The following is a 56076-nucleotide window of genomic DNA, read 5'->3' on the forward strand; positions in this document are numbered from 1 at the left end:
CTACGTCGACAACCAGTACCTGCAGGTTCCGCTGCGTGGTCCGGGCGCCGTCGAGCCGTTCGTCTTCACCATCGGCGAAGACGCTGACGGTAACGGCGATGGCCTGTCCTGCTCGGAAGTCGGTATCCTCCAGTACGACCGTGAAGAAGGCGCCCCGACCGAAGACAGCGACGGCTTCTCGCCGCCGCCGCCGCAGCCGGGTGCGCCGCCTGTGCCGCCGCCGGCCGTGGCGCCTGCGCCCGGCGCGCCGGCCAGCGTGCCCGGGCAGCCGCCGCCGGATCGCGCGGCGGAACTGCAGCAACGAATCGAAGCGCGCCGCCGCGAAATGCGCGAGCAGGCGGAAAAGCTGCGCGAGCAGCAGGAAAAGTCCAAATGAACGGAGTGCGACCAGTGCGTCTACGTCTCTATCCTCTCTGCCTGGTGGCGCTGCTGGTCGCCCTGGCGGGCTGCACCTCGGGCGGCAGCGTACGCCCCGACGCGGATGCCGAGCCCCTGCCCACACGTTCCGCTCCGAGCGCCACCGAGGCCGAACGCGCCTTGGCCGGCAATGCCCGCGACGAAGGCCCGATCTCGCTCAGCGGCAGCAAGGATGCGCACGCCAACGTGCCCAAGCCGGAAATCGAGAAGGGAACGGCCAAGTTCATCAACGAAGCCGCCGCCAGGGCGCCGGTCGCGGCCGTCCCCGACGGCGACGGCCAGCTCACCTTCAATTTCGAGAACCAGCCCATCCAGGCCGTGGCCAAGGCCATCCTGGGCGACCTGCTGCAGCTCAACTACGTGATCGCGCCCGGCGTGCAGGGCAACGTGAGTTTCTCCACGTCCAAGCCGATCAAGTCCGACCAGGCCATGTCCATCCTGGAGATGCTGCTGTCCTGGACCAACAACTCGCTGGTCTACAGCGACGGCCGCTATACCGTGCTGCCGACCAAGGACGCGCTGCCGGGCAAGCTGGTGCCGCGCATCGCGCCGCCGGGCGCATCCAAGGGCTATGAAGTGCGCGTGTTCCCGCTGCGCTTCGTTTCGCCCAAGGAAATGGAGAAGCTGCTCAAGCCCTACGCCAAGCCGGATGCCTTCGTCTCGGTCGATACCTCGCGCAGCATGCTGGTGCTGGCCGGCACGGCGACGGAGCTGTCCAACTACCAGCGCACCATCGACACCTTCGACGTGGACTGGCTCAAGGGCATGTCCATCGGCGTCTACGCCGTGGTCAATGTCGAGGTCGCCAAGATCATGCCGGAGCTGGACAAGCTGTTCGGCGCCACCGGCGAATCGCCCATGGCCGGCATGTTCCGCTTCGTGCCGATCGAGCGCACCAACTCCGTCATCGTGATCACGCCGAATCCGGATTACCTGGCCCAGGCCGAGGAATGGCTTCGCCGGCTCGACATGGGCGGCAGTGAAAACGGTACTCAGCTCTATGTATACGATGTCAAGAATGTGAAATCGGTGGATCTGGCCGACCGCCTCAACGAGGTGTTCACCGGACAGCGCGGCAGCGGCGGCAGCTCCTCGCGGCGCAGCTCGCGCGGCGGCGTCGCGCCGGGCCTGCAGTCGGTCGAGGTGCGCGGCACCAACGACACCAGCCGCCGCGCCGAGGCCGCGCGCGAGAAGCAGGCGGCGGCGACGGCGGGCACCGCCGGCGGCGGCACCCAGTCCTTCACCATCGGCGATGACGAGAACGAAGTCCGCATCACCGCGGTGGAAGAGAACAACCAGATCCTGGTCATGGGCACGCAGAGCCAGTGGGGCATCATCCAGAGCGCGATCAAGCGCCTGGACGTGGAGCCGCTGCAGGTGCAGATCGAGACCAAGATCCTCGAAGTCAAGCTCGACGGCTCGCTCAAGTACGGCGTCAAGTGGTATCTGGAAGGCCTGATCGGCACCAGCAACCAGGACGCCAACGGGCCCAACCGCTTCAGCGACTCGCAGCCGGGCAACCAGCAGCGCGGCCTGTTCGGCTCTCAGGGCAAGCCCGACGCCAACGCGAACTTCTTCTACTCCTTCATCAACAGCGAGATCGAAGTCGCCATCAACGCGCTGCAGTCCAACGGCAATACCAAGACCCTGTCGGCGCCCTCGCTGGTGGTGCTCAACAACAAGGAAGCCCGCATCAATGTCGGCGACCAGATCCCGGTGGTGCAGAACTACCTCAACGGCGGCATAGGCACGGGTTCGCTGGGCACCAGCTACGGCTCGGTGCAGTTCCGCGACGTGGGCGTGATCCTGACGGTCACGCCGCGGGTGAATCCCGGCGGCCTCGTCTATATGGAAGTGAGTCAGGAAGTGAGCAAGCCCGGCGTGGCCGACGTCACCGGCAACCGCGCCGTGTCCAAGCGCGAGATCGAGACCGAGATCGCGGTGCAGAGCGGCCAGACCGTCCTGCTGGGCGGCCTGATCGGCGAAGACGAAAGCAAGAGCAGGAACGGCGTGCCGGGCCTGAGCAAGATCCCGGTCATCGGCAATCTGTTCGGCTCCACTGACAAGAGCCGCACCCGTACCGAGCTGATCGTCATGATCACGCCGCGCGTGATCGGCAACGCCGTCGATGCCCGCTCCATCACCGAGGAATACCAGCGCCGCTTCGAATCCCTGCCGCCGCTCAAGGGCGCCGGCGGCGACACGCTGGAGAGCGCCTTCGGCGACGACAGCGAGAAGAAGAAAGCCAAGAAGTAACAGGAAGTTCGGAGAATTCTATGAAAAACATCAAGTTGCTGTTCATGATCGCAGTTCTGGCCCTGCTTGCCGGCTGCGGCACCATGGGCGGCACCAAGTCCGGTGCCGCCGGCGGCAAGGGCAAGACGGTCGAGGAGCGCGCCCAGGAGCGCTGGAACTACCTGATCGAGCGCAAGGCCGGCGAGGCCTACGAGTACCTCACCCCCGGCTACCGCAGCGCCCATCCCAAGGACGCCTATGCCGCCAAGATGTCGACCCGGCCGGTCAAATGGACCAAGGCGACCGTCACCGGCAAGCAGTGCGAGGATGAGAATACCTGCGAGGTCGCCCTCACCATCGAGTTCAGCCTGCGCATGGGCGGAGGTGTCGGAACGGTCTCAAGTTTCAATGTCCAAAAGGAAAAGTGGCTCCGGATCAAGAATCAGTGGTATCACCTTCCGGCCCAGTGAAGGTGGCCTCCGGAGCCGTTATTCCCGGGATTGCGTTGCCATAACCTTTGTTCTAGCATTGGCGCGCTGTTGCCCTACCATGCCCAAAAAAGGCGGGCCAAAACCGCTGCTGCGGAGCATGGTCGGTTGTAAGCAAAAGCCCTGTGGTTCATTAGGAGTGTTGTGATGAAAAGAAATAATCTGACGACCTCGGTTGTCGCGGGCCTCGCCGCTATCGCCGGCATCGCCAGCACCGCGAACGCCGTTGAACTGAACCCGGATGGCCTGGGTCAGGTTCTGCTCTACCCGTACTACACCGTGAACGAAGGTCAGCAGACCCTGATCTCCGTGGTGAACACGGCCGAAGTTGCCAAGGCTGTCAAGGTCCGCTTCCTGGAAGGCTACAACTCCCGCGAAGTCCTCGACTTCAACCTGTTCCTGTCCCCGTTCGACGTGTGGACCGGCAACATCTTCGCCCTGTCCGATGCCACCCTGTCCGGCGACGGCGCCGCGATCGGTACGGCCGACAAGAGCTGTACCGCTCCGGACAAGAACCGTTGGACCGGCACCATCCCGGGCTCGACCGTTCCGTACAACACCTTCCGCAACTACGCCTACACCGGCCGTAACGTCGACACCGGCCCGACCGGCTTCGAGCGTACCCGTGAAGGTCACATCGAGCTGATCTCGATGGCCGACCTGGCTGGCTCGCTGGCTTCTGCCGTCACCCATCGTGGTGGCGTGCCGAACAACTGCTCGGTCGTCCAGTCGATCAGCCCGCAGAACTCGCTGCTCGTCGCTCCGACCAGCGGCCTGTTCGGCGCCGGCGGCATCGTCAACGTCTCGCAGGGTACGTTCTTCACGTACAACGCCGAGGCCATCGACGGCTTCACCAACACGGTTCTGTTCTCTGACCAGTCCTCGCTGACGCCGTCGCTGGCTCAGGCGATCACCGGTCAGGACGGCACGGGCCAGGACATCGCCACTGCCTACGTCTTCGGCACCGGCGGTCAGCTGATCCGTTCGGACTACCTCGCCGGCGGCACGCCGAACAACGCCATCGACGCGGTCAGCGCCGTGTTCATGTCGTCCAACCTGTACAACGAATACAACGTTGACTCCAGCGTTGGTTCGAACACCGACTGGGTTGTGACCTTCCCGACCAAGCGCTTCTACGTCGACAACCAGTACCTGCAGGTTCCGCTGCGTGGTCCGGGCGCCGTCGAGCCGTTCGTCTTCACCTTCGGCGAAGACGCTGACGGTAACGGCGATGGCCTGTCCTGCTCGGAAGTCGGTATCCTCCAGTACGACCGTGAAGAAGGCGCCCCGACCGAAGACAGCGACGGCTTCTCGCCGCCGCCGCCGGATCAGCCGCCCTCGGCTCTGTGCCGCGAAGTCAACGTGATCAGCTTCCTGAACATCCCGCAGGGCTCTCCGGCCCCGACGGAATCGGGCGTGCTGTACTCGAAGCTCGTTGCCAACATCGATCCGTACGCTTCGACCGGCTGGCTGAACCTGGACCTGGCCGCCGACTCCGCCCACGTCAGCCGCGCCTCCATCGACGGCGACGTGTACAGCGGTCTGCCGGCTACCGGCTTCCAGGCTGTGAACTACGTCAACGAGAACGTGACCGAAGGCGTGCTGTCGAACTACAGCGGCCTGTTCCGTCACCGCGCCAGCCGCTCCTGCGCCAACGGCTCGGCCGTTTGCTCCTGATAGTTCAGCATCAGAAGTAGCAGGTAAGCAGTAAAGGAAAGAGGGGCCTCCGGGCCCCTCTTTTTTTTGCTTTTCCGGATTTGCCGGTATGCGATCCGCTGCCGTGGCCGCGGAAAACCGACCGGAGCGGGGTGCGCGGCCGGGGACGGCTCCGCTGTGGCTGCCGAAACAGGTTCGGGATGCAACCATGGCTGGTTTGGCGCGAACCGGCGAACCGGTTCGCCACCTGATGACGCTGCGCAACGGATCAGGTTTGCGGGGTTGGCTGGCGGGGCACGCGGCTACTGCTGGAGCAGTTCAGGACGCCGGTGCCACTACCGGTTCGATTTACACCGGCCAGCCAGTCCGGTCAGCTGCTGCTGTGGCGAAAACCGATTGACTTGAAATCGGCTTCGGCTGACAGGCAGCCGCCCGCTGTCGTTGCCGGGGGCAGATCCGGGGCGCCAGGGCGCCACCGCAAGGTCGATCCATACGATGAGCCGGTCCGCGACTGGCCGACTGCAAGCCAGAATCCGTACAGAGCTGGTCGCCACGCCGAATCGCGAGGTCCGCAACATCGGCGCAGCGCCGCGCGAGTGCGATCGGCCTCGGCTCCGGATAAGTCGGCCAGCCTTGCCGTTTGTCTGCCAGGAGCCGCGCACCGCTTCATTTCCCGCCGGCTGCCGGTCATCAACACGGCACCAACCCGGGAAAGGCCGCTGCCGGCGCCCGGCCGCCTGGTGTCTATACTCCGGGCAAAGCCCCGGAGCGACCGGGGCAGCATCCAAACCGCGGCTCCACGGATTGGCGACAAACTGCAATCCGCGGCAGGCAAGCTCGCCGCAGGTCCCTGGTCCCCGAACCAACGCCGTCATTCAGCACCGTGCCATCGCCGCAACGGCCATCACCCCCTCCAAACGCCCCTTTCCCCTGGCGCGACCTGCTACCCGGCCGCTTCCTGCGACAGAGGACTTGACTGTATTTAACGAAGGGTTTGCACAGGTCCGGGTCTCTGGCGCTAAACTCCGCCCGCTCCCGATCTGATTTGGAATTTGTCAATGCCTGTTTTGCGCCTGCCCGCTACCGCTGCGCTGCTGCTCACCATTGCAGCCGCCTCCGGTTCCGTGAACGCCCAGACTTCCGTGCCGCTGCAATTGGAATGGGAATCCCCCACGGGCACCAAGACCTGTACTTTCACTACAGATTCCAATGGTGTGACCCTGGTGGGCGGCGGCCCCGCGCTGAAGGCCAAGGGGGCCTTCGGCACGACGGATTGCCCTACCGGCACCACGACGCCGCCGACGGGGCCTGCCATCGTCAACGACATCAGCACCACTGAGATTCCGCCCACGACCACGGGCGGCGCTCAGCACACCATCAGCTGGGCGGCCACCAACGCCGACAGCTGCAGCTATTCGGGCACGTTCCCGTCCGCCGTCACGGGCTGGCCGGCCGGCGTCGCCTGTACCGGTGCGACCGATTGCGCCACGACGCGCAACGTTCCGATCACCATGCCGTCCACGGCCGGTACCTATACTTTCACGCTGACCTGCAGCAAGTCCGGCTTCAGCCCGGTCAGCTCCAGCGCCTCGACCACGATTTCCTCCGGCCCGCCGCCGGCCGGCTGTATTGCGCCCACCGGTCTGACCCGGCTGCTGTCCGGCAGGGTGGCCTACAACGACGGCAACGATCGCAACAATATCGATCTGACCCGCTTCGAAAACGTCTTCGGCCATGACAACCAGGGCGGCTCGAACCGTCTGTGGCCGGGCACGCAGAACATCAACCAGCGCATCTTCATCCCGCGCAACAACTACGTCTCGCTGCAGTTCACCGTGCCTTCCAATTTCCACTCGGATACGCGTGGCCAGTACCGCTTCGAGGAAACCGCGCCCAGCGCCAGCGTCATGTCGATCACCGTCAGCAAGGCCTGCGGCGACTTCAACACCACGCCGACCTCGCCGATGACGACCAAGTGCATCCTCAACGGCGGCGCGCTGAACAGCGCACTGACCTGGGGCAAGACCGGCCTGACCGCGCGCTGCCAGCTGGATCCCGGCCAGACCTACTACCTCAACATCGTCCACGCCAATCTCAATACCATCACCACTTCGGGTTGCTCGGTTGCCAGCTGCGCCAACACGATCCAGAACCAGAACATGAACCCCAGCACCAACCCGACCATAGGCTGGCCCTGATAGGGCCCGGCAAGGCGGGATAGCCTGAGATTGCGGCCCCGGCCCGGCATCTGCCGGCCGGGGCTTGTATTATCCGGCTTCTGATCCGGGAACCCGGGCTGTTTTCGACGGTCCATTCCCCGCGAATCGCATCCTGTGGGCGTGCTAGTCGCGCCCCTTTTTCTTTTTGGGGTATTCCATGCACAAACTGTTGTTTGCTCTCGGTCTGGCGCTATCGACGACGGCGGCTTTCGCGGCGGAAGCCAAACCTGAAGACCAAGTCCTGATCACCCAGGGCGAGGTCAAGCTGACCATGGCCGATGTCGATGCCTATGTCGCGCGCATCCCGGCGGCCGACCGCGCCGGATTCATGGCCAAGCCCGAGCGCATCCAGACCATGCTGCGCAATATGTTGCTGGACCGTCAGCTCGCCGCCGAAGCGCGCAAGCTCGGCCTGGACAAGGATCCGCTGGTACAGCGCCAGATCGGTCTCGCCACCGATTCCACCCTCGGCCGCGTGCGCACCCAGAAGCTGCTCGAATCCCTCAAGGTGCCGGATTTCAGCGCCCAGGCCGAAGAGGAATACCTGGCCAACAAGAGCAAATACAGCGTGCCGGCGCGCGTCGACGTCAAGCACATCCTGATCGGCGACAAGACCCGCACGCCGGAAGAGGCTGCGGCGCTGGCGCAGGACACCCTGGCCAAAGTGACCAAGAACCCGGCCCAGTTCGATGCGCTGGTCGAATCCCTGTCGGATGATCCGAGCAAGAAGGACAACCACGGGCTGATCGAGAACGCGACCTCGAGCCAGCTGGTCCGCCCCTTCGCCGAAGCCTCCGGCAAGCTGGCCAAGCCCGGCGACCTGTCGCCGGTCGTGAAAACCACCTTCGGCTACCACATCATCCGTGCCGAGAGCATCACCCCGGCCAAGCCGCGTCCGTACGAGCAGGTGCGCGAAAACATCATCGCCTCCCTGACGAAGGAATGGACCGAGAAACAGATGCGCGGCCATATCGACGAGCTGCGCAACATGCGCAGTGAGGAAAATGCCGAACTGCTGCTGTCCCTGCGCGACCGCTACAGGACCGCGGGTGCCAGCGTGGATGCGACGGCGGTGGATGCCGGGACCGAGTCCGACAAGGTCGAGTGACGGCCGCCGCATGCACCTGCTGATTCGAGGGTGGGCCGCCGCGGCCCGTCCCGCGGCATGATGCCGGCGCTCGCTGCGCGCCTGCCCACGCTGGGACTGGCGCTGCAGCTCGCCCGCCGCGAGCTGCGCAACCGCTATCTGGGCAGTTTCAGCGGCGGCGCCTGGGCGCTGCTGCAGCCGCTGGTGCAGCTGGCGGTCTACGCCTTCGTATTCGGCTACGTGTTCCGCGCCCGCCTGCCGGGCGCGGATGCGCCGGGCTACGTGCCCTTTCTCGTGGTGGCGCTGTGGCCGTGGACGGCCTTTGCCGAGGCGCTGAGCCGCGCCACCACCGCGATTCCGGACAATGCCAGCCTGATCGGCAAGGTCGCCCTGCCGCGGGTGGCCCTGGTGATCGCGCCGGTGCTGGCCAGCTTCACCATCCACGGTGCCGGCTTCATCGGCCTGCTGCTGGTGCTGCTGCTGGCCGGCGCGGGCATCTCCCCGGCCGGGCTGCTGCTGATGCTGCCGGCGCTGCTGCTGCTGTTCCTGTTCGCGCTGGGCCTGGCTCTGCTGCTGTCCGCATTGCAAGTCTTCGTGCGCGATATCGCACCGGCCCTGCCGCAGCTGCTGATGCTGTGGATGTTCCTTTCCCCGGTGTTCTACGCGCGCAGCGCCATGCCGGAATTCGTGCAGCCCTGGTTCGATCTCAACCCCATGACCGGCGTGGTCGAATACCTGCGCCAGGTGCTGCTGGGCATGCCGCCGCCGGGACTGCGCGCGCTGGCCTGCAGCCTGCTCGCCGTGGCCCTGGCACTGTGGCTGGGCGGTTTCGCCTTCCGCCGCCTGCAGCGCCATTTCGAGGATTTCCTGTGAGCGCCGACCTGCTGGTCCAGGCCAGCGGCCTGGGCAAGAGCTATCCGCGCGTATTCCGCCGCAGCGACCGCCTGCGTGCGCTGCTGGGCTTGCTGGCCGGACGCCAGACCGGCGAAGTCACGCCGGTGCTGCAGGACATCGACCTCAGCGTGCTGCGCGGCCAGTCGCTGGGCCTGATCGGCGACAACGGCGCCGGCAAGTCCACCTTGCTGAAGCTGCTGACCGGCGTGCTCACGCCCAGCCAGGGCAGCGTGCGCGTCAACGGCCGCATCGGCGCGCTGCTGGAACTGGGCGCCGGCTTCCATCCCGAATACAGCGGCCGCGACAACATCGCCATGGCGGCGGCCCTGCAGGGCTTTTCCGCCGACGAACTGGCCGCGCGCCTGTCCGACATCATCGCCTTCGCCGACATCGGCCACTACATCGACGAGCCGGTCAAGCACTATTCCTCGGGCATGGTCGTGCGCCTGGGCTTCGCCATCGTCGCGGCGACCCGGCCGGACCTGCTCATCACCGACGAAGTACTCGCCGTCGGCGACGAATCCTTCCAGAAGAAATGCGTGCGCTGGATGGAGGATTACCTGGCCCAGGGCGGCACCCTGATCCTGGTCTCGCACAGCATGTACCACATCCAGAAACTGTGCCGGCAGGCGCTGTGGCTGCGCCAGGGCCGCATGCAGGCCTGCGGCGACGTGTACGAGGTGACCCAGGCCTACCTGGCCTACCACGAGCGCAAGTCCGCCGGCGAAGGCCCGGCCGCGCGCGATCTCGACGCGGTGCGCGGGCTGGAATTCCACGTGCGCGGCATGCGCGTCAACGGCGAGGAAGCCGAGACCTTGACGCCGGTGGACCACGGCGCGCCGCTGACAGTCGAGGCCACCATCGCCTCCCGCGACGGCCGCGTGCCGGTGGTCAACATCGGCATCGCCCGGGCCGACGGCACGCCGGTCTACGGCGTCAGCACCGACATGGACGGCGTGCAGCCCGCGCCGCTGGCCGACGGCGACTACCGCATCGTGCTGCATTTCCCGGCGCTGCCGCTGCTGCCGGCCAGCTATACGATACGGGTCCATCCACTGGACACCGAAGGCATGCGCCTGTTCGACACCCTGGAACGGCTGCTCACGGTGCGCGGGCGCAGTTCCGAGTCGGGACTGGTGCGGCTGGCCCACACCTGGGAACATGCCGCCCCCTTGGTCAGGCCCCGTCGCGAATGACTGGCAGCGTCCCCCTGGAGTTCACCGGCGAGCGCTTCACGCCCGAGTGCGTGCGCGAGATCTGGTACGAGCACTGGCATCGCTATGCCCTGGTACAGCCCTGGGCGCAGGGCCGGCGCGTGCTCGACGCCGCCTGCGGCGAGGGCTACGGCAGCGCGCTGCTGGCGCGCGGCGCGCAGTCGGTGCTGGGCCTGGACATTTCCCCGGCCGCCGTCGCCCATGCCCGGGCGCGCTATGCCGGCCTGCCCAACCTGCGCTACGAACAGGCCGATGCGACCCGCCTGCAATTGCCGGCCGGCGCCTTCGACCTGGTCGTCTCCTTCGAGACCCTAGAACACGTCGAGGCCCAGGAAGCGCTGCTGGACGGTCTTTGCCAAGCCCTGGCCGACGACGGCCTGCTGGTGATTTCCTCGCCGGACAAGGCCACCTACGGCGAAGCCGCCGGCTTCCGCAACGAATTCCACGTGCGCGAGCTGTACCGGCACGAGTTCGAGCAGCTGCTGCGCGCGCGCTTCGCCCATGTGCGCCTGTATGCCCAGCGCCTGCTGTTCCAGTCGGCAATCTGGGCGCTGGATCCGCCCCCCGGCGCCGAGCCCGCGCACTACGCCACGGCCGCCCTGGACGGCCAGGTCCAGCCGGGCCTGGACTACGCGCCGATGTACTACATCGCCGTGTGCTCGCGCCGGCCGCTGCCGCCGCTGCCGGCTTCGTCCTGGTTCGGCGACCGCGACGAAAGCGTCTATCAGCACTACAATCACGAAATCCGCAAGAACATGGCCGCGGGCGCGCGCATCGCGGAACTCGAGGCGCAAGTGGCCCAGCTGCAGCGCGAACAGGCTGCGGCGGCGGCACCGGTCCCGATGCCGGCGCCGGACGCGGCCCCCCCGGCGCAGCCCTGGTGGCGGCGCTGGCGGAGCAGGGGACGCTGACATCATCCACGCGCGCCGGCAGCCGCCGGCACTGCGGCATTTTCCGAGACATCCCGCGCGGCAGCCGCACCGGCCGCCGGCGGGCAAAGGCGACAAGGCTTCATGAGCAGCAATCTGCAGTACCAGTACACCTTCGACGCCACGCCCGCCGTGACGATTCCGCCGCTGCGGCCCAATCCGGCCACGCCGGTCTACGCCTCGGAGGACGCCGTGGTCGCCTCGCTGTCCAACAGCGAGTGCGTGTTCCAGGTCAAGCGCACCGGCGACGCCCATGTGATGACCTTCCAGGTGCTGCAGGCGCTGGATCAGTGCCGGGAATTCCGCACCCTGGACGAACACGTCGCGCGCATCCAGAGCACCATCCCCGGCCTGGAACAGCAGCGCGAAGCCGTGACCCGCGTGCTCCAGAACCTGATCGAGCGCGACCTGCTCATCTCCGACGCGCGTTTCACCCAGCGCCTGACCGCCGCCGCGCCGCGTCCGCTGGAGCCGCTGCGCGCCATCTTCATCCGCGCCTGCGACCGCCCCGCCCAACTGGAACGCCTGCTGGCCACGGTCGGCGAATACGAGCGCCGCCACCGTGCCGGCCGCCATTACGTGGTGCTGGACGACTCCAGCCTGGCCACCAACATCGACCGCCACCGCGACCTGCTGCGCGAATTCGCCCGCACCACCGGCTGCAAGGTCAGCTTCTTCGGCCCGGCCGAGCGCCAGCGCCTGGTCGAACGCTTCGCCAAGGCCGTGCCTGGCAGCACCGGCGTGCTGCAGCAGATGCTGCTGCCGGCCGCCGGCGCCAACCGCTTCGGCGGCGGCCGCAGCTGGAACCTGGCCCTGCTGCTCTCTGCCGGCGGCCGTTTCGTGCTGTTCGACGACGACCAGCGCCTGCCGCTGCGCCGCCACGAGCTGGCCCAGGGCGGGCTTGACCTGAACCCGACCCAGTCGCCGTTCGCGCGCTTCTACCGCAACATGGAAGAGGCCCTGGCTGCCGGCGAGGAAATCGCCGACGACCCGTTCGGCCTGCACCTGGATGTGTGCGGCCTGTCCATCGGCGAGCTGATCGCACGCAGCGAATTCGGCATCAACCGCGAATCCCTGCGCGGCCTCAACCTGGCTCGCCTGGCGCACCTCAACAGCGACACCCGCGTACTGGTGACCCAGCAGGGCACCTACGGCAGCGCGCGCTCGGAAAGCGCCGCCTGGATCTACCACCTCGACGCCGCCGGCCGCGCCGATCTGTGCGCCAGCCGCGAAGCCTATCTGGCCAATGTCGAGGCCCAGTTCATCTGGCAGGGCACCAGCCGTGCGCGCCTTTCCACCATCTCCTGGTTCACGCCGTTCGCGTTCGACAACAGCGTGCTGCTGCCGTGTACCAACGCGGTGGGCCGCGGCGAGGATGCGCTGTTCTCCGCCGCCGCGCATTTCTGCCATCCGGATGCGCTTGCGCTGGAACTGCCGTTCGCGGTCGGCCATGTGCAGGAACAGTCGCGGCGCCGTTCGCAGCGTTCGCTGCTGGCCAGCACGCCGCGCGTGAACCACTTCGCCACCGACTACATCCAGCGCCAGTTCGGCAGCTTCCTCGCCAGCGATCCGGCCCAGCGCCTGGAACTGCTGGCGAACATCTTCCGCGACCTGGCCGGCGCCAGCGAGATGGTGCGCATTACCCACCTGCGCGAATACCTCAACTACGTGCGCGCCGATGCGATCGAGCGCCTGCAGCAGCAGTTCGAGAGCGCCTCCGACGCGCCGGTGTTCTGGCAGGCTGACGTGCGCAGCATCATCGACGCCAACGGCCGCGCCCTGATCGCCAAGGCGCCGCCGCGCCTGGGCGACTGGGGCGACGATTTCGACAATGCGGCCTGCGCCCGCGCCCTGCGCGACGAACTGCAGGGCCTCGCGGCCAACTACAGCGCCTGGCCGGCGCTGTGGGAACGCGCGCGCGAACTCGGCGACAAGACCCTGGCCGGGGCCTGAGCGGCCCGCCATGCCGCTGGCCGGAACGACCAGCGTGATCATCGTCGCCGCCGACAGCGGCGACGGCCTGATTGCCGGCGCACGCCGGGTACTGGCGGCGGATGCGCCGCTGCAGCTCATCGTCAGCGACAACGCCAGCAGCGACGGCAGCATCGGACAGCTGCAGCGGGAATTCGGCGGCGACGCGCGGCTGCGCATCGTGCACAACGGGAAAAATCTCGGCTTCGGCGCCGGCGTCAACCGCGCCGCCGCGCTGGCCGACGGCGATTGCCTGCTGGTACTCAATCCGGACTGCCTGATCGAGCACGACACCCTCGCGCGCCTGCGCGGCCAGGCGCGCGCACCGCGCACCGGCGTGGTCGGCGTGCGCATACAGGATGGTGCCGGGGTGGACGAACCGGCCTCGCTGCGGCGGGATCCCACCCTGCGCCGCAGCCTGTGCAGCCTGCTGCGGCTGGACCGCTTCGCCGCGCGCTGGCCGGCCCTGGCCGGTGTGAACGTGGCGGCCGACGCGGTGCAGCGCGGCGAGGACGGCATTGCCGAGGCAATTTCCGGCGCGGTGATGCTGTTCCCGCGGGAAGCCTTCGACGCGGTCGGCGGCTTCGACGAAGACTTCTTCCTGCACTGCGAAGATCTCGACATCTGCCGCCGCCTGCGCGATGCCGGCTACGCCGTGCGCTATGCCGGCTCCATCCGCGTGCCGCACGGCAAGGGCGGTTCCAGCCGGCACCGGCCGGTGTTCGTCGCCTGGCACAAGCACCGCGGCATGTGGCTGTGGTTCCGCCGCCATGACCCGGCCGCGCGCAATCCGCTGCTGCGCGTCCTGGTCCGGGCCGGCATCTGGACGCGCTTCGGCCTGTTGTTGCCGCTGTTGCTGTGGCGCAAATGGCACCATCGCCGCGGCGGCTGATTCGCGCGGGATGTTGCCGGGCCGGCTGATTTCAGGCCGGCAGGTTCCCGCGCCGGCGCTACCAGTGCTCGCCCAGCACCGCCGGCACATAGCGCGCGCCGCGTTCGCGCACCAGGCGCGAGTAGATCTGTCCGTCGGAGGCGGCGGAGCGGTCGTACCAGCCGCCGATCTCGCGCCATACCGTGGCCCTGGCCACCAGCTGCAGGCAGTCGATCAGGCCGGGCACGGTGGGAAAGCCGGCGTAGATCAGGCCGTGCTGCGGCCGGGCCGGGTCGCGGTAGATCGAGCCGCGTCCGCTGAAGTGCATGCCGCGCATCAGCACGGCGAAGATCAGGATATCCGGGTTCTCCAGCAGTTCCGGCGCGGGCGCCGGCGTCACCGGCTGGCGGCTCCAGTGGTCCAGCACTTCCAGCGCTTCCGGATAGAGCAGGTTGTCCGGGTTGAAGTGGACGATGTACTCGCCGCGGGCCTCGGCGATGCCCCGGTGGCGCAGCGAGTGGCCCCAGTCGTTGTGGCGCTGCCCGGCGATCTCGATGCGCAGGCGCTGCTCCAGGCCCAGGGCGGAAAGATCGGGCAGCGGCCGCGACAGCGGGCCGTCGTGGTACAGCAGGACCTCGAAATCGCCGAAGCGCTGCTGCGCCAGGCAGTCCAGGCCGCGCAGCAGCACGGCGTCGCTGATGCTGCCGTCGTAATGCGGCACGATGATGCTGAAGCGCGGCGAACTCATGTCGGGCATTCCTTGGCGGTGGCTGCCGGTGCGGCAGCGGCGACGCTGGCGCGCACCTGCTGTTCCAGCGTGGCGTCGGGCAGGGCGGTCCAGTGCGCCAGCCAGTCCTGGATAGGCACCAGTTCGGCGTCCTCGGCCAGGGCGAGCTGGCCCAGGCGCTGGGCCGGCGGCGTCTCGCTGTGCAGGGCGGGGAACTTGGCGGTGAATTTCCGCGCGAACTCCCAGTACACCGGGTTGTAGTCGCCCTTGGACTCGTGCAGCAGGCCCAGGTCCAGACACAGGCCGCAGCGGAAGCCGGCCTGGGCGGCGCGCCAGCTCAGGTCCAGGTCGTAGAAATGGAAGCCGTCGAAGGTCTGCGCGTCGAACGGCAGCTGTTCGAACACGCGGCGGTGGCCGGCGATGAACACCCCGTCCATCAGCAGCGCGCCGTCCACCGTCGCGCCCTGGCTGCCGAGCAGCAGCATCAGGCCGCGGCCGGCATCGTCGCGGTGGGCTACCCAGCAATGCGCATGCGGCGGCCCGGCCCAGCCCCAGGTCGGGCCGCTGGCGCGGGTGCCGCCGGCCACGCCCAGCAGTTCGTAGCGGGCCAGCCCGGCACGCAGGCGCGCGGGGAAGTCCTCGGCCAGCAGCAGGATGTCGTCGTGGCACAGCACCAGCAGCTCGCCGCGGCTGGCGGCCACGCCGCGGTTGTAGCCTTCGCACAGGGAGCGTGCGTCGTCGATCAGCACCAGTTCCCAGGGCTCGTCCGCCAGCAGCTGTTCCAGGCGTGCGCGCAGGCGGCCGATCTTGGCCGGCGTGATGCTGCAGACGACGAAGGAAATCAGCCCCGGCGCCAGCGCCGGCCGCGGCCGTGGCGGTGCGGATTCGCCGCGCTGCACCAGCTGCTGGGCGCACTGGGCCAGGCCCATCATGGCCTCGGCATGGTTGGGTTGCAGCCGCGCCGCGCGCAGCAGGGCGGCGGCGGCGGCCGGCCAGCGCTGTTCCCGGCCCAGGGCGATGCCGAGCTTGAACCAGCTGTCGCCGGCCGTGTTCGCCTGCGTCGTGGCCGCGAACAGGGCGCGGCAGGCCCCGGCCGTATCGCCCAGGCCCAGGCAGGCGCTGCCCAGCGCATGGCTGGCTTCGGGATTGCCGGGTTGCAGCTGCAGCGCGCGCTGCAGGGCATCAGCCGCCGCGGCGTAGCGGCCCTGCTGCAGCAGGGCGCTGCCGAGCAGGTGCAGCGGTTCAAAACGGCCGGGCGCGGCCGTCGCCACCTGCGCGGCCAGGGCGGCGGCGCCGGCGGCGTCGCCGCGGTTCCAGGCGGCCAGGGCGGCGCGCCATTGCTGGGCTTGCTGATGTTCGGGCATCCGGATTCCCGCTCGGAGAAAAACCACGTATTGCGCCGTGCCTCCCGTCCCCAAGCGCGGGAGGCACGGACCGGGCTGTCCGCCGGCCTCAGGCCAGCTTCTTGTACCGCACGCGATGCGGCTTGGCCGCCTCGTCGCCGAGACGGCGCTTCTTGTCTTCCTCGTACTCGCGGTAGTTGCCGGTGAAGAACTCCACATGCGAGTCGCCTTCGAAGGCGAGGATGTGGGTGGCGATGCGGTCGAGGAACCAGCGGTCATGCGAGATGACCATGGCGCAGCCCGGGAACTCCAGCAGCGCCTCTTCCAGCGCGCGCAGGGTTTCCACGTCGAGGTCGTTGGAGGGTTCGTCCAGCAGCAGCACGTTGCCGCCCTGCATCAGGGTCTTGGCCAGGTGCAGGCGGCCGCGTTCACCGCCGGAGAGCTGGCCGACGATCTTCTGCTGGTCCTGCCCCTTGAAGTTGAAGCGGCCGATGTAGGCGCGCGACGGGGTCTGGTACTTGCCGACGGTGATCATGTCCGAGCCGCCGGAGATCTCCTGCCACACGTTGTTGGTGCCTTCGAGCTTCTCGCGCGACTGGTCCACGTAGGCCAGCTGCACGGTCTGGCCGATGGCGATTTCGCCCTTGTCGGGCTTTTCCATGCCGGTCAGCAGCTTGAAGAAGGTGGACTTGCCCGCGCCGTTGGGGCCGATGATGCCGACGATGGCGCCGGGCGGCACGCGGAAGGAGAGATCGTCGATCAGCAGGCGGTCGCCGAAAGCCTTGGATACGTGCTTGAACTCGATCACCATGTCGCCCAGGCGCTCGCCGGGCGGAATGTAGATTTCGTTGGTTTCGTTGCGCGCCTGGTATTCGACCGAGTTCAGTTCCTCGAAGCGGTTGAGGCGCGCCTTGCCCTTGGACTGGCGGCCCTTGGCGTTCTGGCGCACCCATTCCAGTTCGCGCTGGATCGCCTTCTGGCGCGACTTCTCCTGCTGCGCTTCCTGCTTCAGGCGTTCGTCCTTCTGCTCCAGCCAGGAGGTGTAGTTGCCCTTCCAGGGAATGCCGCGGCCGCGGTCGAGTTCAAGAATCCACTCGGCCGCATTGTCCAGGAAGTAGCGGTCGTGGGTGACGGCGACCACGGTGCCGGGGAAGTCGGCCAGGAACTGCTCCAGCCATTCCACCGATTCGGCGTCGAGATGGTTGGTGGGCTCGTCCAGCAGCAGCATGTCGGGCTTGGACAGCAGCAGGCGGCACAGCGCGACGCGGCGCTTCTCGCCGCCGGAGAGATTGCCGATCTTCGCGTCCCATTCCGGCAGGCGCAGCGCATCGGCGGCGACTTCGAGCTGGCGCTCCAGCGTGTGTGCGTCGGATACGGCCAGGATGTTCTCCAGGCGCTGCTGCTCGGCGGCGAGCTTGTCGAAATCCGCGCCTTCCTCGCCGTAGGCGGCGTAGACCTCGTCCAGGCGCTGCTGCGCGTGCAGGATCTCGGAAACGCCTTCCTCCACGCATTCGCGCACGGTCTTGTTCGGGTCCAGCTCCGGTTCCTGCGGCAGGTAGCCGACCTTCAGCTCCGGCTGCGGGCGCGCCTCGCCGATGAAGTCCTTGTCGACGCCGGCCATGATGCGCAGCACCGTGGATTTGCCCGAGCCGTTCAGGCCGAGCAGGCCGATCTTGGCGCCGGGGAAGAAGGACAGGGAGATGTCCTTGATGATCTCGCGCTTCGGGGGAACGATCTTGCTCACCCCGATCATGGTGTAGACGTACTGCATTGGACTCGCTTCCGGAAGGCGGAAAAGTCCGCAATTATCCTCGATAAGCTCCCCGCGGGGCCAGCGCGCGGCCGGCATATGCAACGGACGCGCAATGCGCGGTGCGCCATCGCAGGCCGTGCGACGGCCGCGGCGCAGTATCTGTCTGCCGGCGTCGCCCAGGATGGGAGTCGCGGCCGGATTGGCCGGCGCCGGCACCACAGGACTGTTCAGGTCTGGCGCGGCTGCGCAAGCAGCCGCGCTTTTTTTCGTCTCAGCCGGGTGCGGCCAGCCAGTGGCCTATCCAGTCGTGGATCGGTTCGGCCAGGCGCTCGTCGGCCAGCAGCAGGGTGCCCGGGCGGTAGGCCGGCGCCTCCCGGCGCGGCGCCAGTTCGGGGAACTTGGCCAGGAATCGCCGGGCATAGCCTTCCCAGCTCGCGGCGAAATTGCCGCCGGAGGCATGCCACAGCAGCAGGTCCAGGGCGACGGCGCAGCGCAGGCCGGTGCGGTGGGCGCGCCAGCTCAGATCCAGGTCGTAGAAATGGAAGCCATCGAAGGTTTCCGCGTCGAAGCCCAGCTGCTCCAGCGCACCGCGGCGCGCCGCCAGGAATACGCCGTCCAGGCCCTGGGCTCCCGCGATCAGCGGCCCGCGGCTGCCGAGCAGGCCCAGCAGCCAGCCCTGGCCCTGGGGCTGGCCGACCCAGGAATAGGTATGCGGCGGCCCGCTCCAGAACCATTTCGGGCCGTCCAGGCGGTCGCAGCCGGCCACGCCGATCAGGTCCTGTCCGGCCAGGTGACGACGCAGGGTGGTGGCGAAGCGGCGGGTGAACAGGCCGATGTCGTCGTGGCAGAGCACGATCAGCTCGCCGCGGGCGCGGGCCAGGCCGCGCGCATAGCCCTCGTTGAGCGAGCGCGCATCGGCGATATGCACCAATTCCCAGTCCTCGCCGGCCAGTTCGCGCTCCAGGTCGCGGCGCAGCCGCGCCAAGCGCGCCGGTTCAATGCTGCAGACGATGACCGAGATGCGGCCGGCGGCGCGCTCGCCGTCGGGCTCCTGGCGCGGTGCCTGGCGTCCGGCGATGACCAGCCGGGCCGCACATTCGAGCAGGCCCTGCGCCGCGACATGCTGCTGCGGATCGGCCCGCCAGGCCTCGCGCAGCCCGGCCGCCGCGCCCAGCCAGTCGCCGCGTCGGCCGGCATCCAGGGCCTGTTGCAGCAGGCGGGCGGCGAGCTGTGGCTCGGAGGCGGATTCAGTCATGGGCGGTGACCGCGGGCGGCTGCACCTGGCACAGGAAATCCGCCAGGGCGGCGCAGACGCCGCTGTCTTCGAACAGCACATGCTTGCGCTCGGCGATGGTGCGGCCCAGCGCGTGCAGCTGTTCCGGCGCGCCGGCCAGGGCGACGGCGCGGGCGATATAGTCCTCGGCGGAATCGGCGATCAGCGCATCCAGCTCCAGCGCGCGCAGCATGGCGTAGCTCTGCCGGCCGCGCATGCACTCGCCGGGCAAGGTCAGCCAGGGCTTGTCGCGCCACAGCGCGTCCAGGGTGGTGATGCCGCCGGAGAAGCCCAAAGTGTCCAGCAGCAGGTCGGCCTGTTCCACGGCCTGGAGATATTCCGCAGCCGGCAGCGCGGTGCAGACCTGCACCCGGGCCGGATCCACGCCGTATTCGCCCAGGCTGGCGTGCAGGCGGCGCGCGAAACCTGCGGCCTGTTCTTGCGTGGCGGCGGTCAGGAATTGCAACGTCGTGCCCGGCGCCTGGGCCAGGATGCGGCCGAACAGCGCATCGTGGGCGGGATACAGCTTGTACAGGTTCTGCAGGCAGGCCAGGCGCACCGGGCCCGGTGCGCGCGGCGCCGCCGCGACCGGCCCGGGCCGGGCAAAGCAGCCGCCCAGGCGCGGCAGGCGCTGCAGGATCTCGCTGTAGTGCTGCTGCGCGTGGGCCGGCTCGGCCGCGTCCGCGGACAGGAAATAGTCGATCGCTGCCGCGCCGCTGGTCACCGGATGGGCCCAGGTCGCCACCTGCACGGGCGCATGCCGCAGTGCGGCCAGGCACTGGTTGACCACGTCCAGGCCCAGGTCGAGAAAGATCAGGACATCCAGTTCCGCCGCGCGCAGCCGCGCGCTCCAGTCGGCAAAGCTGCCGCCGCCGGCCTGGTAGTGGTCGGCGCGGGCGCGGAAGCGCTGCACCATTGCGTCGTCGCCGCTGCCGGTGTGGAACACGCACAGCTCCAGCCGCTCGCGCGGCAGGGCGAGCAGGGCTTCGCCCCAGGCCCGCGTGACGGAATGCTGGTGCAGGCAGCTCGATACCAGGCCTATGCGCCGGCGCGCGCGCCGTATCGGCCGCGGCGGCAGGTCGGCAATGGCGGCGCCCGTGGCGGCGTCGAGCAGGCGCCGCACCACGGCCGCGTGGCGCCGGTGCAAGGCCACATGGGCGCCGTCCTGATAGGCCAGGGCGAAATCCGGCACGCTGCCGAGCAGGCGTCCGGCAGTGGCGGCATCCAGGTCTTCGTGTTCAAACCCGGCCAGGCCGCGCTCCCAGTCCGCCAGCCATTGCGCGCGCTGGGCTTCGGACTCGAAGCAGGGCAGGGCCGGCGTATGGAACAGCACCCAGCGCGCCAGCGCGTCGCGCGGCGACTGCGCCAGCACCTGGCGGAAAGTGGCGACGGCGGCGGCGGTCTGGTGCGCGCCGATGCGGGCCAGGCCCAGCTGTTGCAGCGCGGCCAGGGAGCCGGGCTGCAGCCGCACCAGTTGCTCGTGCACGGCGACGGGCTCCGCGCCGCCCTGGCGCCAGGCGTCGAGCACGGCGGCGCGGCGCTGCCAGATGGCCAGGTCCTGCGGCGCCAGCTCGCTGGCCCGGCGCAGCGCCGCGGCGGCGGCGTGCCAGTCCTGCGCGGCGGCGGCGGCCTGGCCCAGGGCGTCCCAGGCGGCGGCCTGGTCCGGCAGCCATTCGACCAGGCGGCGTGCGTGGAAGCCCGCGGCCAGTGCATCGCCGCGGGCCAGTGCATCCGCCACCAGGCCCAGGCGCGCCTGGGCCATGCCGGCGGCTTGGCGCAACGGCGCGAATTCGCGCTCGGATTCGTCAAACCGATGGCGCAGGCCCAGCACATGGCCGCGCAGGAAGGCACCGCCGGCGTCGGCCGGCTGCAACCGGCGCATTTCGGCGGAAGCGGTATCGGCCTCGTCCAGCTGCCCGGTCTGCAGGGCGGCTATCGCGAGTTCGCGCCAGGCCGCGGCCAGGCGCGGATCGGCCTGTACCGCCTTGCGCAGCGCAGCCAGTGCCTCTTCGCCGGCACCGCGCCGGCGCAGGAGCTGGCCCAGCAGCAACTGCAGCGCGGCATCGCGCGGCCGCGCCGCCAGCGCCCGCCGGCACAGCTGTTCCGCGGCCGCGGCATCGCCCCGCTGCAGCGCCGACTGGATTTGCGCAGCACTCTGATCGGACACGCAAAAATCCGCGCAGGAGCCACTTTCCGCCGAACCGGTGGACAGTGGCCTTATTCAGTGGGAGAGCCGGAACGAAACCGCTACCATCGGCGGATTCCCAGCCCAGAAGGCGATTCTCCCATGTTTGCGAAGGATCTGCGTATTGCCGGTTACGACGACGCCCTGGCCCAGGCCATTGCCGCCGAACGGCAGCGCCAGGAAGACCATGTCGAACTCATCGCGTCGGAAAACTACGCCAGCCCGCGCGTGCTCGAAGCCCAGGGCACGGTGCTGACCAACAAGTACGCCGAAGGCTATCCCGGTAAGCGCTACTACGGCGGTTGCGAATATGTGGACATTGCAGAAAAGCTCGCCATCGAGCGCGTCAAGCAGCTGTTCGGCGCCGACTATGCCAACGTGCAGCCGCACTCCGGTTCGCAGGCCAATGCCGCGGTCTACCTGGCCCTGCTCAGCCCCGGCGACACCATCCTCGGCATGAGCCTGGCCCACGGCGGCCACCTCACCCACGGCGCCAAGGTCAATTTCAGCGGCAAGATCTTCAACGCCGTGCAGTACGGCATCGATCCGGCCACCGGCCTGATCGACTACGACGAGATCCAGCGCCTGGCCGACGAGCACAAGCCGCGCATGCTGGTCGGCGGCTTCAGCGCCTATTCGCAGGTGATCGACTGGGCGCGCATGGCGCAGATCGCCAAGTCCGTCGGCGCCTACTTCTTCGTCGACATGGCCCATGTGGCCGGCCTGGTCGCCGCCGGCGTCTATCCCAACCCGGTGCCGCATGCCGACATCGTCACCTCGACCACGCACAAGACCCTGCGCGGCCCGCGCGGCGGCATCATCCTGGCGCGCGCGAACGAGGAGATCGAGAAGAAGCTGCAGTCCATGGTGTTCCCGGGCACCCAGGGCGGCCCGCTGATGCACGTGATCGCGGCCAAGGCGGTCGCGTTCAAGGAAGCGCTGGAGCCGGAATTCAAGGCCTACCAGCAGCAGGTGGTGAAGAACGCCAAGGCGATGGCGGCGGCACTCACCGCGCGCGGCTACCGCATCGTCTCCGGCGGCACGGAGAACCACCTCATGCTGATCGACCTGATCGGCCGCGAAGTCACCGGCAAGGACGCAGAGGCGGCCCTGGGCAAGGCGCATATCACGGTCAACAAGAACGCGGTGCCGAACGATCCGCGCTCGCCCTTCATCACCTCGGGCCTGCGCATAGGCACGCCGGCGGTGACCACGCGCGGCTACACCGAGCAGGACTGCACCGACCTCGCCAACTGGATCTGCGACGTGCTGGATGCCCCCACCGACGACGGCGTGCTGGCGCGCGTGCGCGAAGCGGTGACGGCGCAGTGCAAGCGGCTGCCGGTCTACGGCTGAGCCGGATTCGAGCAAGGCATGAAGGGCCGGCGGAACGGGTGAGGCATACGGCTCTCCCCCGCGCTTGCGCGGGGAGCGGGTCGGGTGGGGGCGGCGCTTCCGTCGCGTCGCCGCCCAGGTTTCATCCCCGGCAACCCGCCTGCGCGGACCTGTCGTGAAAACCTGGGCGCAGCGCCGGGTTTCTGGCGTCGCTTCGCCCGCTCCCCCGCGCAAGTGCGGGGGAGCGGAATCAATGCAGGACGCGGATTTCCTGCGAAGGTTTTACCGATTTGCCAATTTCGCTTTACGATCCGCAGCCATGCACTGCCCCTTCTGCCAGCACGAAGACACCCGCGTGATCGACTCGCGCCTGGCCGAGGACGGCGCCACCGTGCGGCGGCGGCGCGAATGTCCCGCCTGCGGCGAGCGCTTCAACACCTTCGAGACGGCCGAAATCAAGCTGCCGGCCATCGTCAAGAGCGACGGCCGCCGCGAGGCCTTCGACGAAAACAAGCTGCGCGTGGGCGTGGAGCGTTCGCTGCAGAAGCGTCCGGTTTCCAGCGATGCGGTCGACGAAGTGGTGCGCAACATCCTGCGCAACCTGCGCCAGGTCAACGAGCGCGAGGTCGCTTCGCGCCGGGTCGGCGAATGGGTGATGGAGGAACTGCGCCGCATCGATTCGGTGGCCTATGTGCGCTTCGCCTCGGTCTACCGCCGCTTCGCCGACGTGCAGGCCTTCCGCGAGGAAATCGAACGGCTGGAACGCGAGCTGCCGGTGCTGGAAGGCCTGCAGCTGCCGCTGCTGGGCGAAGGCGTGCCCGCGGCGCGCAAGAAATCGTGAGCGCGCTCCGCCGCGACCGGCGCTGAGTCCGGCCCGCATGTTCGACGCCGCCGATCACGCCCACATGGCCCTGGCCCTGCGCCTGGCCGAACGCGGCGCCTTTACCACCTCGCCCAATCCGCGCGTGGGCTGCGTCATCGCCCGCGGCGGAGAAATCCTCGGCAGCGGCTGGCACCAGCGCGCCGGCGGCCCGCATGCCGAAGTCTTCGCCCTGCGCGAAGCCGGCGAGGCCGCCCGCGGCGCCTGCGCCTACGTCACCCTGGAACCCTGTGCCCACCACGGCCGCACGCCGCCCTGCGCCGACGCGCTGATCGCTGCCGGCGTGGCCCGCGTCGTGATCGCGGCCGAGGATCCGTTCCCGCAGGTGGCCGGACGCGGCATCGGGAACCTGCGCGCCGCCGGCATACAGGTCGATACCGGCCTGCAGCGCGAGGCGGCGCGCGAACTCAACCGCGGCTTCTTCAGCCGCATCGAACGCGGCCGTCCCTGGCTGCGGCTCAAGCTGGCGCAGAGCCTGGACGGCCGCACCGCGCTGCACAACGGCCAGTCGCAATGGATCACCGGCGCCGCTGCGCGCGAGGACGTGCAGCGCTGGCGCGCGCGCAGCTCGGCCCTGCTCACCGCGGCGGGCACGGCGCGGGCCGACGATCCGCGCCTGACCGTGCGCCTGCCCGCCGGGGTCGATTTCCAGCCGCCGCTGCGCGTGGTGCTGGATGCGCGCCTGGATGCGCTGGCGCCGGGCTGCCATCTGCTCGACGGTTCGGTGCCGACGCTGGTCGTGCATGGCGAAGGTGCAGCCGTGCCCGCTGCTTATGCCGCGGTCGAATGTCTGCCGCTGCCGCTGGAACAGGGCCGTATTCCGCTGCCGCGGCTGCTGCAGGAGCTGGCGGCGCGGGGCGTCAACGAGATCCAGGCCGAAGCCGGCCCGGCCCTGGCCGGCAGCCTGTACGCCGCCGGCCTGGTCGACGAGCTGCTGCTGTACGTGGCGCCGCTGCTGCTGGGCGACGCCGGCCTGCCGCTGCTGCGCCTGCCGCTGCTGTCGGACATGGCTGCGCGCTGGCCGCTGCGGCTGCTGGAGCAGCGCCAGCTCGGCGAGGACTGGCGCCTGCTGCTGCGGCCCTTGCCTGGGGCGCAGGCGGCCCCATGACGGGGAATCGCGCCGGCGGTCCGTCTGCATTGCGGCCGGACGGCGGCGCCCGGGCTGGCCTGTGCGGGCAGCCTCTCCGCTGTCGGGTCGGGGGTGCGGCGTTGAAATATTTTCCTGATTTATAGAAGTTAATAAATATGTTTACTGGAATAATCCAATCGGTGGGCCGCGTGCGCGCGATCGAACCCGTCGGCGGCGATGTGCGCCTGGTGGTGGATACGGCCGAGCTGGACCTGTCCGATGTGCGCCTGGGCGACAGCATCGCCGTGGACGGCGTCTGCCTGACCGCGGTGGCGCTGGACGGCGCCAGCTTCGCCGCTGACGTCTCGCGCGAGACCCTGAACTGCACCACCCTGGGCGCCTGGGCCGCCGGCCGCCGGGTGAATCTGGAAAAGGCCCTGCGCCTGGCCGACCGCCTGGGCGGGCACCTGGTCTCCGGCCATGTCGACGGCGTCGGCGAAGTGGTCTCCGTGCTGCCCGAGGCGCGTTCGCTGCGCTGGGTATTCGCCGTGCCGGCAGCGCTCGCGCGCTATATCGCCGCCAAGGGCTCGATCGCGGTGAACGGCGTCAGCCTCACCGTCAACGAAGTGGACGGCCGCCGCTTCGGCGTCAACCTGATCCCGCACACCCTGGAAAAAACCGGCTTCGGCGACTGCGCCGTCGGCAGCGCGGTGAATATCGAGGTGGACCTGATGGCGCGCTACGCCGAAAGGCTGTCATCCGAAAAAGCCGCGGAAGCGTGACAAACTAGCCGGTCTCCGCGGCGTTTGCGCCACTTCGGTCTGCTGTCCGGCGCGGGCGAACCGCTGCTCCGAATCCCCCATCCCGAATCGAATCCCATGCCCTTCGACACCATCCCCGACATCATCGACGACATCCGCGCCGGCCGCATGGTCGTCATCCTCGACGACGAGGACCGCGAGAACGAAGGCGACGTCATCATGGCGGCGGAAAAAGTCCGTCCCGAAGACATCAACTTCATGGTGCGCGAGGCGCGCGGCCTGGTCTGCCTGTCGCTGACTCAGGCGCGTTGCCGCCAGCTGGGCCTCAAGCCCATGGTGATGGACAACACTTCGCCCTACCACACCAACTTCACCGTCTCCATCGAGGCGGCCGAGGGCGTGACCACGGGCATCTCCGCTTACGACCGCGCACACACCGTGCGCACCGCCGTGCGCGCCGATGCGCGCGCGCAGGACCTGTCCCAGCCCGGCCATATCTTCCCGCTGACTTCCCAGCCCGGCGGCGTGCTGACCCGCGCCGGCCATACCGAAGCCGCCAGCGACCTGGCGGCCCTGGCCGGGCTGGAGCCGGCCGGCGTACTGGTCGAGGTGCTGCACGACGACGGCCGCATGGCGCGGCGGCCCGAGCTGGAGGCGTTCGCGCAGAAGCACGGCCTGCGCATAGGCACCATCGCGGACCTGATCCGCTATCGCCTGCAGACCGAGAAAACCATCGAGCGCGTGCATGACGAGGCGGTGCAGACCGAATTCGGCCCGTTCCGCCTGGTCGCGTATCGCGACATTGTGAATAAATCTCTTAATTTCGCCCTGGTCCGCGGCGACGTGGCCGATGGCGCGCCGGTGCTGACCCGCGTCCACGTGCGCAACACCTTGTCCGACGTGCTGCATCTGGTCCGCGCCGACCTGGGCCTGACCGTGACCGCGGCGCTGCGCCGCATCGCCGCCGAGGACCGCGGCGTAGTGCTGGTGCTGTCCGAACCCGGCGAAGATCAGGCCCTGCTCGACCGCCTGAGCCGCCGCGCCGCCGCGCCGGGCAAGGCCGAGGCGGTGCAGGAATGGCGCCGCCACGGCCTGGGGGCGCAGATCCTGGCGGATCTGGGCGTGCGCCAGCTGCGCGTGCTGGGCACGGCACGGCGCCTGGTCGGCCTGGCCGGCTTCGGCCTGGAAGTGGTCGGCCACGAGCCGGGCTGAACCGGTCCGGACAGCCCGCCCGGCCGGGCTCAGGTAGAATGGCGCCCCTTTCCCGTCCGACTTCCTGCCCATGTCCCTGATCGCCGGCGAGCTGCGCGTCGCCCCGGACAGCCGCTACGCCGTGATCGCGAGCCGCTGGAATCCGCGCATAGTCGACACCCTGGTCAGCGGCGCCGAGCAGGCGCTGCGCGCCAACGGCGTCGCCGCCGACGCCATCGATGTGGTGCGCGTGCCCGGTGCCTGGGAAATTCCCATCGCCGCCGCGCGCCTGGCCGCGGCCGGCCAGCATGCGGCGCTGCTCTGCCTGGGCTGCGTGGTGCGCGGCGATACGCGCCACTACGAACACGTCGCCGACGGCTGCGCCCAGGGCCTGATGCGGGTTGCGCTGGATCACCGCCTGCCGGTGCTCAACGGCGTGCTCGCGGTGGAACGCCACGAGGACGCCGCCGCCCGCGCCGGCGGCGCGCACGGCAACAAGGGCGAGGAAATCGCCCTGGCCGCTTTGGAAATGGTTGATTTGTGGAGAAAGCTGTGACGCACGCACGCAAACCCGATGGTGTCGATCTGGCCGCACGTTCGCGCGCACGCCGCCGCGCGCTGCAGGCCCTGTACGCCTGGCAGATCTCCGGCAGCGCCATCGGCGGTGTGATCGACCAGTTCCGCCATGAGCAGGACATGGAAGTGGCCGACATCGACTACTTCATCGACCTGGTGCGCGGTGTGGAAAGCCACTGTGCCGAACTCGACGCCGGCCTGCTGCCGTTCCTCGGTCGCGAAGTGGCCCAGGTCGATCCGATCGAGCGCGCCGCGCTGCGCATCGGCGCCTACGAACTGAAATACCGCGTCGACGTGCCCTACCGCGTCGTCATCAACGAGGCGATCGAAACCACCAAGCGTTTTGGCGCCGATCACGGCCACACCTACGTCAACGGCGTGCTGGACAAGCTCGCCGGCGAGTGGCGCAAGCCCGAGTACCGCGGGCGCTGATGGGCGAATTCGCCCTGATCGACGAGATCCGCCGGCGCTGCGCACTGGCGCGGCCGGACGTCGTTCTGGGCATAGGCGACGACGCGGCGCTGCTGCGCGTCGCCGCGGACCAGGAGCTTGCGGTGAGCATGGACACGCTGGTCGCCGGCGTGCATTTCCCGTTGCAGACCGAGCCCTTCGACATCGGCTGGAAGGCGCTGGCGGTGAATCTTTCGGACCTCGCCGCGATGGGCGCCGCACCGGCCTGGGCCACGCTCGCGCTGACCTTGCCGCAGGCCGACCGCGACTGGGTCGCTGCTTTCTGCGACGGCTTTGCCGCACTGGCCCGGCCGCATGCGCTGGCCCTGGTCGGCGGCGATACCACGCAGGGGCCGCTGAGCATCACCGTCACCGTGCATGGCTTCGTTCCCGCCGGCCGCGCGCTGCGCCGCGACGGCGCACAGCCCGGCGATGCGGTGCTCGTCAGCGGCTTCCCCGGCGATGCCGCCGCGGGCCTGACCTGCGTGCTGGCCAGCGCCCTGCTGCGTGCAACGGCCGAAGCCGAGCGCGCCGAACTGCTGCAGCGCGTGAACCGGCCTACGCCGCGGGTAGACCTGGGACTGGCCTTGCGCGGCCTCGCGACGGCGGCGATCGACGTATCCGACGGCCTGGTCCAGGATCTGGGCCATATCGCCGCGCGCAGCGGCGTGGCGGCGCGGGTCGAAGCAGAACAGCTGCCGTGTTCGCCCGCGCTGGCCGCGGTCGGCGACGCCGCGCAGCGGCGCCAGTGGCAATTGTTCGGCGGCGACGATTACGAACTGTGCTTTACCGCGCCGCCGGCCGCGCTGCCGGCCGTACATGCGGCGGCGGCCGCTGCCGGCGTGCCCGTGCGCGTGATCGGCCGCATCGAAGCGGGCAGCGGCGTGCGCGTGTGCGATGCCGATGGCGCGGAAGTGAGCCTGCAGCGCGGCGGCTGGGAGCATTTCGCCTGATGGCGCTGAGTGCGCAGCAGCGCCGCGTCGTGCTCGGCCATCCGGCCGGCTGGATCGCCAGCGGCCTGGGCACGGGGCTGAGCCCCGTCGCACCCGGCACGGTAGGCTCGGCCGCGGCCTTGCTGCCGTATCTGTGGCTGCGCGAATTGCCGCTGTTGGCCTATCTGGGCGTGGTGCTGGCGGTGTTCGCGCTGGGCGTGCTGGTGTCGCGCACCCTGTGCCGGCGCTGCGCGGTAGAGGATCCGGGCTTCATCGTCATCGACGAATTCGTGGGCCAGTGGCTGGCCCTGGCCCTGGCGCCGCCGGGCTGGGTCTGGATACTTGTAGGCTTCTTGCTTTTTAGATTGTTCGATGTGTGGAAGCCATGGCCGGTATCCTGGGCCGACCGCGAAGTCGAAGGCGGGCTGGGTGTGATGCTGGACGATGCCCTGGCCGGCGTGCTCGCCGCCTTCGCGCTGGCGGGGGTGGTCTGGGCTGCACGGGCGGCCGGGTTCCCGGCGATCCTCGCTTGAAACCAGCGGCTTTCGCGTAATTCCCGCGTTCATTCTCCCCCGGGCTGCCCTGGTGGCAAGCGGCCGGCGTGACGTGGCGACGCCAGAATCCCGCCCTGTCGCAACGCTTTCCGCGATTCCGCCGCTGGGCCTTCCAGCCTGTGCCGGCAGCTACGCCACGCTTCGCTCCGTACTCACGGATCGCACGGCGAGCCGCGCTCCTGCAACGGCGGCCCGCGCCGGTACGCCGTCACCTGCGCATTGCCGTTCGCATCCTCGCGCAAGGTCACTTTCTCGCTGATCACATGTCCGTCGGCGAATTCGGTGATGAACACCGTATCGATGCGGTCAGGCTTTTCCAGCAGCTCGAAATCCAGCCCCTTGCGGCATTTCACCGTCGCCTCGCTGCGCCGCGCCTTGCGGATGGCGGCGCTCCAGTCGGCCAGGCTCTGCCGGCGCAGGTCGGCTGAGGCTTCGTTCCAGGCCTGTTCGAACTTGCCGGCGTCGATCAGCTCCAGCCAGTTCTTTGCCAGGTTCATCTGCGGCAGGGTGGGTTCCACCGGCTTCTGCGCCAGGCCGGCCAGGGGCAGGGCGAACAGCAGGGCTAGGGCGGTTGCAGGCAGCAGGCGCATGGCCGGTTCCTTCAGTCGGGCAGCAGTTTGCCGGGATTGAGTATGCCATCCGGGTCGAACTGGGCCTTGATCCGGCGCATCAGTTCCAGGCTGACCGGATCCAGCGCGCGCGGCAGGAATTCGCGCTTGACCAGACCTATGCCGTGTTCGCCCGACAAGGTGCCGTCCAGCGCCAGCACCAGGTCGAACACCGCGGCCAGGCAGCCCGGCGCGGCGGCGGCCTGGGCCGGATCCTCCGGCCGGTACAGCAGGTTGACGTGGATGTTGCCGTTGCCGGCATGACCGAAGTTGACGATAGGAATTTTATACTTTTCCGAAATCTGCTTCAGCCCGGCTATCAGCTGCGGCAGCCGGCTCACTGGCACCACCACGTCCTCGTTGATCTTCATGGGGGCAATGGAGCGCAGTGCCGGCGACAGCGCCTTGCGCGCGGCCCAGAGGCTGTCCACCTCGGCCGCATTCGCGGCGCTGCGCCATTCGAGCAGGCCTTCGCCGGCGGCGGCGCGGGCCACGGACTGTTCCGCCGCGGGCAGGAAATCGGCCTCGCCGTCGACCTCGATCAGCAGCATGGCGCCGGCGACGGGTATGGCCTCGCCGCCGTGGCGGCGGGCCAGGCGCAGGGCTTCGTCGTCGAGGAATTCCAGCGCGCAGGGCGTCACCGGCTGGGCCATGATGCGCGAGACCGCGGCCGCGGCGGCCTCGATGCCGGAGTAGGTCGCGCGCAGCACGCGCTTGGCGGCGGGGAGCGGCGTGAGCTTGAGCGTGGCTTCGGTGATGAGCGCCAGCGTGCCTTCGGCGCCGATCAGCAGCCGCGTCAGGTCATAGCCCGTGGCGCCCTTGCTGGTGTAGTAGCCGGCGCGGAATTCCTCGCCGCTGCCGGCGACGGCGCGCAGGCCCAGGGTGTTCTCGCGCGGCGCGCCGTATTTCACCGTGCGCGGCCCGGCCGAATTGCAGGCCAGGTTGCCGCCTATGCTGCAGTAGGGACTGGAGGTGGGATCCGGCGCCCAGAAGAAACCCAGCGGCTTGAGCGCTGTCTGCAGATCGCCGTTGAGTACGCCGGGTTCGACCACGGCCAGGCGGTTGGCCGGATCCAGCCGCAGCACGCGGTTCATGCGTTCGAACGAGGCCACCACGCCGCCGGCCACCGGCACCGTCGCGCCGGTGGTATTGGTGCCGCGGCCGCGGGCGACCAGCGGCGTGCGCGCGGCGCGGCAGGTGCGCACCAGGGCGACGACCTGTTCGTGCGTCTGCGGAAACACCACCGCATCGGGCGCGGCCTGGCGGCGCGAATTGTCGTAGCCGTAGACCAGGCACTCGGCCGGGTCGGTGCTCAGCGCGGCGCCGAAGATGTCGGCCAGGCTTGCGCGCAGCGGCGGCGCGAGCGCCATGTCAGTCCTGGTATTCCAGCACGCGCACGACTTTTTCCACGCCGGCCACGTTGCGCGCGATCTCCGCCACGCGATCGGCTTCCTCGCGGCTGAGCAGGCCCATCAGATACACCGTGCGATGCACCGTGGTGATATTGACCCGGGTCGGATCGAAGCCCGGCATGTCGACGATGTCCAGCAGCGCGGTCTTCACGTGTGCGGTGATGGTGTTGTCGCGGCGCTGGGACAGAAAGCCTTCGGGCTCGCGCACCTCGATTTCGTTGACCAGCTTGCGCACGCCCTCATAGCCGCTGACGCGCTGCTCGGCGCGCTGCTTCAGCTCCGGCGTGCGTACTTCGCCCACCAGCAGCATGACACCGTTGTAGACGACGATGGACACGTTGTTCTTGAGCGCGAGTTCCTTGTCCTTGTTGAAATTGTCGTAGGCGCTGGCCTGGATGTTGCGGTCGGCGATGACCGTGGTCCAGGAGCGCCGGTCATGGCCCACGCCGGCGGCAGTGCCGCCGACCACGGCGGCGATGCAGCCCGACAGCAGGCTGGCGGCGATGGCGATACAGAGGAAATGACGCAGGGGGCGCAGATTCATGCGGAGCTCTCAGTAGGCTTCAAAGGCGGCGCGCTGCCAGGTGCAGACCGCATTGTCGCCGCTGCCGCTGAACGCGACCGTGTCGAAGCGGCAGGTGTGGTTGGCGAAATCCGGATGCGCGGCGAGGAACATGTCCGCCGTGCGCACCAGCTTGCGCTGCTTGGCCGGACCTATCGAGGCGGTGCCGTCGGCGCTGGCCGCGCTGTCGCGGTAGCGCACCTCGACGAAGACCAGCACCTCGCCTTCGCGCATGACCAGGTCCAGCTCGCCGTAATGGCAATGCCAGTTGCGCGCGACCAGACGCAGACCGGCGCGTTCCAGTTCGGCCTGCGCGGCGAGTTCCCAGACTGCGCCTACGGAGCGCATCACTGCATCCGGCCGTCGCCCAGGGTCAGGCCGGAAACCGGCCGCGCCACGCCGTTCTCGAAGCGCACCCAGGTCAGCAGGCGATGCACGCGGCCGAAGCTGTCGGAGGCGAGCTGGCCGGTGGCGCCGGGCAGGTAGCTGTCCGGATGCGTGCCCAGCCAGTCCATGTACGGCATCAGCGCGTACGCATCCAGGCCCAGCGCGAACAGGCGCGCACCGTTGCCGCGGGCCGAATCGATCGAGCGCAGCATCTGGTCGCGCGGCGGCAGCCCGGCGCTGGCGTCGAACAGCCACGGCGCATCGCAGAATTCCAGGCCGTCCAGATCGCGGTCCAGGCCGACATTGAGCGAACCCGAATACACGTGCGACGTCGCCAGCACCGGCACGTTCACGCCGGCCAGCTTGAGCTGCGGCATCAGCAGGCGCGCCTGCTGCGGCCGCATGCTGATGAAAACGCCGGCACTGCTGGCGCTGGCAAAGGCGCCGACCGACTGGCGGATCAGCCCGGCGTAGTTCACTTCACCTTCCTTGAGGCGGCCCTCGCCGATCACCATGCCGCCCAGGCTTTCAAACTGGGCGCGGAAGGCCAGCGCGGCACGCTCGGCCCAGTCGTCGGTGGCGGCGATCACCGCGGCTTCGCGTATGCCTTGGGAAACCATGCGTTCGGCTGCCTGGGCGCCTTCGGTATCCGGCAGCAGGCCGAAGGCGACGCTGCCCGGCGGCGGCGTGGCGCCGTTGTCGGCCTGGTTCAGCGCCAGCACCGGAACCGGCAGGCGGCCCTGCTCGAACAGCAGGCCGACCGCGTCGCGGGTGAGCGGACCGACCACGCGCTCGGCGCCGTCCTGTACCGCACGCTGGTAGGCGGCGAGCGCGTCGGTGGCGCTTTGTCCGCTATCGTAAATCTGTACTTCGCCGCGTTCTGTGCCGCTCTGGCTGTCGTTGAACCAGGCGGCGAAGAAACCGTCGCGCACCGCCGCGGCGGCGTTCTTGAGCGCGCCGCTGGAAGGCAACAGCAGGGCGACGCGGCGGCTGGGACGGTAGCCCTCGCGGCTCCAGCGGTCGCTGCCGTCCTGCTGCAGCGTGCCGACCGGGCGGCTGGGCCGCTGCAGCGCCAGCGGCAGGGCCTGGCCCTGCTTGCGCAGCGCGCGTTCTATCCACGGCCGCAGCAGGTCGTTCGGCGGCAGCTCGCTGCCGCGCTGCTTGAGCGAGGCGGCGTCCAGCGCGGCCAGGGTGTCGACGATCTCGCGCCGGTTGTTCTCGCGGTCGGCGCCTTCCAGCGAACGGTCCAGTACGGCGCGGGTGCGCGCGGCGGCAAAGCGGTCGCCGGTGGCCTGCTGCGCGCGCGCGGTGAGTTCCAGCCGGCGCAGCACCAGTGCCGGCGGCAGGGCCGAGTCCGGCAGGGCGAGCAGGGCCAGGGCGTCCTCGGGCTTCTGCTGGTTCAGCGCGATCTCGGCGCTGAGCAGGTCGTAACGGTAGGCATCCTCGCCGGCCAGGCGCTTGCGCCGCACGCCGTCCAGCACCTCGGCCGCCGCAGCCAGATCGCCTTCCTCGCGCAGGGCTTCGGCGGCGCGCAGGCGGTAGTGGCCGCGGGCATTGGAATCGGACTTGGACAGTTCCAGGAACGCATCCGCGGCGGCGCGGAAATCGCCGCGCAGATAGAGGTCCTCGGCCGAAGTGGCCTGCGCGGTCTTGGTCGGCGCCCCTGTATCCATGGTGGCGCAGCCGCCCAGCAGCAACACGAGCAGGCAGGGCAGGAGTCGCAGGTTTGCGCGCATGTCAGCATCCGTAACGCCAGGCAATGCTGCGATGATAGCGGATCACGCCGGCGCGCCCGCGCCCGCGCCCGCAGGGAGAGTATCGATGGCAGCGGACAACACCGGCCGGCTCTGGGTCGTGGCCACGCCCATAGGCAATCTGGACGATCTTTCGCCCCGGGCGCAGGAAACCCTGCGCCGCGCCGCCCTTGTCGCCGCCGAGGACACCCGCCACAGCGCCCCGCTGCTGGCCCGCTACGGTATCAGTACGCGCCTGGTCGCCCTGCACGAGCACAACGAACGCGACGAGGCCGAGCGCCTGGTGGCGCGCCTGCAGGCCGGCGAAGACATCGCCCTGATTTCCGACGCCGGCACACCCCTGGTCAGCGATCCCGGCTTCCGCCTGGTCCGCGCGGCCCGCGCCGCCGGCATCCCCGTATCACCCGTACCTGGCGCCTGCGCCGCCATCGCCGCCCTGTCCGTGGCCGGCCTGCCCAGCGACCGGTTCGTGTTTGAAGGCTTCCTGCCGGCCAAATCCGGTGCCCGTCGCGAGCGCCTGGCGGAACTCGCCGGCGAAGCGCGCACGCTGGTGTTCTATGAATCCAGTCATCGCGTGCGCGAGTGCCTGGACGATATGGCCGCCGTGTTCGGCGCCGACCGCCCCGCCGTGCTGGCGCGCGAGCTGACCAAGCTGTTCGAAACCGTGCTCGACGGGACGTTGGCGCAGCTGGTGGCGCGCGTTGCGGCGGATCCGAACCAGGAGCGCGGCGAATTCGTGCTGTTGATCGGCGGCCGTCCCGAACAGGAAGACGCACGCCTGGCCGAAGGCCGCCGCGTATTTGCGCTGCTGCGCGAGGAACTGCCGCCGGCGCGTGCCGCCAAGTTGGCTGCGGTCATCAGTGGGGCGCCGCGCAAGGCCTTGTATGGGTCAGAGGTGGGCGACGGCTAGGGTTGCTGGTGGCTTGCCGTTCGTGTGCGGATGGTGAGGCGAAGGCCGTGGCGGTTTCGCGGTGGATGCGCTGTCCCCTCACCCAACTCTCTGCCCCAAGCGCTTGAACGCGCTTGGGGCAGAGGGCTTTCTCCGTCCTGGGCTTCGGCGCAATCGTGGAGGGTGACTGAGCTTCAGCTCTCGCAGTCGATCCGGTTGTTGTTGCCGTGGCCGTGGCCGCTGCTCGTGATTGTGCTTTCGTACTGAATCCGGCCCCTGCCGTTGCTTCTGCGCGCAGGGATGCACGCCGCTCGACCGGGGCTCCATAAGCCGCGGCGAGGCGGCGCAGGATCAGCCCGCGCACCGCGCGAATCCGCTGCAGGGCCAGGATGGCCCTGCAGCGGACCCCGTAGCCGCCTCGCGAAGCGGAAGGGCAGGATGCCCGTAGGCCGCGGCTTTGGGGTGTGTTTTCTTTGCCCACTTTCTTTTGCACAAGCAAAAGAAAGTAGGTCGGCCGCCGAAAGGCGGGGCGAAACTGCCTTAAATATCAAGCATATTCGCGCCGAAGGCGCGCCAGCCCCACAAAAACCACCCCACAAGTTACAATCCCCAACGGAGTCAGCCAGACAGTCGCGTCACAGCAATGTGCCGAGGAAAGTCCGGGCTCCACAGGGCAAGGTGCCAGGTAACACCTGGGCGGCGTGAGCCGACGGCCAGTGCAACAGAAAGCAAACCGCCGAACGGTGCCGAGTGCATGCGTGGTAAGGGTGAAACGGTGCGGTAAGAGCGCACCGCCTGCGGGGTCAACGCCGCAGGGCACGGTAAACCCCACCTGGAGCAAGACCGAATAGGGGAACCATGACGCGGCCCGCGTCGTTCCCGGGTTGGTTGCTTGAGCCTGACGGCGACGTCAGGCCTAGAGGAATGACTGTCGTCCCGCAAGGGATACAGGACCCGGCTTACCGGCTGACTCCACACTTCACGAGGCGGAAGTGGGCGGAGAGAGGTGACAGGCGATGCGTGTCGTCGCCTGCCACCTCTTTCTGCTCATTTCCGCCTTTTTCATTTGTACGCATGCGGTAATGCCGTCGAGGCCGGGCGGCCGTGCTGTCCTGGCGATTTCCGTGCGGTCCGCGCAGCGGCGAGCAGACGCTGCTCTGCGATCTGCACCCGGTTCAATGCGCCGCCGCCGCCGGCTCCAGCCCGCTGGCCTGGCAGTGCTCCCGATACATCTCATACAGCGCCTGCGCATCGATCCGCTGCGTCACACGGTCCTGCGCATCGAGATATTCGACCGCGCCGTGCACGACGATGAAGAGGATTACGGGCTCATCGCCGACAGCGCGCCACCAGTCGGTATTGCCGGCCGGCTCGAACACATATTCCCCAGGCCCTATGCGCTCGCCGGTGCACAGCTCGCGCGTGCCCTGCAGGTTGTAGGCGTGGATGGGGCCGGTGTGGCGGTGCAGCGGCACACCGGCGCCGGGTTCGATGCGCATCAGTTCGACGAAGCCGGTGTTGTCCGGCAGCAGGCGCAGCAGCTTGAAGGATTTGCCGGGGCCGGCCGGCACCCAGGGCGTGTCGGCGGCGGCGATGGTCTGGGCATCGGCGAAGGCGGGGTGGGTGGCGGGCTGCAGCGGCGCGGCGATGGCGGGATTCGACATGATGTTCTCCGGAATCAGGTGGCGGGCTTGGCGGAATTGCCGAACAGGATCTGGCGCGATTCGGCGCTGATGTTGCGCGCGGCGGCGGAGTAGGCGTCCTTGACCTCGGCATAGGCGCGCCGCGTCGCCGGACGTTCGCGGATGGTGTCGAACCAGCGCCGCAGGTTGGGGAAATCATCCAGGTTCTGTCCGTGCGCCTGGTGCGGCACTATCCAGGGATAGCAGGCCATGTCGGCGATGCTGTAGTCGCCGGCGATGAATTCGCGGCCGGCCAGGCGCTTGTCGAGCACGCCGTAGAGGCGCGCGGTCTCGCGGGTATAGCGTTCGATCGCATAGGGAACGGCTTCCGGCGCGTAGACGCGAAAATGTCCATTTTGTCCGGCCATGGGGCCCAGGCCGCCGACCTGCCAGAACAGCCACTGCATCACCTCCATGCGTTCGCGCAGATCGGCAGGCAGGAAGCGGCCGGTCTTCTCGGCGAGGTATTGCAGCAGGGCGCCGGATTCAAACAACCTGACCGGTTCGCCGCCGTCGGCCGGGGCGTGGTCGATCAGTGCGGGAATGCGGTTATTCGGCGCGAAGGCGAGGAACTCGGGACGGAACTGTTCGCCCTTGCCTATGTCCACCGGCACGATGCGGTAGTCCAGTCCGGTTTCCTCCAGCATCAGGCGCGGCTTCAGGCCGTTGGGCGTGGCCCAGTAGTACAGCTCGATCATGTCTGGCTCCGGTGAGTGGGTGAGTCCAGCATAGGCGCCGATCTGGCATGCTTGCAGCGCCAGGAAAGGGGAAAATCATGGATCCAGTTTTCGCGTTCGCCCTGGACCTGCCGGAGCGCGGCTCCGGCCAGTTGCTGCGCAGCCTGCACGGCCAGTTGCGCGCAGCGATTCTTGACGGCCGCCTGCGCCCGGGCCAGCGCCTGCCCTCCAGCCGCGCGGTGGCCGCGGCCTACGGCATCTCGCGCAATACCGCGGTGGCGGCCTACGACCTGCTGCTCAGCGAGGGCTACGTGCGCACGCGCCGCGCGAGCGGCGTGCAGGTGGCCGATGCGCCGGCACCGCCGCCGCGCGCGTCGCGGCCGGTCGCGGCGGCGCGGCACTTGGCGGCGCACTGGCGCGGCGCGGCGCCGCCGGATACGGCGCCGGGCGGCGTGTTCCGCCTTGGCGTGCCGGAATTGGCTGAGTTTCCGTTCGATATCTGGCGCCGTCTCGGTGCGCGGGCATTGCGCCAGCTGGCCCGCGCGCCGGCGGTCTATGCGGCGGCCCAGGGCCAGCCCGCGCTGCGCGAGGCGGTGGCGCGGCATGTGGCTTTCGCCCGCGCGGTGTCCTGCGGCGCCGACGACATCGTGATCACCTCCGGCGCGCAGCAGGCTTTCGATCTGCTGGCGCGCATCCTGGTCACGCCGGGCAAGACCGTGGTCGCGGTGGAGGACCCGGGCTATCCGCCGCTGCGCGCCGCCTTCGCCGCTGCGGGCGCGCAGCTGGCGCCGGTGCCGGTCGATGCGGAAGGGCTGCAGGTGGCGCAGGTGCCAGCCCAGGCGCGGGTGATCTGCGTGACGCCGTCGCATCAGTTTCCGCTGGCCTGCGCCATGTCGCCGCGGCGCCGCGCCGAATTGCTGGCCTTCGCCCGCGCGCGCGACGCGCTGGTGATCGAGGACGACTACGACGGCGAGTTCCGCTACGGCGAGCGCCCGCTGGACGCGCTGCAGACGCTGGACGGCGGCGAGCGCGTGTTCTACGTCGGTACCTTTTCCAAGAGCCTGTTTCCCGGCCTGCGCCTGGGCTATGTCGCCTGTCCGGCCTGGGCCCGCGCCGCGCTCGTGGAAGCGCGCCGCGCCGCCGATGTGCACGGCAACGTGCCGGCGCAGGATACCCTGGCCCTGTTCATCGCCGAAGGCCATCTGGCGCGGCATGTGCGGCGCATGCAGGCGGTGTATGCGCAGCGCCGCAGCGCGCTGCTGCACGGGCTGGAACGGCATTTCGGCGGATTGCTGGCGCCGCTGCCGTCCCAGGCCGGGCTGCACCTGGCGGTGGCGGCCGAACGCCTGGCCGCGGCGCCGGCCTGGCTGGCGCGGCCCACGGCCGGCGCGGGCGTAGCCACGCTGCGCCGCTTCCAGCTGCAGCGCAGCCGGCGCGCGGGGCTGGTACTGGGCTTCGGTGCCGCCGATACCGCCGCGATAGGGCCGGCCCTGGCCGAGCTGCGGCGGCGCTGGGAGCGGGATCAGGCCTGATCGGAATGGTCGCCGCGGCGCCGGGCACTGGCCGCGGCGCGGCTTTCCGGATACTGTACCCCAGTATGGTAAATCCAGGGGATCGTCCCATGCCGCATTCGCCCGCCGAGAAGAAGCGCGTACTTGCCCGTGTAGGGCGCATGCGCGGCCAGCTGGAAGCGCTGGAGCGTGCGCTGCAGCAGGGCGCCGAGTGCGCCGCCGTGCTGCAGCAGATCGCCGCGCTGCGCGGCGCGGTCAACGGCCTGATGGGACAGGTGCTGGAGAGCCATCTGCGCGAGGAACTGGGCCAGCCGGCCGCCAGCGCGCAGCGCCGCCAGCAGCGTGTCGACGAAGTGGTCGCGCTGCTGCGGTCCTATCTGAAATGAATCGTCCCCCGCCGCGCCGGCGTCCGGCGCGGCTGCCTTTTCCGCATCCTTTCCTGCATCCGGGAGTGAAACCATGAAGAGCCGTGCCGCCGTCGCCTTTGCCGCGGGCAAGCCGCTGGAAATCGTCGAGATCGACGTGGCGCCGCCGCGCCGCGGCGAAGTGCTGGTGCGCATCACGGCGACCGGCGTCTGCCATACCGACGCCTTCACGCTCAGCGGCGACGATCCGGAAGGCATCTTCCCGGCCGTGCTCGGCCACGAGGGCGGCGGCGTGGTGGTCGAGGTCGGCGAGGGCGTGACCAGCCTGGCGCCCGGCGATCACGTGATCCCGCTGTACACGGCGGAATGCCGCGAATGCAAATTCTGCAAATCCGGAAAAACCAACCTGTGCCAGGCGGTGCGCGCCACCCAGGGCAAGGGCCTGATGCCCGACGGCACCACGCGCTTCTCCTACAACGGCCAGCCCATCTACCACTACATGGGCTGCAGCACCTTCAGCGAGTACACCGTGGTGGCCGAAGTGTCGCTGGCCAAGGTCAATCCGGCCGCGCCGCTGGAGAAGGTCTGCCTGCTGGGCTGCGGCGTCACCACCGGCATAGGCGCCGTGCACAACACGGCCAAGGTCAAGCCGGGCGACAGCGTCGCGGTGTTCGGCCTGGGCGGCATCGGCCTCGCGGTGATCCAGGGCGCGGTGCAGGCCAGGGCCGGGCGCATCATCGCCGTCGACACCAATCCGTCCAAGTTCGAGCTGGCGCGGCAGATGGGCGCAACCGACTGCGTCAACCCGCGCGACCATGACAGGCCCATCCAGGATGTGATCGTCGGTCTCACCGACGGCGGCGTGGATTTCAGCTTCGAATGCATAGGCAACGTGGATGTGATGCGCGCGGCGCTGGAGTGCTGCCACAAGGGCTGGGGCGAGAGCATCATCATCGGCGTGGCCGGCGCCGGCCAGGAGATCCGCACGCGGCCGTTCCAACTGGTCACGGGCCGGGTCTGGCGCGGCACCGCCTTCGGCGGCGTCAAGGGGCGCACCCAGCTGCCGGGCATGGTGGAACAGGCCATGCGCGGTGAAATCCAGCTGGATCCCTTCATCACCCACACCTTGCCGCTGGAACGCATCAACGAAGCCTTCGACCTGATGCACGAAGGCAAGTCCATCCGCAGCGTGATCCATTACTGAGGGCGCGCCATGCAGCGCATCGAGGCGCACGCCAGCCACGGCGGCGTGCAGGAAGTGTGGCAGCATCGCTCGGCGGTGCTGGATTGCGAGCTGCGCTTCGGCATCTATCTGCCGCCGCAGGCACAGGCCGGGCCTTGTCCGGTGCTGTACTGGCTCAGCGGGCTGACCTGCAGCGAGCAGAACTTCATCACCAAGGCCGGCGCGCAGCGCTATGCGGCCGAGCACGGCCTGATCGTGGTCGCGCCCGATACCAGCCCGCGCGGCGCCGATGTGGCCAATGTGGACAGCTACGACCTGGGCCAGGGCGCCGGCTTCTATCTGAATGCGACGCGCGAGCCCTGGTCGCGGCATTACCGCATGCACGATTACGTCGTGGATGAACTGCCGGCGCTGGTCGAGGCGAATTTTCCCGCCACGGCCGCGCGTGCCGTCAGCGGGCATTCCATGGGCGGCCACGGTGCGCTGGTGCTGGCGCTGCGCAATCCGGGCCGCTATCGCAGCGTGTCGGCGTTCTCGCCCATCGTTGCGCCCAGCCAGGTGCCCTGGGGCGAGAAGGCTTTCGGCAACTACCTTGGCGAAGACCGTGCGGCCTGGCTGGAATGGGATGCCTGCGCGCTGGTCGCCGGTGCCGCGGAGCGTCTGCCGCTGCTGGTCGACCAGGGCGAGGCCGACGAATTCCTCGCCACCCAGTTGCGGCCAGAATTGCTGGAGCAGGCCTGCGATGCCGCCGGGCATCCGCTGCTGCTGCGCCGTCGCGCCGGCTACGACCACAGCTACTATTTCATTGCCAGTTTTCTGGATGAGCATTTCGCCCATCATGCGCAGGCGTTGCGGCGCGGCTGAGGTGGAGCGGGGCGCGGCGCGGGCAGGGAAGCCGATGCCACGGAGGCGCAATAACGCCGGATCGCGGAATCCAGGATGCCGTTCACGGTATCCGGCGCGGTCCGGCGCCGCGCCGCATCGCCGCTGCCGTGGCTGCCGGATTTTCCGTATTTCCACAAATTAACGGAGGCGCCATGAGCAGGATCGCCGTGATGGGGGCGGGCAGCATAGGCGGCTATGTGGGCGGACGCTTGATTGCCGCCGGTGCCGATGTGGTGCTGATCGGCCGCGAGCGCCTGCAGCGCGAGATCGGTGCCCATGGGCTCAAGCTCAGCGACTACCGCGGCTATCACGAGGCGCTGGCGCCGCAGCAGGTGACCGTGGCGACTTCAGCCGAGGCTGCGGCGGGCGCGGATCTGGTGCTGGTCACGGTCAAGTCCGCCGCGACTGCCGCGGCGGGCGCGGAACTGGCGCAGGTGCTGCGGCCGGGCGCCGTCGCGATCAGCCTGCAGAACGGCCTGGGCAATGCTGCCGTGCTGCGCGCCGCGCTGCCGCAGCGGATCGTGCTGGCCGGCATGGTGCCGTTCAATGTGGTGCAGGGCGGCGAGGGGCGTTTCCACCAGGGCACCGAGGGCGAGCTGGAAGTCGAGCGGCACGCTGCGCTGGAACCGTTTCTCGCGCTGTTCGCCCGGGCCGGCCTGCCGCTGGTGCAGCAGGCGGACCTGGCGCCGGTGCAGTGGGGCAAGCTGCTGCTGAATCTCAACAACCCCATCAATGCGCTGTGCGGCCTGCCGCTGCGGCAGCAGCTGTCGCAGCGCAGCTATCGCCGCTGCCTGGCCCTGGCCCAGCGCGAGGCGCTGGGCCTGCTGGCCGGCGCCGGCCTGGTTCCGGCCCGGCTGACCGCGTTGCCGCCACATTGGATCCCGCGCGTGCTGGAACTGCCGGATGTGCTGTTCCGCCGCATCGCCGCGCGCATGCTCGCGATCGACCCGCTGGCGCGCTCGTCCATGTGGGAAGACCTGCAGGCCGGGCGCGCTACGGAAGTGGACTGGATAAACGGCGAGATTGTGCGCCTGGCCCAGAACCAGGGACGGCGCGCGCCGGTCAATGCGCGGCTGGCCGCGCTGGTACACGCAGCCGGGCAGGGCGGACGGCGCGACTGGAGCGGGCCGGAATTGCTCGCGCAGCTGCGCGAGGTCGCAACCGCGGGCTGAGACGGCCGACTGCGGCGCCGCTGCGGCCGCTGTTCTAGAATGCTGCGTTTACCCCGGAGCCAGACCCATGAGCGATACGCCTCCCGACCGCCTCGACGCCGATCCGCGCAGCAAATTCCACGACGCCGCCGCCTTCGAGCGCGGCATAGGCATACGCTTCAACGGCAAGGAACGTTTCGACGTGGAGGAATACTGCGTCAGCGAAGGCTGGGTGCGCGTGCCCGCGGGCAAGGCGCGCGACCGGCGCGGCAATCCCATGACGCTGAAGCTCAAGGGCGAAGTCGTCGCCTATTACCGCGAAGCGGAAGCCGGCGGCGCCTGATTACGGAGCGTCGGTCCGGCGGTCGCTGCCGCCGGACCCCGCAGCTGGAGCGCCGGTTCCGCCTCCCGCCTCCGGCGGTGCGGCGCCGGAGGCGGGAGGGATCGGTCCGTGGTTCTTCACGGGTTGTTGTTTCTGGAAATTACTTCTTTGCGGCTTTTTGCGCGGCATCCTTGGCCTTGTCGGTCAGGCTCTGCGCGGTATTGCCGTTCTTGATCGGGCAGGCTGCCGGCAGCGGCCCCTTGCCGTTGCCGCAGCCGCCGGTCTGCTGGGCGAAGCCCCAGAGATGGCTGAAATTCGCCGGCGCGTTATTGGGAAAGCCCATGGGCACAGGCGGCTTCACGCTCGTGTTCACGTATTGAGTCTGGGTGTGGCAGCTGAAGCAGTTGCGGCCCTCGCCCTGGAAGAACGTCTCCAGCGTGGTATTGGCGTTCTGGGTGGAGCCGGCCATGTTGCTGCTGGTCGGCGGCAGGGCGCCGTTGCGCGTCCACAGGTTGCCGGTCATCTGGTAGTTGAGCCAGATCGCCATGTTGGCGAACTTGTCCGGCGAACTCTTGAGCAGCCCCCGCAGAGTGGATTGCACCGAGGCGTTCAGCGCAATCATCGCGCTGGTGTTGTCCGTGCTACCGCCGCCCTGGGGCACGACGCGGCAGACCTGGGTCGGATTCACGCCGTTCTGGTTCGGCGTGCAGTTGGTCGTGCACTTGGGATTGTTGAACGACCAGCCGCCGGCCGGCGGCGCCTGCGGATTGGTGCAGTCCGGCGCGTTGGAATTGTGCTCGAAAGTGGCCCAGATGAATTCCGGATGATCCGGCGTATTCGCCACCAGGTGGAAGCCGACCAGGCCCAGGGTCACCGGCTGGCAGGATTCGCCGACCACGCCCTGGATCGTGTACATGTCCTTGGGCGGCGCGCCGCTGAACACGCGCCAGGCGGCCTTGAGTTCCACCGATCCCGCCGGCAGCGCCGTGGTCGACGGCGCCGAGGTGACGCAGGTGGTGTTGTTGAAATCGCACTGGGTGATGAAGTCGTACTCGGTCTGGTTTACCCACATGCTGTAGTAGACGACCTGCTTGTTCTGGTCGTACAGCGGATCGCCGGTGGCCTGGGTGTCCGAGCCCGCGTCGACGCCGGCGCCCTTGGGAACGCGCGGGCGCAGGAACAGTTTCTTTGCGTTCTTCGGATCGGCCTTGGCATTGCTGGAACAGGGCGCGCTGGGCTGCTGGCCCCAGGGCGTCACTGCGGTGCCGGCCGGCACGAAGATGCCGTATTCGGGCATCCAGGCTTCAAACGCGCGGCCGCCGCCGGAGGCCGGCTGCACCACGTCGATGAAGGCCTGCCAGGCGAACTGGTGGAATACGCAGTCGGTATTGCCGTCGTCGCCGACTTCCGTCGGAAAGTTCGGGCTGGTGAACCAGCTGGCGCTGGCATTGCACGGGGTCTGGGCGTAGGCGGCCTGGCCCAGCAACAGCAGGGCGGCGGCAGACAGCCACCGCGGCAGGTTTGCACTCATGGCTTGCTCCTGGCGTTGGGTCGAAAGGCGGGCTCCTGCCTGCTTTTCGCGCGACTGGCGCAGGCGGGCCTGCGCTTGTTCTCCGGAAACCGGCGCGGCCGGTTCCCGGGCGCTCCGTCCCTGGGACGCATCCGGCTCTGAGTTGCAGTGTCGTATCACAGTGGCAACTGTGATTTGGATACATTGATCCAATTTCTTCCCATCTACAACCGGCAAGCGCAAAAGCGCCGCCGCGGCTATCGCCGAGCGGGTTTGTCATCGGTTTGCAGCGCGGCGGCCGGTCTGCCGGCGCCAGTTGGGTGGCCGATGATTGGCAGCCCGGTGGCGGAGGTGGACTGCGACCACTGCTGCCACCGGGGCGGCGAGGCACGGGGCGATGGTCCTGGCGCGCTGCGCCCGCCCGTGGCGATCCGTGGGATGGGGTGGAATCCGGCCCGGCGCCGTGGCGGCCGGTGGGATCCGGTGGCGCGCGTCGGCGCAGAGCGGTCCGGGTGCCGCCGCCCGGGCGCAGTCCCGTCGCAGCGCGTACGGGTGCCGGGTCAGGGCTGGATCCGCTCCCCCGGGAAAACGCCCAGGCACAGCCCGGCACATGGCGGACCCAGGCGGGCCGTGTTCAGCTTCGTAAACCGCTGTTACAGCCCAAATTTCTTTTTAATTCAAGGTGCTGACCGGTGTTTCTTAGAAACTGCGTGAATCTGCCCGAAAAATGCCACAACCCCATTGATCTGTAACGGAAATTCTCCTTGACAGTCTCAGGGGCTGAGACTAGTGTGGGCGCCGGTGTGATTTCGTGGGAAATGGTGGGGAAGGCACAGGCAGATGTTCCAGGGCGAAACCGCCATCACGATCGACGACAAGGGTCGGCTTGCCGTGCCGACAGCTTATCGCGAGCAGATCGCGGCGATTTCCGCCGGGCGCCTGGTGTTCACCTACAACCCCTTCGAGAACGGCTGCCTGTGGCTGTTCCCGCTCAACGAGTGGGAAACGGTCCGCGACCAGGTCAATGAACTGACCAACGTCAAGGCGGTGCACCGGGCGCTGCAGATGAAGCTGGTCGGCGCTGCCGCCCACGTGGAGCCCGACAGCGCAGGACGCATCCTGGTGCCAGCGAGTCAGCGCGCGGCGGCCGGGATAGAAAAGAAGGCCGTGTTGCTCGGCATGGGCGCCAAGTTCGAGTTGTGGAGCGAGCAGGCGCACCTGGCCAAGATCCGCCAGACCATAGGCGAGGATGAGATCAGCGACGCGATGATGAACCTGAAGTTGTAGCGGAATTTTCTGGAAAGGACCGGGGTGGAGCAGGGTGAAGCAGGACACGCTCAAGCACGTCCCGGTCATGTTGGCGGAAGCGGTGGACGCGCTTGCCGTGAAGCCGGGCGGCGTCTACGTCGATGGCACCTTCGGCCGCGGCGGTCATGCGCGCGAAGTGCTGAAACGGCTGGGTGCCGGGGGGCGCCTGTTGTTGCTGGACCGTGATCCGCAGGCCGTTGCCATGGCCCGCGCCGAATTCGGTCAGGACCCGCGTGTACAGGTGAGACACGGCAGCTTCGCCGGACTTGCCGAATGGGACGCGACGGAGGATGGGGTGGACGGTGTGTTGCTCGATATCGGTGTGTCGTCGCCGCAGCTGGACGATCCGCAACGCGGGTTCAGCTTCCAGGCCGACGCCCCGCTCGACATGCGCATGGATACCAGCCAGGGCGAGAGCGCAGCGGACTACCTGGCCCGCGCCGCCGAGCAGGACATCGCCGACGCACTTTATGAGTACGGCGAGGAGCGCAACAGCCGCCGCATCGCGCGCTGGATCGTAGAGCGCCGTGCCGACAATCCCATCCGCACCACGGCCGAGCTGGCCGAACTCTGCGCCCGCGCCAATCCCAAGCGCGAACCGGGCAAGCACCCGGCCACGCGCACCTTCCAGGCCCTGCGCATCGTGGTGAACGGCGAGCTGGACGCGCTGCAGCGCGGCCTGGAGGGCGCGCGCCAGCGCCTGCGTCCGGGCGGCCGCCTGGCCGTGATCAGCTTCCATTCGCTGGAAGACCGCATCGTCAAGCAGTTCATACGCACTCATTCGCAGCCGCCGCCGAGCCGGCGCGGCCTGCCGCCGCCGCCGCACGCGCCGCTGACCCTGCGCGCGATCGGCTCGGCCCAGCTGCCCGGCGCCGAGGAAATCGAACGCAACCCGCGCGCCCGCAGCGCCGTGCTGCGCGTGGCCGAGCGCCTGGAGGCCGCGCCATGAAGCGTGTGGGCTTCGTACTGTTCACCCTGTTGCTGCTGGCCGATATCGCCAGCGCGATCGGCGTGGTCTACCAGCGCCATGAAGGCCGCGTGCTGTTCATCGAACTGACCCGGCTGAACCGGGAGCGCGACGAAATGAATTTCGAATACGGCCGGCTGCAGCTGGAACAGTCGACCTGGGCCGAACCCAACCGCATCGAGCAGGTCGCCCGCGGCCAGCTCGGCATGGGCGCGGCGGATCCGGCCGACATCGTGATCATCCGCCGCTGATGTCCCTGTCCAACCGCCCGCGCGAATTCAGCGACAACGCCGTGCGCAACAGCACCGCGGCCGGCCTGCGCGCGGCCACGCGGCCGCGGCCTGTGAACCTCAAGGCGCGCCTGTCGGCCGTGCTGATGCTGCTGACCCTGGCCGGCACCGGCCTGGTCGTGCGCGCGGTCGATCTGCAGGTGGTGCGCAAGGAGTTCTACCAGGAGCAGGGCGACGCACGCTATCTGCGCGAAGTGCCGATCCCGGTTTCGCGCGGCACCATCCTGGACCGCAACGGCGAGCCGCTGGCCGTGTCCACGCCGGTGGTGTCGATCTGGGCAAACCCGCAGGAGCTGCTGCAGCACGGCGGGCGCGTGTCCGAGCTGGCCGAGGCGCTGGGCATGGACGAGACCGTGCTCAAGGCCAAGCTGGAGCAGCGCGCGGACAAGGAATTCCTGTACCTCAAGCGTCATCTCAACCCCGACGACGCCAAGCAGATCCTGGACCGCAAGATTCCCGGCGTCAGCTCGCAGCGCGAATTCCGCCGCTATTACCCCAGCGGCGAAGTCATGGCGCACGTGCTGGGCTTCACCAATATCGACGATCGCGGCCAGGAAGGCCTGGAGCTGGCCTTCGACGAATGGCTGGCCGGCAAGCCCGGCGCCAAGCGCGTGATCCGCGACCGCCTGGGCCATGTGGTCGAGGACGTGGAACTGCTGCGCGAGCCGCAGCCCGGCCGCGAGCTGACCTTGTCCATAGACCGGCGCATCCAGTACCTGGCCTATCGCCAGCTCAAGCGCACCCTGCTGGAGCATTCGGCGACCTCGGGCTCCATCGTCGTGCTGGATGCGCGCAACGGCGAGATCCTGGCCACGGTCAACCAGCCTTCCTACAACCCCAACGCGGTCAACAACGGCGAAACCGCCAGCCGGCGCAACCGCGCTCTGACCGACGTGGTCGAGCCCGGCTCCACCATGAAAGCCTTCACCGTGGCCGCGGCGCTGGAAAGCGGCAAGTGGAAGCCGAACACGCCCATCGACACCTCGCCCGGCAGCATGCCGCTGGCCGGCCACATCATCCGCGACACCAGCAACAAGGGCCTGCTCGACGTCACCGGCGTGCTGACCCGCTCCAGCAACGTGGGCGCGGCCAAGATTGCGCTGACCCTGTCCAACGAACACCTTTATGACGTGTTCAAGCGCTTCGGCTTCGGCGAGAGCACCGGCAGCGGCTTTCCCGGCGAGGCGCCCGGCGTGCTGCCGGCGTACAAGAGCTGGGGCGTGGTGGAAAAAGCGACGCTGTCCTACGGCTACGGCCTGAACGTCACGCCCATGCAGCTCGCCCAGGCCTATGCCGTGCTGGCCGACAACGGCCGCCTGCGCGCGCCGACCTTCGTCAAGGGCGCGCAGAACCCGGATACCGCGGTGCTGGACCCGAATATCGCCCGCACCATCGTCACCATGCTGGAAACGGTGATCACGCCGCGCGGCACCGGCCTGCGCGCGGCGGTGCGCAACTACCGCGTCGCCGGCAAGAGCGGCACCTCGCGCCGCGCCGTCGCCGGCGGCTACGAGAGCCGCTATATCTCCACCTTCGCCGGACTGGCCCCGGCCAGCAATCCGCGCCTGGTCGTGGTGGTGGTGATCCACGATCCGCAGGGCGCCTATACCGGCGGCATCGTCGCCGGCCCGGCCTTCAGCCGGGTCATGGACGGCGCGCTGCGCCTGCTCGACATTCCGCCGGACAATGTGGAGAAGTGGTACTCCGACGGCAGCGGCAACTGGGCGCCGGTAGAGGCCGGCGACGCCGCGCCCGACTACGCGCCCGGCGCGACCAGCTTCGAGGAGGGCGTGCCCGAATGAGCATGACCCTGGACGAACTGATCGGCCCCGCCGCCGGCGCACACGGCGCGATCCGCGTGGACGGGTTGAGCCTGGACTCGCGCGCGATCCGTTCCGGCGATGCCTTCGTCGCCCTGCGCGGCACCACCGCGCACGGCATCACCTTTGCCCCGGCGGCGTTGGCGCGGGGTGCTTCGGTCGTATTGGCCGAATCCCCCGCGCCGCCCGCTTTTGATCCGGTCGCGCCGGTGGTCTGGCTGGACGGCCTGCGCGCCCAGGCCGGCCATATCGCCGCGCGCTTCCACGGTGAGCCCTCGCGCCAGCTGCGCGTGCTCGGCGTCACCGGCACCAACGGCAAGACGTCGACGGTGCAGCTGCTGACCCAGGCGCTGGAACTGCTCGGCCACCGCGCCGCGAGCATAGGCACGCTGGGCGCCGGCCTGCACGGCCATATCCAGGCCGGCGAGCGCACCACGCCGGACGCGATCCAGCTGCAGGCGCTGCTGGCGCAGTTCCGCGATGCCGGCGCCGACCATGTCGCGATGGAGGTGTCCTCGCATGCGCTGGAGCAGGGCCGCGTCAACGCGGTGGATTTCAGCCTGGCCCTGTTCACCAATCTGACCCGCGATCACCTGGACTACCACGGCACCATGCAGGCCTACGGCGCTGCCAAGGCGCGCCTGTTCGCCTGGCCGGGCCTGGCCCACGCCATCATCAATGTGGATGACGCATTCGGCCGCGAACTCGCCGCGCAGCTGCCCAACCGCGTCAGCCTGCTGCGCACTGGCGCGGAAAGCGCCGATGCGGACGTGCGCGCCAGCGGCATCGTGCTGGACGAGCGCGGTGTCTCCTTCACCCTGCACACGCCCTGGGGTACGGCGCGACTGCAATCGCCGCTGCTGGGGCGTTTCAACGTGGCCAACCTGCTCGGCGTGATCGCGGCGCTGGGCGCGCTGGGTTTCGATTTCGATGCCGTCGTCGCCGCGGCCGCGCAGCTGCAGCCGGTGGCCGGGCGCATGAATCGCCTGGGCGCCGCCGGCCAGCCGCTGGTCGTGGTCGATTACGCGCATACGCCGGACGCGCTGGAGCAGGCCCTGGGCACGTTGCGCACGCATGCGCGCGGCCGCCTGATCTGCGTATTCGGCTGCGGTGGCGAGCGCGACGCGGGCAAGCGGCCGCAGATGGGCGCGATCGCCGAACGCCTGGCCGATGTCGCCATCGTCACCGACGACAATCCGCGCCGTGAAGACGCAGACGCCATCGTCGCCGCCATCGTCGCGGGCTTTGCCGACGCGGCCCGCGCCCGCGTCGAGCGCGACCGCGCCAAGGCCATTGCCCTGGCCATCGCCGAGGCCCGCCCGGGCGATATCGTGCTGATCGCCGGCAAGGGCCATGAGCCCTACCAGGAAGTCGGCGCGCAGAAATTCCCGTTCGACGACACTGCCGTGGCGCGCCGGGTGCTGGAGGCGCAGCCATGCTGAACCTCGCCCTGAGCGAAATCGCCACGATCACCGCGGGCCGCCTGCTCGGCGCCGATGCGCACATCAACGGCGTGGCCGTGGATACGCGCAAGCTGCAGCCCGGCGACCTGTTCGTCGCGTTCAAGGGCGAGCGCGTGGACGGCCACGATCTGCTCGATGCGGCCCAGGCCGCCGGCGCCGTCGCGGCGCTGGTCACGCATCCGGTCGATGCCAGCCTGGCGCAGATCCTGGTCGCCGATACCGAGCGCGCGCTGGGCGATCTGGCCGCCGCGGTGCGGGCGCAGTGTGCGGTGCGGGTGGTCGGCATCACCGGCTCCAACGGCAAGACCACGGTCAAGACCCTGACCGCGTCGATACTTTCGCGCCACGGCGCCACGCACTGGAACGCGGGCAATCTCAATAACGAGATCGGCCTGCCGCTGACCCTGCTCGCCATGCCGGCGGACACCGCGTTCGCGGTGCTGGAGATGGGCGCGGGCAAGCCGGGCGACATCGCCTATCTGGCGGCGATCGCGCGGCCCGAGGTCGGCCTGGTCAACAACATCGCACCGGCGCACCTGGAGCGCATGCTGTCGCTGGACGGCATAGCCCGCACCAAGGGCGCGCTGTACGAGGCGCTGCCGCCGCACGGCGTAGCCGTGATTAACGACGAAGAACCGTTCGCCGCACTGTTTACAGGGCTGGCCGGGGCGCGGCGACTGCTGCGCTTCGGCTTTTCTGCTTCCGCCGAGGTGCGCGCCGAGGCGCTGCAGCTGGGCGAAACCTCGCGCTTCCGCCTGCATACGCCGGCCGGCAGTCGCGATGTCGAACTGGCGTTGCCAGGCCGCCACAACGTCTCCAATGCGCTGGCCGCGGCGGCGCTGGCGACCGCGCTGGACGTGCCGCTGGATACCATCCGCGCCGGCCTGGAACAGGCGCCGCGCGTGGCCGGCCGGCTCGACCGCCGCGACAGCGGCCGCGGCTGGAGCCTGATCGACGACAGCTACAACGCTAATCCCGGCTCGGCCGCGGCGGCGATAGACACGCTGGTGCTGCAGCCGGGCGAGCCCTGGCTGGTGCTGGGCGACATGAAGGAACTGGGCCCCGAAGCCGCCGCGCTGCACGCGCGCATAGGCGCACATGCCCGCGCCCAGGGCGTGCAGCGCCTGTACGCGACGGGCCCGCTCAGCCGCGCCGCCGCCGACGCCTTCGGCGCCGGCGCGCTGCATTTTCCACAACAACCGGAATTGATCGCCCGCCTGCGGCAGGATCTGCACGCTGGCGTCTGCTGCCTGGTCAAGGGTTCGCGTTCGTCCGCGATGGATCGCGTGGTCGCGGCGCTGCTGGGGACCGAGGGGGACTCGCATGCTGCTTGAACTGGCCCAATGGCTGACGCCCTACGTCAGCGCCTTCCACGTCGTCCAGTACCTGACTTTCCGCGCCATCATGGCCACGCTGACCGCGCTGGCCGTGTCGCTGCTGGTGGGGCCAGGCATGATCCGCCGCCTCGCCGCGCTCAAGGCCGGCCAGGTGATCCGCCAGGACGGCCCGCAGTCGCATCTGTCCAAGGCCGGTACGCCGACCATGGGCGGCGCGCTGATCCTGGCGTCGATCGCCGTATCCACGGTGCTCTGGGCCGATCTGCGCAACCGCTATGTCTGGCTGGTACTGGCCGTGACCGTGGTCTTCGGCGCGATCGGCTTCTACGACGACTACAAGAAGCTGGTGCTCAAGGACAGCCGCGGCCTGGCCGCGCGCTGGAAGTATTTCTGGCAGTCCATAGGCGGCCTGGGCGCGGCGCTGTTCCTGTTCTATACCGCCGACGTGCCGGCGGCGACGGCGCTGTACCTGCCGCTGTTCAAGCAGGTTGCGCTGCCGCTGGGCGCGTTCTTCTTCGTGTTGCTGGGCTATCTCATGATCGTGGGTTTCTCCAACGCGGTGAACCTCACCGACGGACTGGACGGCCTGGCCATCATGCCCAGCGTGCTGGTCGCCTGCGCCCTGGGCGTGTTCGCCTATCTCGGCGGCAACGCGGTGTTCTCCAACTACCTGCAGATTCCCGCCGTGCCCGGCGCCGGCGAGCTGACCATCTACTGCGGCGCGCTGGCCGGCGCGGGCCTGGGCTTCCTCTGGTTCAACACCTATCCCGCGCAGGTGTTCATGGGCGATATCGGCGCGCTGGCCATCGGCGCGGCGCTGGGCCTGATCGCGGTGATCGTGCGCCAGGAAGTGGCGCTGCTCATCATGGGCGGCGTATTCGTGATGGAGACGGCCTCGGTGATGCTGCAGGTGGCCAGCTTCAAGCTCACCGGCAAGCGCCTGTTCCGCATGGCGCCCATCCATCATCACTTTGAATTGAAGGGCTGGCCCGAGCCGCGCGTGATCGTGCGCTTCTGGATCATCAGCGTGGTGCTAGTGCTGATCGGCCTGGCGACGTTGAAGGTGCGCTGATGAGCGAAGGCCAGGCCACCCGCCGCAGCGAATTGCCCGGTCGTTACGACCGCGGCCTGCTGCTGGCCGCCCTGGGCATCACCGCCCTGGGCGTCGTCATGGTGGCGTCCAGCTCCATCCCCGTGGCCGAGAACCAGCACTTCGGCCCGTTCTATTACGTTACGCGCCACCTCATCTTCGTCGCCCTGGGCGTGCTGCTGGCCATAGGCGCGATGCGGCTGGAGCTGGAGAAGGTCGAGCGCCACAGCGGCCTGCTGCTGCTGGTCGGCTTCCTGCTGCTGCTGGCGGTGTTCGTGCCCGGCCTGGGCATGCGCCGCAACGGCGCGCTGCGCTGGCTGAATTTCGGCATCACCGGCCTGCAGCCGGTGGAAGCGTTCAAATTGCTGCTGATCGCCTATCTGGCCAGCTATCTGGTGCGCCACCGCGAGAGTGTGCAGCGCAATTTCTTCGGTGTGATCAAGCCCATCTGCGTGGCCGGCGTGGGCGTGGTGCTGCTGCTGGCGCAGCCGGATTTCGGCTCGGCCGCGCTGGTCGCGGCGACCACGGTGGGGCTGATCTGGCTGGGCGGCGCGCGCCTGCGCAATCTGGTCTTTCTCGGCCTGCCGGTGATGCCGGTGATGGCCTATGCGGCGATCTACGCGGAATACCGTATCAAGCGCCTGACCTCGTTCCGCGATCCTTTCCTCGATCCCTTCGGCGACGGCTACCAGCTGTCGCAGGCGCTGATCGCGGTCGGCCGCGGCGAGTGGTTCGGCGTGGGCCTGGGCGGCTCGGTGCAGAAGCTGTTCTACCTGCCCGAGGCGCATACCGACTTCATCCTCGCCGTGCTGGCCGAGGAACTCGGCCTTTTCGGCGTGCTGCTGGTGCTGGCCCTGTTCGCCTGGCTGTGCGGCCGCGGCCTGCTGCTGGGTGCGCGCGCGATCCAGCGCGGCCTGTATTTCCAGGGCTATGTCGCGTTCGGCATCTCGCTGTGCATCGCGCTGCAGGCCATCGTCTCCATCGGCGTGAACCTGGGCGTGCTGCCGACCAAGGGCCTGACCCTGCCGCTGATCAGTTCGGGCGGCTCTTCCGTGCTGATGACCTGCGTCATGATCGGCGTGCTGCTGCGGGTGAGCTACGAGCTGTCGCGCGAAGAGGCGCAGAGCGCCGAAAGCACCCAGCAGCGCCTGCAGAGCGGGGTGTGGGCATGAGCGCGGCCGCACCCGTGCTGATCATGGCCGGCGGCACCGGCGGACATATCTTTCCCGGCATCGCGGTGGCCGAGGAGCTGCGCGCGCGCGGCGTGCCTGTGCTGTGGATGGGCGCGGCCGGCGGCCTGGAAACCGAACTGGTGCCCAAGGCCGGCATCGCCATCGAAACCCTGGATATCGGCGGCGTGCGCGGCAAGGGCCTGGGCACCCTGCTGCGCGCGCCGCTGCGCCTGCTGCGCGCAGTGCTCGCGGCGCGCCGCGTGCTGCGCCGCGTGCGGCCGCGCAGTGTGCTGTCGCTGGGCGGCTTTGCCGCCGGTCCCGGCGGCATCGCCGCATGGCTGGGCGGGCTGCCGCTGATCGTGCACGAGCAGAACCGCGTGCCGGGCACCACCAACCGCGCCCTGGCGAAAGTCGCGCGCCGCGTGCTGGCCGGCTTCGCCGATGCGTTCGCGCCGGCAGTGAAAGCGCTGTGGGTGGGCAACCCGGTGCGCGCCAGCATTGCGGCGATCGCGCCGCCGGCGCAGCGCCTGGCCGGCCGCTCCGGTGCGCCGCGGTTGCTGGTGCTCGGCGGCAGCCTCGGCGCGCAGGCGCTGAATACGCGCATTCCCGCGGCCGTGGCCGCGCTGCCGGCGCCGCGCCGGCCGCAGTTGCGCCACCAGTGCGGCCCGCGCCACGCCCAGGCCGCGCGCGAGGCCTACGCCGCCGCCGGCGTGGAAGCCAGCGTGGAACCCTTCATCGAGGACATGGCCGCGGCGTATGCCTGGGCCGATCTCATCGTTTGCCGCGCCGGTGCGCTGACCCTGGCCGAAGTCGCCGCCGCCGGCTGCGGCGCGGTGCTGGTGCCGTTCCCGCACGCGGTCGATGACCACCAGACGCGCAACGCCGAAGCCTTCGTCGCCGCCGGCGCCGCGCTGTGCATCGCCGAGAGCGCCGCCACGCCGCAGCGCCTGCAACAGGAACTGGACACCTTGCTTTCCGATCCCGCGCGCCTGCTCGCCATGGCGCAAGCCGCCCGCGGCCTGGCCCGGCCCGATGCGGCGCAGGCCATCGCCGACCACTGCCTGGAGGCCGCCGCATGACGCCGCGCCGTCTCGCTCCCCAGGACGACATCACCCATGCGCTGCGCCGCGTGCACTTCGTCGGCATCGGCGGCGTGGGCATGAGCGGCATCGCCGAAGTGCTGCACAACCTCGGCTACGAGGTTTCCGGCTCGGACAAGGCCGACTCCGCGACCACGCGCCGCCTGAGCCAGCTCGGCATCCGCGTGGACCGCGGCCATGCGGCGGAAAACGTCGCCGCGGCCGACGCCATCGTCGTGTCCAGCGCGATCCGGCCCGACAATCCGGAGCTGCTGGCCGCGCGCGCGCGCCGCATCCCGGTGGTGCCGCGCGCGGAGATGCTGGGCGAGCTGATGCGCTTCCGCCGCGGCATCGCCGTGGCCGGCACCCACGGCAAGACCACCACCACCAGCCTGGTCGCCAGCGTGCTCGCCGAAGCCGGCTTGGATCCCACCTTCGTCATCGGCGGCCAGCTCACCGCCGCCGGCGCGAATGCGCGCCTGGGCACCGGCGAATACCTGGTGGCGGAAGCCGACGAATCCGACGGCTCCTTCCTGATGCTGTCGCCGATGATCGCCATTGTCACCAACATCGACGCCGATCATCTGGAGAACTACGAAGGCGATTTCGGCAAGGTGAAAAAGGCCTTCGCCGATTTCCTGCACCGCCTGCCGTTCTATGGCCTGGCCGTGCTGTGCATGGACGATGCGGAAGTGGCCGAGCTGGCGCGCGAGACCGCGCGCAGCACACTCACCTACGGCATTGCCAGCAGCGAGGCCGACGTGCGCGCGCTCAACGTGCGCCAGCAGGGCGGGCAGATGCTGTTCGATCTGGTGCTGCCCGGTGCGGGCGCGCCGCTGCCGGTCACGCTGAACCTGCCGGGGCGCCACAACGTATTGAATGCGCTGGCCGCCTCGGCGGTGGCTTGGCAGCTGGGCGTGGAAGCCGATGCGATCCAGCGTGCGCTGTCGCAGTTCCAGGGCGTGGGCCGGCGCTTCCAGTCGCGCGGCGAGCTGGCCCTGGACAGCGGCCAGATCAGCCTGGTCGACGACTACGGCCACCATCCCAGCGAACTGGCCGCCGTATTCGCCGCCGCGCGTGGCGGCTGGCCGGAGCGGCGCCTGGTCGTGGCCTTCCAGCCGCACCGCTACTCGCGCACGCGCGACCTGCTCGACGATTTCGCCAAGGTGCTGAGCGAAGTCGATGTGCTGGTGCTGACCGAGGTCTATCCCGCCGGCGAAGCGCCCATCGCCAATGCCGACGCGCGCGCCCTGGCGCGGGCGCTGCGCGCGCGCGGCAAGGTCGATCCGGTGCTGGTGGAGCACCCGCGCGAACTCAAGGACGTTTTTCCCGCGCTGCTGCGCGACCGCGACCTGGTGCTGCTGATGGGGGCCGGCGACATCGGCGCCGCCGCCAGCGAACTGGCGGCGCTGGGCCATCTGAGGACAAAGGCAGGTTGATGCGCATTCACGATCCCAAACTGTTCGGCCGCGTGGCCGTGGCCCTGGGCGGCAACTCCGCCGAGCGCGAAGTGTCGCTGGATTCCGGCCGCAACGTGCTGGAAGCGCTGCGCTCGCTGGGCGTGGACGCGCATCCCGTGGACGGCATTCCCGCCCTGCTGGATGCGCTGCGCGCCGGCCACTTCGCGCGTGTGTTCAACATT

General features: G+C 69.1%; 50 protein-coding genes, 1 other RNA gene and 1 pseudogene (1 of these 52 only partly in view). 39 read left to right on the forward strand and 13 right to left on the reverse strand.

The window, feature by feature from the left end:
* From NM961_RS06415 to NM961_RS06465, 11 genes and pseudogenes are all read left to right on the forward strand, one after another.
* Window positions 1–376 (forward strand): annotated as a pseudogene (locus tag NM961_RS06415) (hypothetical protein); the annotation flags it as partial.
* Window positions 377–390: 14 nt separating this feature from the next.
* Window positions 391–2673: a type II secretion system secretin GspD gene (gene gspD / locus NM961_RS06420; RefSeq protein WP_255913095.1), complete on the forward strand. Its 2283-nt coding sequence runs from the start codon at window positions 391–393 to the stop codon at window positions 2671–2673.
* 20 nt (window positions 2674–2693) lie between these two features.
* The gene (locus NM961_RS06425; RefSeq protein WP_255913098.1) at window positions 2694–3122 is read left to right on the forward strand and encodes a hypothetical protein; all 429 of its coding nucleotides are present in this window, start codon (window positions 2694–2696) and stop codon (window positions 3120–3122) included.
* A gap of 165 nt (window positions 3123–3287) precedes the next feature.
* On the forward strand, window positions 3288–4817 hold the full coding sequence (locus NM961_RS06430; RefSeq protein ID WP_255913099.1) for a hypothetical protein: 1530 nt from the start codon (window positions 3288–3290) through the stop codon (window positions 4815–4817).
* Window positions 4818–5854: 1037 nt separating this feature from the next.
* Complete coding sequence (locus NM961_RS06435; RefSeq protein WP_255913100.1) at window positions 5855–6994, forward strand: hypothetical protein; 1140 nt, start codon at window positions 5855–5857, stop codon at window positions 6992–6994.
* 178 nt (window positions 6995–7172) lie between these two features.
* Entirely contained in the window at window positions 7173–8123 is a 951-nt protein-coding gene (locus NM961_RS06440) for a peptidylprolyl isomerase (protein ID WP_255913101.1), read from the forward strand.
* 57 nt (window positions 8124–8180) lie between these two features.
* On the forward strand, window positions 8181–8975 hold the full coding sequence (locus tag NM961_RS06445; RefSeq protein ID WP_255913102.1) for an ABC transporter permease: 795 nt from the start codon (window positions 8181–8183) through the stop codon (window positions 8973–8975).
* Window positions 8972–10192 (forward strand): ABC transporter ATP-binding protein, encoded by a 1221-nt coding sequence (locus tag NM961_RS06450; protein WP_255913103.1) that lies wholly within the window; start codon window positions 8972–8974, stop codon window positions 10190–10192. Before NM961_RS06445 ends, NM961_RS06450 begins: the two co-directional genes overlap by 4 nt.
* Complete coding sequence (locus tag NM961_RS06455; protein ID WP_255913104.1) at window positions 10189–11121, forward strand: class I SAM-dependent methyltransferase; 933 nt, start codon at window positions 10189–10191, stop codon at window positions 11119–11121. Before NM961_RS06450 ends, NM961_RS06455 begins: the two co-directional genes overlap by 4 nt.
* A gap of 102 nt (window positions 11122–11223) precedes the next feature.
* The gene (locus tag NM961_RS06460; RefSeq protein ID WP_255913105.1) at window positions 11224–13092 is read left to right on the forward strand and encodes a lantibiotic dehydratase family protein; all 1869 of its coding nucleotides are present in this window, start codon (window positions 11224–11226) and stop codon (window positions 13090–13092) included.
* A 10-nt stretch (window positions 13093–13102) separates the two neighbouring features.
* Window positions 13103–14002, forward strand: a complete 900-nt coding sequence (locus tag NM961_RS06465; protein ID WP_255913106.1) for a glycosyltransferase family 2 protein — start codon at window positions 13103–13105, stop codon at window positions 14000–14002.
* A gap of 58 nt (window positions 14003–14060) precedes the next feature.
* Here the strand turns inward: NM961_RS06465 and NM961_RS06470 are convergent, their stop codons facing one another.
* The 5 genes from NM961_RS06470 to NM961_RS06490 all read right to left on the reverse strand — a co-directional run bounded on the left by NM961_RS06470 (window position 14061) and on the right by NM961_RS06490 (window position 21244).
* Window positions 14061–14729: a glycosyltransferase family 2 protein gene (locus NM961_RS06470; RefSeq protein WP_255913107.1), complete on the reverse strand. Its 669-nt coding sequence runs from the start codon at window positions 14727–14729 to the stop codon at window positions 14061–14063.
* Entirely contained in the window at window positions 14726–16072 is a 1347-nt protein-coding gene (locus tag NM961_RS06475; RefSeq protein WP_255913108.1) for a tetratricopeptide repeat protein, read from the reverse strand. The genes NM961_RS06470 and NM961_RS06475 overlap by 4 nt, the downstream gene beginning before the upstream one ends.
* Before the next feature lie 88 nt (window positions 16073–16160).
* Complete coding sequence (gene ettA / locus NM961_RS06480) at window positions 16161–17822, reverse strand: energy-dependent translational throttle protein EttA (RefSeq protein ID WP_255913109.1); 1662 nt, start codon at window positions 17820–17822, stop codon at window positions 16161–16163.
* Window positions 17823–18075: 253 nt separating this feature from the next.
* A complete protein-coding gene (locus NM961_RS06485; RefSeq protein ID WP_255913110.1) occupies window positions 18076–19059 on the reverse strand; it encodes a glycosyltransferase in 984 nt (327 codons plus the stop codon).
* Window positions 19052–21244: an O-linked N-acetylglucosamine transferase, SPINDLY family protein gene (locus tag NM961_RS06490; RefSeq protein ID WP_255913111.1), complete on the reverse strand. Its 2193-nt coding sequence runs from the start codon at window positions 21242–21244 to the stop codon at window positions 19052–19054. Before NM961_RS06490 ends, NM961_RS06485 begins: the two co-directional genes overlap by 8 nt.
* A 120-nt stretch (window positions 21245–21364) precedes the next feature.
* On the opposite strand from NM961_RS06490, the gene glyA reads away from it, so the two are divergent.
* The 9 genes from glyA to NM961_RS06535 all read left to right on the forward strand — a co-directional run bounded on the left by glyA (window position 21365) and on the right by NM961_RS06535 (window position 28989).
* Window positions 21365–22618 carry a serine hydroxymethyltransferase gene (gene glyA / locus NM961_RS06495; protein ID WP_255913112.1) on the forward strand — a complete coding sequence of 418 codons (1254 nt, stop codon included), beginning with the start codon at window positions 21365–21367 and terminating at the stop codon, window positions 22616–22618.
* A 298-nt stretch (window positions 22619–22916) separates the two neighbouring features.
* On the forward strand, window positions 22917–23438 hold the full coding sequence (gene nrdR, locus NM961_RS06500) for a transcriptional regulator NrdR (protein WP_255913113.1): 522 nt from the start codon (window positions 22917–22919) through the stop codon (window positions 23436–23438).
* A gap of 64 nt (window positions 23439–23502) precedes the next feature.
* Window positions 23503–24585: a bifunctional diaminohydroxyphosphoribosylaminopyrimidine deaminase/5-amino-6-(5-phosphoribosylamino)uracil reductase RibD gene (gene ribD / locus NM961_RS06505; protein WP_439334202.1), complete on the forward strand. Its 1083-nt coding sequence runs from the start codon at window positions 23503–23505 to the stop codon at window positions 24583–24585.
* A 137-nt stretch (window positions 24586–24722) separates the two neighbouring features.
* Window positions 24723–25328, forward strand: coding sequence for a riboflavin synthase (locus NM961_RS06510; protein WP_255913115.1), 606 nt, complete (start codon window positions 24723–24725; stop codon window positions 25326–25328).
* Between the two features lie 96 nt (window positions 25329–25424).
* Entirely contained in the window at window positions 25425–26519 is a 1095-nt protein-coding gene (gene ribB / locus NM961_RS06515; RefSeq protein WP_255913116.1) for a 3,4-dihydroxy-2-butanone-4-phosphate synthase, read from the forward strand.
* 70 nt (window positions 26520–26589) lie between these two features.
* A complete protein-coding gene (gene ribH / locus NM961_RS06520) occupies window positions 26590–27054 on the forward strand; it encodes a 6,7-dimethyl-8-ribityllumazine synthase (RefSeq protein WP_255913117.1) in 465 nt (154 codons plus the stop codon).
* Window positions 27051–27506, forward strand: a complete 456-nt coding sequence (gene nusB, locus NM961_RS06525; protein WP_255913118.1) for a transcription antitermination factor NusB — start codon at window positions 27051–27053, stop codon at window positions 27504–27506. The genes ribH and nusB overlap by 4 nt, the downstream gene beginning before the upstream one ends.
* Complete coding sequence (gene thiL, locus NM961_RS06530; protein WP_255913119.1) at window positions 27506–28477, forward strand: thiamine-phosphate kinase; 972 nt, start codon at window positions 27506–27508, stop codon at window positions 28475–28477. The genes nusB and thiL overlap by 1 nt, the downstream gene beginning before the upstream one ends.
* Window positions 28477–28989 (forward strand): phosphatidylglycerophosphatase A family protein, encoded by a 513-nt coding sequence (locus NM961_RS06535; protein ID WP_255913120.1) that lies wholly within the window; start codon window positions 28477–28479, stop codon window positions 28987–28989. Before thiL ends, NM961_RS06535 begins: the two co-directional genes overlap by 1 nt.
* Window positions 28990–29162: 173 nt before the next feature.
* Here NM961_RS06535 and NM961_RS06540 read toward each other — a convergent pair whose 3' ends face one another.
* Genes NM961_RS06540 through NM961_RS06560 form a run of 5 tightly spaced genes read right to left on the reverse strand, consistent with a single transcriptional unit; the run spans window position 29163 to window position 33715 of the window.
* Entirely contained in the window at window positions 29163–29600 is a 438-nt protein-coding gene (locus tag NM961_RS06540) for a DUF4019 domain-containing protein (RefSeq protein WP_255913121.1), read from the reverse strand.
* 11 nt (window positions 29601–29611) lie between these two features.
* The gene (locus NM961_RS06545; RefSeq protein WP_255913122.1) at window positions 29612–30988 is read right to left on the reverse strand and encodes an FAD-binding oxidoreductase; all 1377 of its coding nucleotides are present in this window, start codon (window positions 30986–30988) and stop codon (window positions 29612–29614) included.
* A 1-nt stretch (window position 30989) separates the two neighbouring features.
* Window positions 30990–31574 (reverse strand): BON domain-containing protein, encoded by a 585-nt coding sequence (locus tag NM961_RS06550; RefSeq protein ID WP_255913123.1) that lies wholly within the window; start codon window positions 31572–31574, stop codon window positions 30990–30992.
* Between the two features lie 9 nt (window positions 31575–31583).
* Complete coding sequence (locus tag NM961_RS06555; RefSeq protein ID WP_255913124.1) at window positions 31584–31940, reverse strand: YraN family protein; 357 nt, start codon at window positions 31938–31940, stop codon at window positions 31584–31586.
* Window positions 31940–33715 (reverse strand): penicillin-binding protein activator, encoded by a 1776-nt coding sequence (locus NM961_RS06560; protein ID WP_255913125.1) that lies wholly within the window; start codon window positions 33713–33715, stop codon window positions 31940–31942. The genes NM961_RS06555 and NM961_RS06560 overlap by 1 nt, the downstream gene beginning before the upstream one ends.
* 85 nt (window positions 33716–33800) lie before the next feature.
* On the opposite strand from NM961_RS06560, the gene rsmI reads away from it, so the two are divergent.
* Entirely contained in the window at window positions 33801–34643 is an 843-nt protein-coding gene (gene rsmI / locus NM961_RS06565; protein ID WP_255913126.1) for a 16S rRNA (cytidine(1402)-2'-O)-methyltransferase, read from the forward strand.
* Window positions 34644–35236: 593 nt separating this feature from the next.
* Window positions 35237–35600: RNase P RNA component class A (rnpB, locus tag NM961_RS06570), an RNA gene on the forward strand.
* Window positions 35601–35797: 197 nt separating this feature from the next.
* Here the strand turns inward: rnpB and NM961_RS06575 are convergent.
* Both NM961_RS06575 and NM961_RS06580 read right to left on the reverse strand, forming a co-directional pair.
* Window positions 35798–36286, reverse strand: a complete 489-nt coding sequence (locus NM961_RS06575; RefSeq protein WP_255913127.1) for a 2,4'-dihydroxyacetophenone dioxygenase family protein — start codon at window positions 36284–36286, stop codon at window positions 35798–35800.
* Window positions 36287–36300: 14 nt separating this feature from the next.
* Window positions 36301–37002: a glutathione S-transferase N-terminal domain-containing protein gene (locus tag NM961_RS06580; RefSeq protein WP_255913128.1), complete on the reverse strand. Its 702-nt coding sequence runs from the start codon at window positions 37000–37002 to the stop codon at window positions 36301–36303.
* Window positions 37003–37079: 77 nt separating this feature from the next.
* Here NM961_RS06580 and pdxR point away from each other — a divergent pair, with 77 nt between their 5' ends.
* The 6 genes from pdxR to NM961_RS06610 all read left to right on the forward strand — a co-directional run bounded on the left by pdxR (window position 37080) and on the right by NM961_RS06610 (window position 42419).
* Complete coding sequence (pdxR, locus tag NM961_RS06585; RefSeq protein ID WP_255913129.1) at window positions 37080–38513, forward strand: MocR-like pyridoxine biosynthesis transcription factor PdxR; 1434 nt, start codon at window positions 37080–37082, stop codon at window positions 38511–38513.
* An 89-nt stretch (window positions 38514–38602) separates the two neighbouring features.
* Complete coding sequence (gene frmR, locus NM961_RS06590) at window positions 38603–38878, forward strand: formaldehyde-responsive transcriptional repressor FrmR (protein ID WP_255913130.1); 276 nt, start codon at window positions 38603–38605, stop codon at window positions 38876–38878.
* 73 nt (window positions 38879–38951) lie between these two features.
* Window positions 38952–40061 carry an S-(hydroxymethyl)glutathione dehydrogenase/class III alcohol dehydrogenase gene (locus tag NM961_RS06595; protein WP_255913131.1) on the forward strand — a complete coding sequence of 370 codons (1110 nt, stop codon included), beginning with the start codon at window positions 38952–38954 and terminating at the stop codon, window positions 40059–40061.
* Window positions 40062–40070: 9 nt separating this feature from the next.
* Window positions 40071–40904 (forward strand): S-formylglutathione hydrolase, encoded by an 834-nt coding sequence (gene fghA, locus NM961_RS06600; RefSeq protein WP_255913132.1) that lies wholly within the window; start codon window positions 40071–40073, stop codon window positions 40902–40904.
* A 173-nt stretch (window positions 40905–41077) separates the two neighbouring features.
* Window positions 41078–42097, forward strand: coding sequence for a 2-dehydropantoate 2-reductase (locus tag NM961_RS06605; RefSeq protein WP_255913133.1), 1020 nt, complete (start codon window positions 41078–41080; stop codon window positions 42095–42097).
* A 67-nt stretch (window positions 42098–42164) separates the two neighbouring features.
* The gene (locus NM961_RS06610; RefSeq protein ID WP_255913134.1) at window positions 42165–42419 is read left to right on the forward strand and encodes a DUF3297 family protein; all 255 of its coding nucleotides are present in this window, start codon (window positions 42165–42167) and stop codon (window positions 42417–42419) included.
* A 139-nt stretch (window positions 42420–42558) separates the two neighbouring features.
* Here the strand turns inward: NM961_RS06610 and NM961_RS06615 are convergent, their stop codons facing one another.
* Window positions 42559–43929, reverse strand: coding sequence for a hypothetical protein (locus NM961_RS06615; RefSeq protein ID WP_255913135.1), 1371 nt, complete (start codon window positions 43927–43929; stop codon window positions 42559–42561).
* Between the two features lie 819 nt (window positions 43930–44748).
* Here NM961_RS06615 and mraZ point away from each other — a divergent pair.
* The 11 genes in view from mraZ to NM961_RS06670 are tightly spaced (at most 34 nt apart) and all read left to right on the forward strand, a layout consistent with a single transcriptional unit that may run on beyond the window.
* Window positions 44749–45195 (forward strand): division/cell wall cluster transcriptional repressor MraZ, encoded by a 447-nt coding sequence (gene mraZ / locus NM961_RS06620; RefSeq protein WP_255913136.1) that lies wholly within the window; start codon window positions 44749–44751, stop codon window positions 45193–45195.
* A gap of 34 nt (window positions 45196–45229) precedes the next feature.
* Window positions 45230–46165: a 16S rRNA (cytosine(1402)-N(4))-methyltransferase RsmH gene (gene rsmH / locus NM961_RS06625; protein ID WP_255913137.1), complete on the forward strand. Its 936-nt coding sequence runs from the start codon at window positions 45230–45232 to the stop codon at window positions 46163–46165.
* Complete coding sequence (gene ftsL, locus NM961_RS06630; protein WP_305119065.1) at window positions 46162–46434, forward strand: cell division protein FtsL; 273 nt, start codon at window positions 46162–46164, stop codon at window positions 46432–46434. The genes rsmH and ftsL overlap by 4 nt, the downstream gene beginning before the upstream one ends.
* Window positions 46434–48275, forward strand: a complete 1842-nt coding sequence (locus tag NM961_RS06635) for a peptidoglycan D,D-transpeptidase FtsI family protein (protein ID WP_439334199.1) — start codon at window positions 46434–46436, stop codon at window positions 48273–48275. The genes ftsL and NM961_RS06635 overlap by 1 nt, the downstream gene beginning before the upstream one ends.
* A complete protein-coding gene (locus NM961_RS06640; protein ID WP_255913138.1) occupies window positions 48272–49735 on the forward strand; it encodes a UDP-N-acetylmuramoyl-L-alanyl-D-glutamate--2,6-diaminopimelate ligase in 1464 nt (487 codons plus the stop codon). Before NM961_RS06635 ends, NM961_RS06640 begins: the two co-directional genes overlap by 4 nt.
* Window positions 49729–51090: a UDP-N-acetylmuramoyl-tripeptide--D-alanyl-D-alanine ligase gene (locus tag NM961_RS06645; protein WP_255913139.1), complete on the forward strand. Its 1362-nt coding sequence runs from the start codon at window positions 49729–49731 to the stop codon at window positions 51088–51090. Before NM961_RS06640 ends, NM961_RS06645 begins: the two co-directional genes overlap by 7 nt.
* Complete coding sequence (gene mraY / locus NM961_RS06650) at window positions 51080–52165, forward strand: phospho-N-acetylmuramoyl-pentapeptide-transferase (RefSeq protein ID WP_255913140.1); 1086 nt, start codon at window positions 51080–51082, stop codon at window positions 52163–52165. The genes NM961_RS06645 and mraY overlap by 11 nt, the downstream gene beginning before the upstream one ends.
* Window positions 52165–53355, forward strand: coding sequence for a putative lipid II flippase FtsW (gene ftsW, locus NM961_RS06655; protein WP_255913141.1), 1191 nt, complete (start codon window positions 52165–52167; stop codon window positions 53353–53355). The genes mraY and ftsW overlap by 1 nt, the downstream gene beginning before the upstream one ends.
* Window positions 53352–54434 (forward strand): undecaprenyldiphospho-muramoylpentapeptide beta-N-acetylglucosaminyltransferase, encoded by a 1083-nt coding sequence (murG, locus tag NM961_RS06660; protein WP_255913142.1) that lies wholly within the window; start codon window positions 53352–53354, stop codon window positions 54432–54434. The genes ftsW and murG overlap by 4 nt, the downstream gene beginning before the upstream one ends.
* Complete coding sequence (gene murC / locus NM961_RS06665) at window positions 54431–55873, forward strand: UDP-N-acetylmuramate--L-alanine ligase (RefSeq protein ID WP_255913143.1); 1443 nt, start codon at window positions 54431–54433, stop codon at window positions 55871–55873. Before murG ends, murC begins: the two co-directional genes overlap by 4 nt.
* A protein-coding gene (locus NM961_RS06670) for a D-alanine--D-alanine ligase (RefSeq protein WP_305119066.1) crosses the window boundary here: on the forward strand, window positions 55873–56076 show its beginning. 729 nt of this gene lie beyond the right edge of the window; 204 of the gene's 933 nt are visible here — the first part of the coding sequence; it begins with the start codon at window positions 55873–55875; its stop codon lies beyond the right edge, outside the window. Before murC ends, NM961_RS06670 begins: the two co-directional genes overlap by 1 nt.

It is taken from the genome of Tahibacter harae (assembly GCF_024437735.1).
Lineage (GTDB): Bacteria > Pseudomonadota > Gammaproteobacteria > Xanthomonadales > Rhodanobacteraceae > Tahibacter > Tahibacter harae.

What these genes read in the sequence shown, in the direction of transcription:
- NM961_RS06575 (WP_255913127.1), bottom strand. Translation starts at nt 36,286, where the DNA reads ATGTCGAATCCCGCCATCGCCGCGCCGCTGCAGCCCGCCACCCACCCC.
- NM961_RS06475 (WP_255913108.1), bottom strand. Translation starts at nt 16,072, where the DNA reads ATGCCCGAACATCAGCAAGCCCAGCAATGGCGCGCCGCCCTGGCCGCC.
- NM961_RS06455 (WP_255913104.1), top strand. Translation starts at nt 10,189, where the DNA reads ATGACTGGCAGCGTCCCCCTGGAGTTCACCGGCGAGCGCTTCACGCCC.
- ribB (WP_255913116.1), top strand. Translation starts at nt 25,425, where the DNA reads ATGCCCTTCGACACCATCCCCGACATCATCGACGACATCCGCGCCGGC.
- NM961_RS06440 (WP_255913101.1), top strand. Translation starts at nt 7,173, where the DNA reads ATGCACAAACTGTTGTTTGCTCTCGGTCTGGCGCTATCGACGACGGCG.
- NM961_RS06545 (WP_255913122.1), bottom strand. Translation starts at nt 30,988, where the DNA reads ATGGCGCTCGCGCCGCCGCTGCGCGCAAGCCTGGCCGACATCTTCGGC.
- NM961_RS06445 (WP_255913102.1), top strand. Translation starts at nt 8,181, where the DNA reads ATGATGCCGGCGCTCGCTGCGCGCCTGCCCACGCTGGGACTGGCGCTG.
- thiL (WP_255913119.1), top strand. Translation starts at nt 27,506, where the DNA reads ATGGGCGAATTCGCCCTGATCGACGAGATCCGCCGGCGCTGCGCACTG.
- NM961_RS06535 (WP_255913120.1), top strand. Translation starts at nt 28,477, where the DNA reads ATGGCGCTGAGTGCGCAGCAGCGCCGCGTCGTGCTCGGCCATCCGGCC.
- NM961_RS06605 (WP_255913133.1), top strand. Translation starts at nt 41,078, where the DNA reads ATGAGCAGGATCGCCGTGATGGGGGCGGGCAGCATAGGCGGCTATGTG.
- NM961_RS06540 (WP_255913121.1), bottom strand. Translation starts at nt 29,600, where the DNA reads ATGCGCCTGCTGCCTGCAACCGCCCTAGCCCTGCTGTTCGCCCTGCCC.
- mraY (WP_255913140.1), top strand. Translation starts at nt 51,080, where the DNA reads ATGCTGCTTGAACTGGCCCAATGGCTGACGCCCTACGTCAGCGCCTTC.
- NM961_RS06550 (WP_255913123.1), bottom strand. Translation starts at nt 31,574, where the DNA reads ATGAATCTGCGCCCCCTGCGTCATTTCCTCTGTATCGCCATCGCCGCC.
- NM961_RS06610 (WP_255913134.1), top strand. Translation starts at nt 42,165, where the DNA reads ATGAGCGATACGCCTCCCGACCGCCTCGACGCCGATCCGCGCAGCAAA.
- glyA (WP_255913112.1), top strand. Translation starts at nt 21,365, where the DNA reads ATGTTTGCGAAGGATCTGCGTATTGCCGGTTACGACGACGCCCTGGCC.
- NM961_RS06560 (WP_255913125.1), bottom strand. Translation starts at nt 33,715, where the DNA reads ATGCGCGCAAACCTGCGACTCCTGCCCTGCCTGCTCGTGTTGCTGCTG.
- murC (WP_255913143.1), top strand. Translation starts at nt 54,431, where the DNA reads ATGACGCCGCGCCGTCTCGCTCCCCAGGACGACATCACCCATGCGCTG.
- NM961_RS06470 (WP_255913107.1), bottom strand. Translation starts at nt 14,729, where the DNA reads ATGAGTTCGCCGCGCTTCAGCATCATCGTGCCGCATTACGACGGCAGC.
- NM961_RS06635 (WP_439334199.1), top strand. Translation starts at nt 46,434, where the DNA reads ATGTCCCTGTCCAACCGCCCGCGCGAATTCAGCGACAACGCCGTGCGC.
- murG (WP_255913142.1), top strand. Translation starts at nt 53,352, where the DNA reads ATGAGCGCGGCCGCACCCGTGCTGATCATGGCCGGCGGCACCGGCGGA.
- NM961_RS06460 (WP_255913105.1), top strand. Translation starts at nt 11,224, where the DNA reads ATGAGCAGCAATCTGCAGTACCAGTACACCTTCGACGCCACGCCCGCC.
- NM961_RS06435 (WP_255913100.1), top strand. Translation starts at nt 5,855, where the DNA reads ATGCCTGTTTTGCGCCTGCCCGCTACCGCTGCGCTGCTGCTCACCATT.
- NM961_RS06430 (WP_255913099.1), top strand. Translation starts at nt 3,288, where the DNA reads ATGAAAAGAAATAATCTGACGACCTCGGTTGTCGCGGGCCTCGCCGCT.
- ftsW (WP_255913141.1), top strand. Translation starts at nt 52,165, where the DNA reads ATGAGCGAAGGCCAGGCCACCCGCCGCAGCGAATTGCCCGGTCGTTAC.
- ribD (WP_439334202.1), top strand. Translation starts at nt 23,503, where the DNA reads ATGGCCCTGGCCCTGCGCCTGGCCGAACGCGGCGCCTTTACCACCTCG.
- NM961_RS06595 (WP_255913131.1), top strand. Translation starts at nt 38,952, where the DNA reads ATGAAGAGCCGTGCCGCCGTCGCCTTTGCCGCGGGCAAGCCGCTGGAA.
- pdxR (WP_255913129.1), top strand. Translation starts at nt 37,080, where the DNA reads ATGGATCCAGTTTTCGCGTTCGCCCTGGACCTGCCGGAGCGCGGCTCC.
- frmR (WP_255913130.1), top strand. Translation starts at nt 38,603, where the DNA reads ATGCCGCATTCGCCCGCCGAGAAGAAGCGCGTACTTGCCCGTGTAGGG.
- NM961_RS06555 (WP_255913124.1), bottom strand. Translation starts at nt 31,940, where the DNA reads ATGCGCTCCGTAGGCGCAGTCTGGGAACTCGCCGCGCAGGCCGAACTG.
- NM961_RS06615 (WP_255913135.1), bottom strand. Translation starts at nt 43,929, where the DNA reads ATGAGTGCAAACCTGCCGCGGTGGCTGTCTGCCGCCGCCCTGCTGTTG.
- NM961_RS06640 (WP_255913138.1), top strand. Translation starts at nt 48,272, where the DNA reads ATGAGCATGACCCTGGACGAACTGATCGGCCCCGCCGCCGGCGCACAC.
- NM961_RS06580 (WP_255913128.1), bottom strand. Translation starts at nt 37,002, where the DNA reads ATGATCGAGCTGTACTACTGGGCCACGCCCAACGGCCTGAAGCCGCGC.
- ftsL (WP_305119065.1), top strand. Translation starts at nt 46,162, where the DNA reads ATGAAGCGTGTGGGCTTCGTACTGTTCACCCTGTTGCTGCTGGCCGAT.
- nrdR (WP_255913113.1), top strand. Translation starts at nt 22,917, where the DNA reads ATGCACTGCCCCTTCTGCCAGCACGAAGACACCCGCGTGATCGACTCG.
- NM961_RS06645 (WP_255913139.1), top strand. Translation starts at nt 49,729, where the DNA reads ATGCTGAACCTCGCCCTGAGCGAAATCGCCACGATCACCGCGGGCCGC.
- mraZ (WP_255913136.1), top strand. Translation starts at nt 44,749, where the DNA reads ATGTTCCAGGGCGAAACCGCCATCACGATCGACGACAAGGGTCGGCTT.
- ettA (WP_255913109.1), bottom strand. Translation starts at nt 17,822, where the DNA reads ATGCAGTACGTCTACACCATGATCGGGGTGAGCAAGATCGTTCCCCCG.
- NM961_RS06485 (WP_255913110.1), bottom strand. Translation starts at nt 19,059, where the DNA reads ATGACTGAATCCGCCTCCGAGCCACAGCTCGCCGCCCGCCTGCTGCAA.
- ribH (WP_255913117.1), top strand. Translation starts at nt 26,590, where the DNA reads ATGTCCCTGATCGCCGGCGAGCTGCGCGTCGCCCCGGACAGCCGCTAC.
- NM961_RS06425 (WP_255913098.1), top strand. Translation starts at nt 2,694, where the DNA reads ATGAAAAACATCAAGTTGCTGTTCATGATCGCAGTTCTGGCCCTGCTT.
- NM961_RS06510 (WP_255913115.1), top strand. Translation starts at nt 24,723, where the DNA reads ATGTTTACTGGAATAATCCAATCGGTGGGCCGCGTGCGCGCGATCGAA.
- fghA (WP_255913132.1), top strand. Translation starts at nt 40,071, where the DNA reads ATGCAGCGCATCGAGGCGCACGCCAGCCACGGCGGCGTGCAGGAAGTG.
- rsmI (WP_255913126.1), top strand. Translation starts at nt 33,801, where the DNA reads ATGGCAGCGGACAACACCGGCCGGCTCTGGGTCGTGGCCACGCCCATA.
- NM961_RS06465 (WP_255913106.1), top strand. Translation starts at nt 13,103, where the DNA reads ATGCCGCTGGCCGGAACGACCAGCGTGATCATCGTCGCCGCCGACAGC.